Origin of the sequence: Komagataeibacter diospyri (assembly GCF_006538165.1) — a bacterium.
Taxonomy (GTDB): domain Bacteria; phylum Pseudomonadota; class Alphaproteobacteria; order Acetobacterales; family Acetobacteraceae; genus Komagataeibacter; species Komagataeibacter diospyri.
Genome location: NZ_BDLU01000054.1, coordinates 57,672 through 114,632, shown reverse-complemented (window position 1 = coordinate 114,632; position 56,961 = coordinate 57,672). Strand labels below are relative to the sequence as shown.

Sequence of the window (56,961 nt, the reverse complement as noted above, 5' to 3'; positions counted from 1 at the left end):
GACAGCCGGCGCATAACGCGAACGGCGGACCGCCTTCAGTGCGGCATCAGCGAATGCCTGACCGCCCTTTACATTGACCACCTGGCAGTTGCTGGTCACGCCGGTCGGTTCCACGTCACATGCCACGGACACAACGCCTTCACGGCCTTCTTCCGACATTTCTTCCGGATATTCCGGAACGACATGGTTCAGCGGCGACGTACCGGCCATGTGATCGGGCACTGGCGGCGCGTTGGACACGGGCGCATCAGCCGGCGGGGTCGCCTTTGCAGGCGGCATCGCCTTCGGCGGCTTCGTGTGGGTCACCTTCATCGGCGGCGGCGGCGTCGGAACCTGGATCTTCGGCGGCGGAATGTACGGCGGCGGCGGCTGCGTAATTTCCGGCGGCGGTGGCGGTGGCGGCGGCGGCGGTGGCGGCGGTGGCGGTTCCTTGATCATGTGGACCTGCACCGGCGGCCGCGGCGGTTCCTTGGGTGCATCCGGCGGGGAACTGAGCCCGAACAGGAGCGCCAGCACCAGCAGCCCTTCAAACACCAGGACAAGCGCGAAAACAATTACCTTTTGTAGTCTATTATCACTCTGTTCCGCATACGTCATACCCATACCTCACTCAGAACGGCATAGTTTTAGGAAGGAATTATTACAGAATTTGTTCTGGATGTTCTGATTTCACCAATTTTACTACGGGAGTATGACCAGATTTCTACGAAACGACTGATGCGATCCGCCTTGTTCTCCCCGGCTCAACCCTGAAGCACGACAGCCCCCCTCCCCGGCGGAACGGGAAGGCACGACCGTCGCCGCCTCCGGCAGTGCATATGCCAATGCACGGACATTGCATGCACCCTGCCCCGACAGGCCAAGCCACTCATTCATCACGTTTTATCCATAAACATTATTAACATCTCGAAATCAACCCTGATCTTATATGAAATAATCTTGGTATGAACGTCCTGCCCGACAAATCATGGCCCATGGCGAAAAACGCCCTATGAAACAGCCCCTGTCAGTGCCCGGCAGGCCAGTAAAAAACTCTCGTCTGCCAGCTTGGTCAAAAAAAAATCCCAGTCAAGCAAACTGTTAAAAAATGAGGAAAAAAAATCTGTCATCCCGGCCGGGACCGCCTGTTTTCCAACAAACTGTTGCGACTTCGATACAAACTGACAGTTATCAAATATAAGATGCAACGATAAATTCATTTCACTGTATTTTCGGGTGAAATGAGTCCTACCCCATTCTACCCCGTTTCCGCCTGCACGCCGCTGAAACGGGGCAGCGTGTCCGGTTCGGCCTGATAGGCCAGCGCCTCCCCCTGCTTCACCATTTCCAGACAGGCGGCGAACGTACTGCTCCATGCCGAACGGCGCTGCCCCGATGACAGGCTGGCTGCCGGCCCCACGCGCACGGAATCGGGCAGCATCCGGTCCAGTGGCACCGGCCCGTCATGGGCCCGCGCCAGGCAGGTGCGTACGCGCATGCGCGCGTCCTCGACGGAAAACAGATCAAGCTGCACCGGGGCATAGAACGGAGTCTCCACCGGCATGACGCCCCAGTTCCCGTCAAATACCGCAAGGCACCCCCACAGGAATTCGATCCGGTCCACTTCCCACTGCGCCGATTCGTCCCCATCGGGGGTAACCGCGCCGCCAAAAGCATGAACGTCGCGGCCAAGCTGTTCGCGCGCCGCAAGCCAGTCGGCAAGGCGGGCTGAATCTTCCGCCGCCAGCAGGCGCGTGCGCAGGTCGGCCGCTTCCTGTGTCGCCTGCTGCTGGCGTGGGTCATCGGCTGGCAGCATGAGGCGCGACCGCAACAGCAGCAGCCCCGACGCCATGACTGCCCATTGCGCCTTGATCCCCAGCGGCAGCGACGTGTGCGTCCGCGCCGCTTCGGCCAGCTGATCGATCAGGGTGACGATATCCAGCCGCGCCAGATCGATTTCACGCGCATGCGCCAGCTGCAGCAGATGCGACAGGCCGCCCTGATAGATGTCGAGCACGATGACAGCTTCGCCATCAGGCAGCGGAGCGCTGAAAAGCTCGGTCTGCCCCGTCATGCCAGCGACCGTTCCGACAGGCGGAATGTCAGGGTGGGATAATGTTCCTCCATCTGGCGGACCACGGGCCCGGGCGTGCCCATCCGGGTAAAGAAGCCGTACACCATGGCCCGGTAGCCACGTGGCAGCCGACGCCCCGCCTTGCGTCCTGGCAGGTGGCGTACCTGACGTGGCGCTTCGGTCAGGCCCCAGTTGTCACGCAGCCATGCCCGCGCATCAGGGTGGGTGGCGCCAAGCTGGAGAATCCGTTCCGGCACTGGGACAAGCTGATGGAAATCCAGCGGACATGCCGTGTCCGCCCGCAGTCCCAACCGGGCGTGACGGGCTTCCGCCGCCGTACGGAACTGGCGCGCAAGGATCCGGCAGCCGTCAATGGACAGTCCGGCCCGGCCACGCGCGGGCGAGTTGGCGCCGATCGCCAGCGCGAACATGTCTTCCTCCACCCGTTCGGCATCAAACGGCCATGGGATCAGGCCGGGGCCTGCCGCGTCCGCAACAAATGCGTCCATGTCCGTATCCGGCCCGTATACCAGCAGGTGCCACCACTGCCATGGCGATGGTTCGGCAGGCTGCGGCCAGGCGGAAAGCGGACGCCGTCCCCGCCGTCCCGGCGCGCGCCGCGTGGTCCCGGCGGCCTCGTCTTCCCGTGCGGTTGCAGGGGGCGGCAGATCAGCCCATGGCAGGCGCAGGTTTTCAGTCATGGGCCAGCAGGCGCTCATACGGCCGCAGGGCGCGCGGGTCACGGTAACGGGTATGCTGGCACAGGGCTTCGGTTTCCATCCCCTGCCGCAATGCCGCGACAATGTAGCCCGAGCGCAGGGCATGGGCGCTTAACGTCGCGGCAATATCCGGCGGCACTTCCGCCATCAACGCGCGGCGCTGCAGGATACGGGTCACGGCGTACGGAGTCAGCGCCCGTCCGCCCACGCGTTCCCCTTTTGAGATGGCACGGAACAGCGGCCCGGTCTGCCGGTGCGCCACCTGCTGCCATGCGGCAAACGCTGCGGCGGGGCACATCGCGCCATCGGATGGCAGGGGCAGGCTGACCGACTGTGCCGCGCCCTCCTCCCGAATGGTCAGCACGACCTGCGTGCGTTCAGCGCGCACGTCTTCCACCTGCAGCCCCACCAGTTCCGAACGGCGCAGCGCGCCCGCGAAACCGAACAGCAGCAGGCAGCGGTCACGCAGCCCCCGCGGGGAGCCATCCGCGCAGTGTTCGACCATGGCGCGCAGCATGTCCGGCGTCACCACCGCAGGGGGAGCGGCCGGGCGGCTGGCGCGTTCAGTCATGTCGGCTACGGCCGCGCGGATACCGGGCTCGGTTACGTCCCACGCCATGTTGTTGAAACGGTGCATCTTGCCAATCGCGGCCAGCCTGCGCCGGATGGTTGAAGGCGCGAATTCCGTCAGGCTGCGCAGATAGGTCGCCACGACCTTCGCCGTTGCAGGAATGGGGGAAACCGCGTGGACGGCGCACCAGTTGGTGAAATGCACCCAGTCCGCACGGTAGGCACGCAGGGTGGCCACGGCTTCGCGCGCGGGGGCTGCGATATCACTGGCCCCTGTCATGGGCTGCTCCTGTATCGTGGACCGTATCAGACCAGTTCCATCCGGTTGACATCCACCATGCCGAAATCCGTGATCTTCAGGTGCGGGATAACCGGCAGCGGCAGAAAGGCCAGCTGCAGGAACGGCTCGTCAAGCTGGCAGCCCAGCGCACGGGCGGCGGCGCGCAGTACCTCCAGCTGATCGCGCACGGTCTCGAACGGGGCGTCACTCATAAGGCCCGCCACCGGCAGCGGCATATCCGCCACCACTGTCCCGTCACGCACCACGACAAAGCCGCCGCCGGTCTTTTCCAGATGGTTGACCGCAACCGCCATATCCGCGTCATTCATGCCCACCACGCAGATATTGTGGCTGTCATGCCCGACCGAGGACGCCAGCGCGCCGCCCGACAGGCCAAACCCCTTAACAAACCCGCGCCCGATATTGTCATTGTGCCCATGCCGCGCCACCACGCAGATGCGTGCGATATCCTGTGCCGGGTCGGGCTGGACGATACCATCCACTACCGGCAGATCGGCATGCAGGAAGGGGGTGATGATCTGGCCGGGCAGCAGGCCGATCACCGGGCGCTGCGCACCACTTCCCGCGACCTGCATGTCCTGCGTACTGACGGGCGCGGGCAGGCTGATACTGTCGGTGCCGACGGGGGGAATGATGTCACGTGCGGCAAACAGCGCGTCATTCACCAGACGCCCCGCGCTGATAACATCTGACACCCGGCATTCACGCAGGTCATCAAGCAGTACGATATCCGCCCGCCGCCCCGGCGCGATCATGCCCCGGTCGCGCAGGCCAAACGCGTTGGCCGCACTGAGCGAGGCGCTGCGATAGGCCGCCAGCGGTTCCACCCCCAGCGAGATGGCAAGGCGGATCAGGTAATCCAGATGCCCCTCATGCGCGATTTCCAGCGGGTTGCGGTCATCGGTGCAGAAGGCGAAAAACGGCGATGTCACGGGGTTGAGCAGCGGCACCAGCGCGCGCAGGTCCTTGCATACCGATCCCTCGCGGATCAGCACCATCATGCCCTTGCGCACCTTTTCCAGCGCTTCTTCCGCCGTCGTGGCCTCATGATCGGTGGTGATGCCCGCCGACAGATACCCATTGAGCTTACGCCCGCGCAACAACGGTGCATGGCCATCAATATGACCGCCGGCAAAGGCCGCCAGCTTTTCCATGCACACCGGGTCGCCATTCAGCACGCCGGGAATGTTCATGAACTCGGCCAGGCCAATGACCTTGGGGTGGTCCCGATAGGCCAGCAGGTCAGCCGCCCCCAGCGTCGCACCCGATGTTTCAAGCGCGGTGGACGGCACGCAGCTGGACAGGTTGACCCGCAGGTCCATGACCGTGCGCATGGCCGCTTCGGTAAAGTAATCCAGCGCCGGTCGGCCCAGCACGTTGGCCATTTCATGCGGGTCGCATATGGCGGTGGTCACGCCATGGGGCAGGACGCAGCGGTCGAATTCAAACGGGGTGATGAGCGAGGATTCGACATGCAGGTGCGTATCGATAAAACCCGGCACGGCAATGCGGCCATGCCCCTCGATCACGTTTTCGCCCTCGTAATGATCCAGCGTGCCGACAATGGTGTCACCACATATGGCGATGTCGGTCGGCAGCAGTTCGCCCGTCACCAGATCGAACAGGCGGACATTGCGGATCACGGTGTCCGCCGCCACCCGTCCGCTACCCTGTGCGATCCGGTCGGAAATCACGCTACCTGCCATACTGTCCTGCTTCCCCGCAAAAGATGGATATTCCCCAGCAGTCTAACACAACCGCGCGGCTGGCAAATCGGCACACGAATTCTTTTTCATCCCGCCCGTCCGTACCCCGTCTGACGATGTTGACAAATGCCGGGTGTTTCATGATCCTGAAATGACCAAGGGGAGTCCCGGCAAGGGGCTGAGATACCGCTGGCATGGTCCGACCATGCGCGCGGGGACCCTTCCGGGCGCATCGTGCGTTCCGGGGAACCTGATCCGGCTCATACCGGCGGAGGGACTGGTGCAGACAATCGGCACGATGCGTCAGACCTGACGACACTGCGCACATGATCCATGTGGCGTTCCGGTTTTCTCCCCCACACCCCCTGTCGGAGAGAAAACGAGGAGCATTGCCATGACCACCGTTGCTTCGCCTTCATCTCCCGACCATGTCACAACCGGCCCCATCATGGGGTCCACCAAGGTCTGGTCCACGCCCGATGGGCACCCGCATATCCGCGTGCCCTTCCGCGAAATCGCCCTTGAACCCAGTGCCAACGAACCGCCGGTGCGGGTCTATGACACTTCCGGCCCCTATACCGACCCGCATGCGCGTATCGATGTACGCGCGGGGCTGAAACCCGTCCGCGCACCATGGATTGGGGCCCGCAACCTGCCCACTATTACGCCGCGCGCCGTCCGGCCCGAAGACAATGGCTTTGCCAAAGGCGAAAACCTGGTCCCCGCCTGCCCTGCGCCCCATACGGTGCATGAAGGCAGGCCGGGACAGATGGTCACGCAGTACGAATTTGCACGCGCGGGGATCATTACCGAGGAAATGATCTACGCCGCCCACCGCGAAAACCTTGGCCGCGCCACCATGGACGAAGGCGCTGAAGAACGCCGCGCGGATGGCGAGGATTTCGGGGCCGACATTCCCGCCTTCGTCACCCCGGAATTCGTGCGATCCGAAATCGCGGCGGGTCGCGCCATCCTGCCCGCCAATATCAATCACCCCGAGCTGGAGCCGATGGTGATCGGGCGCAACTTTCTGGTGAAGGTCAACGCCAATATCGGCAATTCGGCCGTGACGTCATCGGTCGCGGAAGAAGTGGAAAAGATGGTCTGGTCCATCCGCTGGGGGGCCGATACGGTCATGGACCTGTCCACGGGGCGCAACATCCACAACATCCGCGACTGGATCCTGCGCAACGCCCCGGTGCCCATCGGCACGGTGCCGCTGTACCAGGCACTGGAAAAGGTCGGCGGCGTGCCGGAAGACCTGACATGGGACATCTTTCGCGACACGCTGATCGAACAGGCGGAACAGGGTGTGGACTACTTCACCATCCATGCGGGTGTGCGGCTGCAGCATGTGCCGCTTACGGTCAACCGGGTTACCGGCATTGTCTCGCGCGGCGGGTCGATCATGGCCGGGTGGTGCCTGCACCATCACCGCGAGAGCTTCCTGTATGAGCATTTCGAGGAAATCTGCGACATCATGCGCCGCTATGATGTCTCGTTCTCGCTGGGTGACGGCCTGCGCCCCGGCTCCATTGCCGATGCGAATGACGCCGCCCAGTTCGCCGAACTGGAAACGCTGGGCGAACTGACGAAAATCGCGTGGGCAAAAGGCTGCCAGGTCATGATCGAGGGACCGGGCCACGTGCCCATGCACAAGATCAAGGTCAATGTGGAAAAGCAGCTACGTGAATGTGGCGAAGCCCCGTTCTACACGCTTGGTCCGCTGACGACCGATATCGCGCCGGGTTATGACCACATCACATCCGGCATCGGTGCAGCCATGATCGGATGGTTCGGCACGGCCATGCTGTGTTACGTCACACCGAAGGAACACCTGGGCCTGCCCGACCGCAATGACGTGAAGGTGGGTGTGGTGACCTACCGCATCGCCGCCCACGCCGCCGATCTGGCGAAGGGGCACCCGGCGGCACGCATCCGTGACGACGCGATCAGCCGCGCGCGCTTTGACTTCCGCTGGAACGACCAGTTCAAGCTGTCGCTCGACCCGGATACGGCATGTTCCTACCATGACGAGACACTGCCGCGCGAAGCGCACAAGAACGCGCATTTCTGTTCCATGTGCGGCCCCAAATTCTGCTCCATGCGCATAAGCCATGACCTGAAGGCCAATGCACGGCGACAGGCGGGACTGGAACAGAAAAAGGAGGAATTCCGCAATAACGGCAACCGGATCTATGTACCGGTTGATGAAGCGGTCACACCGGCGGAATAAGACGCGCCCAGCCCCATGCCAACACGCATGGGGCTGGGCCTGTCACCACAAAAATAAAGAAGTCTTTGGTGAATCTTTTTTAAAAAAGGCGGCGCCCGGAAACTTTTATCTTCTTGTAAACAGGTTATTTTTTAAACAAGCCATTACCGGGAAATGGTAACGCAATCCGCATCGGATGCAGGCGTTTCGGCCACCCTGATTTCCGCCACGACACTGCCTGCCGCACGACGGATCATGAGGAACGGGCCCGACCAGGAACCGGCGATATGCCACTCCCCCTCGATCTCGCTGCCATCCGCGTTCAGCGTACCCCTGTACAGCACGGCATGCTGGCGCACGCCGTCCTCATACATTTTCGTAAAACGTACCTGCGTACTGGTCCGCTCTCCCCGCACCATGGCAATGAAACATTGCCCGGCATTCGCACCCGACGTGGCACGTTCCGTCACCGTGCCACCCACATGGCTACCGGCCTCGAACAGCGATGCAGAGAAAAACTCCGGTGTCAGCGTGTGGGGATAACTGAACTGCCCATCCCACTGCCCTGTTACATCCAGCACTTTCCCAGTCATCAGACCTGTTTCTTTTCCTAAAAAATACCAAAAGTTTTCGGGTGCCGCCTTTTTTTACAAGGCAGCGTTCTTTTTTGAAGCTTGTCCATCTGGATACAGACGGGGCGGAACATGCCGCAACCGCATGAGCCGGCCCCTGTATATGATAACCATCAGTCATGGCCGGGCGTGCAGGACACCCCGGCCATGACCGGAAAATCAGATAATCTTTTCCACCCAGCCATGGGTATCGGGCGCCGTGCCGCGCTGGATGCCAATCAGGGCATTACGCAGCTTTTCGGTCACGGGGCCAATGCCCTTGCCATCGCCGATCACCACTTCGCCCTTGTGGCTGCGGAAACGCCCGATGGGGGACACCACCGCCGCCGTGCCACAGGCGAACACTTCCTTCAGGCGACCGGACGCGGCATCGGCATAAAGCTGGTCGATGGCATAGGGTTCCTCACGCACGGCCAGACCCATTTCACGCGCCAGCGTCAGCAGCGAATCGCGCGTGATGCCACGCAGGATCGTGCCGGTCAGCGGCGGGGTGCCGACGGAACCGTCATCGAACACGAAAAACACGTTCATGCCGCCCATTTCCTCAATCCAGCGACGCTCCACCGCATCAAGGAACAGGACCTGCGCACAGCCATGGCCCTTGGCTTCCTGCTGCGCCAGAAGGCTTGCTGCGTAGTTGCCGCCGCACTTGGCTTCCCCCGTGCCGCCGGGGGCGGCGCGACAGAAATCGGACACCCACACGCTGACCGCTTCCGCACCGAAATAGGCGCCCACGGGCGAGGCGATGACCATGAACATGTATTCCGACGCGGGTTTCACACCAAGGAATGTCTCGCTCGCGATCATATAGGGACGGATATACAGGCTTTCATCGGGATTGCCGGGCACCCATGCGTGATCCACGCGCACCAGCTGGCGCACCGCCTCGACAAACACTTCGTCAGGCAGATCCGCCATTGCCAGGCGTTCGGCCGACTTGCGGAAGCGCGCTGCATTGGCATAGGGGCGGAACAGGGTAATGCCGCCTTCGGCCGTGCGGTAGGCCTTCATCCCCTCGAAAATTTCCTGCGCATAGTGCAGCACGGCCGCCGCCGGGTTCAGCGAAATCGGTGCATAGGGCTGTACGCGGGCATCATGCCACCCCCTGCCTTCCACATAACGGATAACGACCATGTTGTCGGTAAAGACACGCCCGAAACCGGGATTGGCCAGAATTTCCGCCCGCCGCTGCGGCGAAACCGGTGAGGTGCTGGGGGAAAGCGTAAAGGGAAGGGAAGTGGCGCAGTCCATAGCCGTTGTTTCTCTCTCATCATGGCGCTGGCGCGATACACAGGGCGCGCCCCTGCCCGCCAACAGACGCGGGCAACGTAGCAGAAGTTCACCAGAACATTGTGCCGGTCAACCCCGACGCATGCGCATGACCCCTGCTTTTCATGCCTCGCCCAGCATGAAACCAAGGACCCGCAGTGCCTGTGGCAGATGTTCGCGACCGTGCAGCGCCTTCACATCACCCAACCGCGCCATAACGCTTTCGCTCCATCCCCGCGCGGGTTGCCCCTGTGCCGCGCGCGCGGCGGCAAGACGTTCATCATACGCGGCAATGGTGGCGCGGTCACTGGCGGCATCAGGATCATACCGCTCGGAATGCAGGACGGCATGCTGCGGCAGGCGGGTGCGGATGGCAGTTGGCTTCTTGCGGTCGGGGTAGCCAACACTCATGCCGAATACCGCAAACGTGCGCGCTGGCAGGCCCAGTTCCGCGGCGATGGCTTCGGGCTGGTTGCGCACCGCCCCCACATACACGATTCCCAGACCGTAGGATTCGAACGTGGCCGCTGCATTCTGCGCGGCGAAAGCAGTATCCATCACCGCGCCCAGGAAGGTATCCAGACAGTCCACCCCCGGTAATGTGCGGCCCTCCGCCTGGCCCACATGCTCCAGCCGCGACAGGTCGGCAATCCACGCCAGGAACAGTGGCGCCTGTGCGATGAAATCCTGGTCCCCCGCGATCTTCGCCAGCCGGGCGCGGCGGCCAGCGTCACGCACGGCGATCACGCTCCATGCCTGCAGGTTGCATGATGTCGAGGCCGACTGCGCCGCCGCCACCGCCGCTTCCACTACGCCATCGGGAAGTATCGCTGGGCTGAAGGCGCGAACGGAACGATGGGTCATGAGGCTGCGCGCCACCGGGCTTTCCGGCAGGGGGCTGGGCGGCGGCCGGGTGCCATACCGCGCCTGCCACAGCGCATTCATGGAAGACAGGGCGGGAAAGGAAGAAACTGTGACGTCGGACATCGGCATGCCTCCTGCCTGTGCAATAATGGCTGAAAAAGCAGCACACCACACCGTCCCCCCGGCGGGAAGCGTGGGAAGGTCACACCAGACCTGCACTTTTTCATGTCAGCGCACATGCCGCGGCCAGATGACATGCGCGACATGAGTCCCGGCTGATCGCCATTGTAAAATCATTTTGTATAATCAACGGTTTTTCTGAACACGCTGCTTCACGATCATGCGAAATCACGTAGTTGCACATAGGAAGATAGACCTAAATCGGGCATGAAAACTGCATTGAACGCGGTTCAGCGTTCCATTTTTCCTTCATCATCACGGAAGACTGCCAGCATGTTCGACGCCCTCATGATCAGCCGCGCGGATGGCGTGGTCACGACCCGGCTGGAGCAGGTCGATCCCACGCGCCTGCCCGAAGGCGACGTAACGGTGGAAATCGACCATTCCAGCCTGAACTACAAGGACGCGCTGGCCATGACCCGTGGCGCGCCGGTGGTGCGGCAGTTTCCCATGATCCCGGGCATCGACCTGGCAGGACGCGTGCTGCATTCCGATGATCCGGTCCACCGCCCGGGCGACCGGGTGCTGGCCACCGGCTGGGGACTGGGGGAACGGCACTGGGGCGGGCTTGCCCGCATGGCGCGCCTGCCGGGGCGGTGGCTGCTGCCACAGCCTGCCGGGCTGACCGCACGGCAGGCCATGGGAATCGGCACGGCGGGCTTTACCGCCATGCTGTGTGTCATGGCCCTGGAGGACGGCGGCCTGACCCCTGCCAGCGGCCCCGTTATCGTCAATGGCGCAGGCGGCGGCGTGGGGGGCATGGCCATCATGCTGCTGGCGCAGCTGGGGTATCAGGTGGCGGCGGTAACCGGGCGGCCACAGCTCCATGCCTACCTGACCGGGCTGGGTGCAGCGGAGGTGCTGCCACGCGATACACTCAGCCCCACGGGCAAGGCACTGGAAACCGCACGCTGGGCGGGGGGAATCGACGTGGTGGGGGGGGAGACACTGGCCGCCATGTGCGCTTCCATCCAGCACGGTGGCACGGTGGCGGCCTGCGGACTGGCGGGCGGACTGACGCTGCCGCTGACAGTGGCGCCTTTCATCCTGCGCGGCATACGCCTGCAGGGAATCGATAGCGTGATGTGCCCGCGCCCACGCCGCATGACCGCATGGACGCGCCTTGCGCGCGATATCGATCCCGTGCGCCTGGAAAACATGCTGCATGACGCCCCCCTGGCTGATGCCATCGGCATCGCGCCGCGCATCCTTGCCGGTCACATCCGGGGACGGACTGTCATCAACATGGGCTGATCAGCATACCTGGCGGGAAAAATGGAATTTGCGGGCGCAGCGTTTTTTACAAAGGCAGCATTTCCTGATCCGGTTTCAGGAAACAGCCCCTCGAACACACCCAATAAAAAACGGCATACCCGCCGGGGCATGCCGTCCTTCATTCACCGTCGCGCCGTATCGGCACGCAGGCCGTTCAGTGACAGGGGAAACCCAGCAGATGGCGGCCATCATGTACGAATTCATGCACGTAATGTCCGGAAATGAGGGAAGTCGCACCCTGCTCGGCGCCCACGAAATAGATCAGCAGCGACGCCAGAACCAGCCCGAACACACCCCACGGCAGCAGGTCGCGAACCGGGATGGAAACCTGCGGCGCAGCGATGGCGGCGCTGGACAGAACGGATGTATCTTGGCTCATACTGGTAACTCCATGGATCTCGTGCGACCCGGAGCAGCATGCAGGGGACGCACCATGTCAGGCCGCCCTTCCCATAACCGGATCTGGGTCCATGTTTTCAAAATTGACGTGGAAGGTCAATCATTCCCTTGCATATCCCACCCCTTCCCCACACGCAGGGCCGCATGGCATGAACCAGACCCTGACCTGTATTGCACTGCCTGCCCCCGACTGCGTGCGCCATGGCATTTTTCCACTGCATGACGAGACATGCCCGCTACCCGCCGGCCTTGCGCGACATGTCGAGGACGCCGAACAGATCCTGCTGCCCCCCACCATGCCAGCCCCAGACACACGCAACACCTTGTCCGAACCAGCCCTGCGCGCCCCGGATATGGGCGCATGGCAGGGACAGTCACTAAAAGACCTGCCTGCCGCCGCTCTTGCGCGCTGGGTTGCCGATACCGGTTTCGCCCCGCCGGGTGGGGAAAGCCGGGCTGCACACCTGCAGCGCGTGACGCGGTGGCTTGAAGCCCTGCCATCTGCGCCCGCACGCATGGCAGTGCTGGCCGATGCCACGGTTGTACGGGCCATCGTGGTGGCCGCCCTTGGCGGCACAGCGGCAATGCTGGTCCGTCTGGATATCGCCCCCCTGACCCGGACGCACCTGACGCGCCATACGGCATGGCGCGTGGCCGTCAGTGGCGCACCACTGCCATGACCGCATGACATGCGCGACGGCCCCGGTTTTTTTGACAGCGCCGGGACCGATCGTCTAAATCCGCCAGTGATGGTCCCCCTGTTGGGGGAGAATAGGGAAGACGGTGCGCCATACCGGCAATTCCGTCGCTGCCCCCGCAACTGTAGGTGGCTGTTTCCCGGCCTGGTCCGCCCATTGCGGGCCAGCATGCGCCACTGGTTCCCGTGATCGGGACCGGGAAGGCCGCCGGGATCGAGGACGCTGACCCCAGCACCCTCCGCCACAAGCCAGGAGACCTGCCATCATGTCCGTCCGCAGGCGGACAAACAGGACCGAGATTCAATCGCATGGCCGGCGGGGTGCCCGGCACGCGACAGGCCACCGCCCTGCCCGTACGCAGGTCGCAGGGCCATGACCGTGCACCCCGCCCACCGCTGCCCGTGCGCAGCAACGCCGCGAAAGGGCACGGACCATCATGAGCATTCCCGCATCACCCGATCCCATGGAGGCTGGCCCCGTTCACCTGCATGTCTGCGTGACGTGCCGCCATGGCCTGCCCGCGTCCGACAACCCGCCGGGGCGCCAGTTGCATGACGCCATGCATGTACTGGCATCAGGCAACCCGCAGGTCGTCGTGCATGAAGTCAGTTGCCTCGCCGCCTGTAACGATGGCTGCACTGCCGTGGTGGCCATGCCGGGAAAATGGGGCTGGCTGCTGGCCAACCTTGGCCCGGAAAAGGCCGCTGACCTCATGACCTATGTCGCCGCTTACGGCGCTTCACGCAGCGGTACCGTCATGCCGTCCCGCCGCCCTGCCAGCCTGTCGGACATGGTACGCGGCCGTTTTCCTGCCACCCTTTTTCCTGGAGCCTGATCGCCATGACCCCATCCAACACGGCCCGCGCCAAGGTGCCCGTTACCGTCATCACCGGTTTTCTGGGGGCAGGCAAGACCACACTGCTGCGCCATGTCCTGGCCAATGCGAAAGGCCGGCGCATCGCCATAGTGGTCAACGAATTCGGCACGCTGGGCATTGATGGCGACACGCTGCGCGCGTGTGGCGTGGAAGGATGCCGGGACGAGGACATTGTGGAACTGACCAATGGCTGCCTGTGCTGCACGGTGGCCGACGACTTCCTGCCCACCATGGAAGCCCTGCTGGACCGTGAAGCAGCCCCCGACCATATCGTGATCGAGACATCAGGACTGGCGCTGCCCAAGCCGCTGCTCAAGGCGTTTGGCTGGCCCACCATCCGCACCCGCATGACGGTCGATGGTGTGGTCACGGTCGTGGACGGCCCCGCCGTGGCTGCCGGCCGCTTTGCCGATGACCCGGCGGAAGTCGCCCGCCAGCAGGCGGCCGACCCGTCGCTGGACCACGACAATCCACTGGCGGAAGTGTACGAAGACCAGTTGCTGTCCGCCGACCTTGTGATGCTGAACAAGACCGACCTCATGACCCCGGCACAGGCCGATGCGGTGGAAGCCTCCATCCGCGCCGAGATCCCGCGCGTGGTGAAAGTGGTGCGTGCGACCGATGGACAGGTGGACCCTGCCATCCTGCTGGGCCTTGACGCTGCGGCGGAAGACGACCTTGACGCCCGCCCGTCACACCACGATGCCGAAGGCGGCGAGCACGAGCATGATGATTTTGAAAGCTTCGTCGCCTCCATTCCTGAACAGGACAGCGTAGAAGGCTTCATTGCCCGTCTGAAAACGCTGGCCGAACAGCATGACATCCTGCGCATGAAGGGCTACGCCACCGTGCGCGGCAAGGCGATGCGCCTTGCGGTGCAGGGCGTTGGCAGCCGTTTCCGCCACCAGTTCGACCGCGCCCTGTCCCCTGACGCGCCGCGCACGGGCAGCCTTGTGGTCATTGGACAGAAGGGCATGGATCAGTCCGCCATTACCGCTGCCCTGGCGCAGGGCTAGACGGCAGGCCAGCGGAAAACGGGGCGCCACCATGCACCTGCTTGCACGTGAAGTCCGCACGCTGGAGGACGGCGAACAGGCTGAAGACCTGGGGCACGCCCCGGCGGATATCGTGTTCCTGTCCTTTTCGGACAGTGACCTTCTGTGCCTGAACGCAGCCCACGCGGCGCAGGATGCGCCGAGTGCAACCCTGCGCATGGCCACGCTGTCGCGCCTGCTGCACCCCATGTCGATCGACCTGTACGTGGCCGACACGATCATGGAATCGCGCTGCGTGGTGGTCCGGCTGCTCGGCGGCGTGGAATACTGGCGCTACGGGGCGGAAGAACTGTCCCGTGCCTGCCGGCAGGCCGGAATTCCGCTGGCCTTCGTGGCGGGTGACGGGCGCGATGACCCCCGCCTTACCAATCTTTCCACCGTGCCGGAAGCCATGCGCGCCCGCCTTGATGCGCTACTGCGCACCGGGGGGATGGCCAATATGGAAGCCGCCCTGCGGCTTATGGCGCATCTGGCCGGACGTGGACCGGATGATGGTGCCACCCCCGTCCCCCTGCCACCTGCCGAATTACTGCACGCAGCCGACCCGGCCCTGCCGCTGCGGGCCATGGTGGTGTTCTACCGCGCGCACCTGCTGGCGGGGGATATCGCGCCCATCACGCAGCTTGCAGCCCGCCTTGCACGCCGCGGCATGGGGGCGGACCTTGTTTATGTCACGTCGCTCAAGAACCCCGATTCCGCCCGCCTCGTAGCCGCGCGGCTGGCGCAGGCCCCACCGGATGTCATCATAAACGCCACCTTCTTTTCCGCCCGCACGGGAGAAGACGGCAGTTCCCCGCTGGACCTTGCGGGCGTGCCAGTGCTGCAGGTACACCAGCCGGGCATTCCCCATACCGTATGGCGCGACAGCGTACGCGGACTGTCGCAGGCCGACCTGGCGATGCAGGTGGTGCTGCCCGAACTGGATGGCCGCATTCCCGCCTGCCCCATTTCCTTCAAGGAAGAAACTGCTCCCGGCCTGCCAGCACGGCATGAACCCTATCCCGATGGCATAGATCTGACCTGCGCGCGCGCGGTGGGCTGGGCGCGGCTGGGACATGAACCGCCCGCCACGCGACGGGTCGGGATCATCCTGTCCGACTACCCCGGCGCGCAGGGCGCGCCCACGGGGCAGGCGGCGCATGCCGTGGGGCTGGACAGTTTCGCAAGCCTTGAACATATCCTGCGCCTGCTGCGCAATGCCGGTTACGATACGGGCGATAGCGCCCTGCCCACGGCGGATACACTGGCCCGCATGCTGGCGCGTGCCCCGGCACGGCCCTTCGTTTCCGTCGCCACCTATCGCCAGTGGCTGACAGCGCTGCCTGCAGCACTTCAGGACGCGCTGGCCGCCTGCTGGGGCACGCCAGAGGATGATCCCACCGTAATGGATGGCCGGTTCCACCTGCGCCATGTCCACGTGGGGCATATCCTCATGGCGTTGCAGCCCGATCGCGGGGCCACGACCGACCGGCACGGGGGGTACCACGATCCCGATACGCCCCCCCGGCATGCCTATGTCGCGTTCTATCTGTGGCTGCGCCATGAATGCGGGCTGGACGCCATGGTGCATCTGGGCACGCATGGCACGCTGGAATGGCTGCCCGGCAAGGCGGCGGCCCCTTCGGCCATGTGCTGGCCATCGGTGCTGGTGGGGGGAATGCCGGTCATCTATCCCTTCATCGTCAACAACCCCGGCGAAGCTGCGGCATCCCGGCGCAGGCTGGGGGCGGTTACGATCGGTCACATGACCCCCCCCATTGTGCCCGTTGGAACAGCGGGGGCCGATACGGGCGACCTTGAACGCCTGATTGACGAATATGCCGCAGCGGACGGACTGGACCGCAGGCGGGGCGCAATCCTGCGCGGGGAAATCCTGCAACGCGCGGACAGTCTCGGGCTGCTGAACGAATCCGGCGTAACCCGCACGGATGACGAGGACGAAGCCCTCGCGCGGCTCGATGCCTATCTATGTGATGTCAAGGACCTGCAGATCCGCGACGGACTGCACATATTCGGCAGCACGCCGCCGCGCGCGCCAGAACTGGTGCAGGCCATTGCACGCTCATGCGGCGGAGTGGGAACAGACGCCATCACCACCCGGCTGCTGGCCTGTGGTGCGGCGGAAAGCAGGGCACTGCTGGCGGCCCTTGACGGGCGGTCTGTCGCGGCGGGACCTGCGGGCGCGCCCACGCGTGGCCGGGCCGACGTGCTGCCCACGGGGCGCAACCTGTACGCCATGGACCCGCGCGCCATTCCCACCCGATCCGCCATGGTGCTGGCGCAGCGTACGGCGACGCTGCTGCTGGAAGGGCACCTGCAGGATCAGGGCGAACCGCTGCGCAGCCTTGTCATCGACCTGTGGGGATCGGCCAGCCTGCGCACGGGGGGCGAGGACCTGGCCCTTGCGTTGCTGCTGATGGGGGTACGCCCGATATGGGATGGCGTATCGGGACGGGTGACAGGGATCGAGATCATCCCGATGGCCGAACTTGATCGCCCGCGCGTGGATGTGACGCTGCGCCTGTCAGGGCTGTTCCGTGATGCCTTTCCGGGACAGATCGCCCTGTTTGAACAGGCGGTGCAGGCTGTTGCCGCACGCGGCTTCGAATCCCCCGACCTCAACCCGCTGGCAGCGCAGGCAATGGGACTGGAGGGAACTGCGTTACAGACCGCGACCGCGCGCATGTTTGGCGCGGCACCGGGCAGTTACGGCACGGGAGTGGAAGACCCGCTGGCGCGTGGTGCGTGGACGACGCGGGACGATCTGGGTCAGGCATGGCTGGATGGGTCGGCGTGGACCTATGGCGGCGAGCGGGAGGGACAGCGCCAGCCTGACGCACTGGCCGCCCGCATGGCGGGGGCCGCAGTCGTGCTGCATGTGCAGGACAATGCCGAAACCGACATTCTGGAAAGTGCCGACATGGCCACCCATGAAGGCGGCATGGCAGCAGCGGCCGGCATGCTGGGCAATGCGCCACGCCTGCTGCATGGCGATACTTCCCGCCCCGATGTGCCGCGCCTGCGCGCGACCGCACAGGAAGTGGCCCGCGTCACACGCGGGCGGCTGGCCAATCCGGCATGGCTGGCAGGCATGCGCCGCCACGGCTACCGGGGCGCTGCCGAAATTGCACGCGGGGTGGAGGCGCTGCATGGTTTTGCCGCAACCGTACCCGCACGTTTTGACCGGCAGTTCGACCTGACCTTCCGCGCTCTGCTGGACGATGCGGAAATGGACGCTTTCCTGCGCCACGCCAACCCCGATGCCCATGCTGCCATCCGCCGCCTGCTGGCCGATGCCCTGCGCCGGGAACTGTGGCAACCGCGCAGCAATTCCGCGGCCATGCTGCTGGATCCACAGTCGTGACCACGGCACCAAGCGTACGCGGCTGGTGCCCTGGCCTGCATACCCCGATGGAAGCCGCCGATGGCTGGCTGGTCCGCGTGCGGCCCCCGCTTGGCCGCCTGTCCGGGACGCAGGCCCGACAGGTCGCACATGCGGCCACAACTTATGGCAATGGGCTGATTGAACTGACCAGCCGGGGCAACCTGCAACTGCGCGGCCTGACACCCGACAGCGCACGCGCCTTTGCCCGTGACATGCATACGGCAGGACTGGGCAGCAATGATGCCGCGACCGAAGCCCGGCGTGGCCTGCTGCTGTCGCCACTGGCGGGAATCGACCCTGATGCCGCACCCGATGCACCGGATGTGATCCGCGCGCTGGATGCCGCCCTTGCTGGTGCCGATACGCTGCGCGGCCTGCCCGCCAAATTCGTGATTGCGGTGGAATGCGGTGGGCATATCCCGGCGGGCACGCTGCGGGCGGATATCGTTGCCCGCGCCACGGATGCCGGATGGATGGTGGTCTGTGGCGATCGCGCACTGGCCTGCACCGGGGCAGATATTCCACGCACTGTCGTGGCTGTGGCGCACGCGCTGGCGGCGACGCAACCCGCCACGCGTCCCCTGCGCGATCCTGCCCTGGGCCGGACCGCCTTTGCACGAATCGGAATGGGGGATGCCACAACAGCCCCCTCCGACCATCCGCACCCCCCCGCGCTGGCTGGTCCCCTGCCCGGTCATGCCATGGGTGTCGTGCTGCCGCCCGGCCCCATTACGGCGGCCATGCTGGAAGACATTGCGCGATGGTGCGACGGACATGGCAACGGCCATATGCGCATCGCCCCATGGCATGCGATCGTGCTGGAACAGTGTGACGCACGGCCCTCCCTGCCCGGCCTGATTGCGCAGGCTTCGGACCCGCGCCTGCGCATATGGGCGTGCATCGGCACGCGGGGCTGCGCCTGTGCCGCGCGCGACGTCATTGCCGATGCAGACGCGCTGGCTCCCGACCTGCCGTCAGGCGTCAGCCTGCATGTATCAGGATGCGCCAAGGGATGCGCCCATCCGGCCCCTGCCGACATCACGCTGGTAGCGGGGCCGGACGGCTACGGGCTGTGCCCGCATGGCCGGGCGGACAATACGCCTGTGGACATCGGGCTTTCACTGGCACAGATACATCCGATCGTGCGGGGCTGGTCCCCGGCACCAACCGACGCCACCCCACGGGAGAACTGAACCGGCATGACCCCGCAGACGGAACCGTACGACTACATTCATGAGGGAGCGGCGATCTATGCCCGTTCCTTTGCCATCATCCGCGCCGAAGCCGACCTGAGCGGACTGAGCCAGGCCGAAGCCCGCGTGGTCGTACGCATCATCCACGCCTGCGGCATGGTGGATGTGGTGAAATCCATCCGCATGTCCCCCGATTTTGTAAGCAGCGCGCGCGCCGCCCTGCTGGCGGGAAAGCCTATACTGTGTGACGCCAACATGGTCGCCCACGGCGTGACCCGTACGCGCCTTCCCGCCGAAAACCCGGTCATCTGCACGCTGCGCGACCCGCGCACACCGGGCATTGCGCAGGAAATCGGCAATACCCGCTCGGCCGCGGCAATGGACCTGTGGGGCGACCAGCTTGATGGCGCGGTGGTGGCCATTGGCAACGCGCCAACCGCGCTGTTCCACCTGCTGGAAATGATCCGTGCGGGCGCGCCCCGGCCCGCTGCGGTCATTGGCATGCCGGTCGGTTTTGTCGGGGCCGCGGAATCCAAGGAAGCACTGGCGGAATTTGGCGACCTGCCGTTCATTATCGTACGTGGGCGACTGGGCGGCAGCGCCATGGCGGCGGCTACTGTCAACGCGCTGGCGAGTGAAGCGGAATGAGCGCCAGTCCTGCTACGGGCCGTCTGTCCATTCTGGGAATGGGGCCGGGCGACCCGGAACTTATGACCGTAAAAGCCGCGCGCGTGCTGCGTGAAAGCCCGGTGGTGGCATGGTTCTGTCGCCATGACCGCCCCGGCCATGCCCGCCAGATTGCGGGCGACATGCTGCCCGAACAGGCCGAGACCATGCGCTTTGCCTATCCCTTCACCACTGAAATCTCTGTCAGCGACCCGACCTATCTCGTGCGCATGGCGGCTTTTTACGACGAATGCGCCGCACACATCGCAACCCGCCTGCAGAACGGGCAGGACGTTGCCCTGCTGTGTGAAGGGGACCCGTTCCTGTTCGGATCGGCCATGTATGTGTTTGACCGGCTGCACGAACGCTTTGCCTGCACGGTCGTGCCTGGCATTACGGCCATGGCCGGGTGCTGGTCGGCGGCACGTCAGCCGATGGTACATGGCGATGACGTGCTGTGCGTCATTCCCGGCACGCTGGATGAGGCGGAACTGACCAGATGGCTGGAACGGGCGGAGGCCGCAGTCATCATGAAGCTGGGCCGCAACCTTGAAAAGGTGCGCACCGCCCTGCGCCATGCGGGCCGCGAAACGCGTGCGATCTATGTCGAACGCGCGACCCAGCCGCAGCAGCGCTGGATGAAGCTGACCGACATGACGGGACCGGCCCCGTATTTTTCCATCATCCTTGTCCCGGGACGGGAGGACGCGCGATGACGCAGGCGGCAGGGCGCATCTTCATCGTGGGTCTTGGCCCCGGCGCGCCGGAACAGATGACACCGCAGGCACGTGCCGCACTGGCGCAGGCGACCGACCTGATCGGCTATGCACCCTATGTCGCGCGGGTCGAGGCCGGGCCGGAAGTCGTGCGCCATGCATCCGACAATCGCGTGGAACTGGACCGCGCGCGCCATGCCGCTGAACTGGCGCTGGCAGGACGGAGTGTTGCGGTCGTATCCGGTGGGGATGCAGGCGTATTCGGCATGGCCAGCGCAGTGTTCGAGGCCATAGACCATGGCCCCGCCGCGTGGCGGGGGGTGGATGTCACGGTCATTCCCGGCGTTTCCGCCGTGCTGGCGGCTGCCGCCCGGCTGGGCGCGCCGCTGGGGGGGGATTTCTGTGTCATTTCCCTGTCAGACAACCTCAAGCCACGTGCGGTCGTGCATCGCAGGCTGGCGGCAGCTGCGGGTGCGGGGCTGGTCATTGCGCTGTATAATCCGCGATCGAAAGCCCGGCCCGACCAGTTGGGCGAGGCGCTGGACCTGCTGCGCACCATCCTGCCCGGTGATGTGCCGGTGGCCTTCGCCCGCGCCATTGGCCGCCCGGACGAACGGGTGATCCTGACCGATATTGCCCATGCCGATCCCGAACAGGTGGACATGAGCACGCTGGTGCTGATCGGCTGCCCATTGACCCATGTGATCGACCGCGCGGATGGCGGGAAGTGGCTTTATACCTCCCGCCGGGTGGAGGAGTCGTGCGTATAAAGGCGCTCCAGCCATGCCATGGCTTCCTCCGCATCAGCCACGGTGGGGGCGGGCGCCACAGCAGGCCGGTCCACCATGATGACCGGCAGGCCCAGCGCGCGGGCCGCCACCAGCTTGGCATGGGTGGCGGTGCCACCGGAATTCTTGGTGACGATCACATCAATCCGTTCATCGCGCAGCAGGGCCTCCTCCGCCGCGACATCAAAGGGACCGCGCGCCTGCAATACCCGCGCGCCGGGCGGCAGCAGGGATGCATCCGGCCGGTCCACGCTGCGCAGCAGCCAGTCATGCGCCCCCGCATGATGGAAGGGCAGCAGGTCCTTGCGCCCCACCGTCAGCAGCACACGGCGTGGCGTGGTCCCCAGCGCGCGGGCGGCGGCCTGCATGCTGGCCACCCGTATCCAGTGGTCCCCTTCAACCGGCGTCCAGCCGGGGCGTTCGACGCGCAGCAGCGCGACACCGGCCCGCGTACACGCCTGCACGGCGTTGCCACTCATGCGCACGGCAAAGGGATGGGTAGCATCAATAACCGCGTCGACCAGGTGCGCCAGCAGCCAGTCATACAGGCCATCCACACCGCCAAACCCGCCAATCCTGACCGCCAGCCGGGGCAGGACCGGCGCGCGCGTGGCCCCGGCGAGGGAGACCGTGACAGCAAAACGCGCCCCCGCCTGTTCCAGCAGTCCATAAAGCGCGCGGGCCTCAGTCGTGCCACCCAGAACCAGAACCCGCATCTTTTTCCTCTTGCATTCAGCGGGGCACGCGCATGACCACCCCATGGCTGCATGTTATCGGCATTGGCGAAGACGGTGTCGAGGGGCTGCCGCCCGCGTCCCGCACCCTGATCGCGGGGGCGGGGCTGGTGGTTGGTGGCGCACGCCACCTTGCCCTTGCGGCATCGGTGATAACCGGGCGCACGCTGGCATGGCCGCATCCCTTTGCCGATGGCATCGACCGGATTCTGGCCCATCGGGGGCAGGCAGTCTGTGTGCTGGCGTCGGGCGACCCGTTCCTGTTTGGGGTCGGGACCACGCTGCGCCGTCATGTACCGATGGGTGAAATGATCTGTTATCCAGCCCCGTCCTGCGTGGCGCTGGCATGCAATCTGCTGGGCTGGGCGGAACAGGACATAAACGTGCTGTCCCTGTGCGGTCGCCCGATGGAAACCGTGGCCCCTGCCCTGCAGCCGGGCGCACGGCTGGTGGTGCTGTCAGCGGATGAAGACAGCCCGGTCCGGTTTGCACGCTGGCTGCATGAACGTGGCTTCGGGCCATCCACCCTGCACGTGCTGGGCGCACTTGGCGGGACAGGCCAGACACACCACACCGCAACAGCAGCCGAGATGGCAACAGATGCGCCCCGGTTGCCCCGGCTGAACCTGATGGCGCTGGACATCGTGGCCACGCGTGATGCGCTGGTCATCCCGCTGTCCTGCGGGCTGCCTGATGAACTGTTTTCCCATGACGGGCAGATCACCAAGCGCGAGATCCGTGCCGCGACCCTGTCTGCCCTTGCTCCACGACGGGGCCAGGTCCTGTGGGACATTGGCGGGGGATCGGGGTCCATCAGCATTGAATGGATGCTGCGCCACCCCGCCAACCGGGCCGTCGCCATTGAAAAAGCAGCCGATCGCCGGGCACGTATCGCCCATAACGCCCTGAACCTTGGCGTACCTGCGCTGCATGTCGTGGCGGGGGAAGCGCCTGCTGTCCTGCCCACGCTTGCAACCGGTGGCCTGCCGCCCCCCGATGCCATCTTCATTGGCGGCGGCATAAGCAATCCCGGCATGCTTGATGCCGCATGGCATGCCCTGCGCCCCGGTGGGCGACTGGTCGCCAACGCCGTGACGCTGGAAAGCGAGGCAACCGTCATCGCTGCCCATGCCCGCTGGGGTGGTACGCTGACGCGCATGCAGGTGGAACGGCTGGAGACCATCGGGCGCTTCCACAGCTTCCGTCCCGGCATGACCGTAACCAGCTATGCCGTCACCCGCACGCAGGATACGCCTGCATGATTGTCGCGGGACTTGGCCTGCGCAGCGGATGTGCGGCGGATGTGATCCTTGGGCTGCTGCGCGAAGCCCATGAACGCTGCGGCATGCGGCCCGACCTTGTGGCCGTGCCCGCCTTCCGCTACCGCGAAGCCGGGTTGCGGACAGCACTCGCCCGACTGGGCCTGATGCTGCGCGCGGTGGCACCCGATGAACTGGCCGCCGCCCAGCCGCGCTGCGTCACCCGATCCGCCCGCGCGCTGGCGACGCTGGGGGCAGCTTCAGTGGCGGAAGGCTGCGCGCTGGCGGCGGCGGGGCCACACTCACGACTGATCGTGCCGCGCCTGACCGGCACCCACGCAACATGTGCCATGGCACAGGGAGAGGATGCATGACCGTACACTTCATTGGCGCAGGCCCGGGGGCTGCCGACCTGCTGACCCTGCGCGGGCGCGACCTGCTGGCGAAATGCCCGGTCTGCCTGTACGCAGGCTCCATCGTACCGGTTGAAATGCTGGAACACTGCCCGTCAGATGCACGGCTGGTGGATACGGCCCCCCTGACGCTGGACCTGATCGAAGCGGAATACGTCAGGGCGCATGCGGCAGGACAGGATATTGCCCGCCTGCATTCGGGCGACCTGTCGGTCTACAGCGCCGTGGCCGAGCAGATCCGCCGCCTGGACCGCCACAACATTCCATGGACCATGACGCCAGGCGTGCCCGCTTTTGCCGCCGCCGCCTCCGTGCTGGGGCGTGAACTGACAGTGCCCGAAGTGGCGCAGAGCGTGGTGCTGACCCGCGTCAGCGGTCGGGCATCGGCCATGCCGGAGCGTGAAAAGCTGGCGGCTTTCGGCGCGACAGGGGCGACGCTTGCCATCCATCTGGCCATTCATGTGCTGGACCGGATCGTGGAGCAGTTGACGCCGTTTTATGGCGCGGACTGTCCTGTCGCCATCGTGGCGCGGGCGACATGGCCCGACCAATTGGTACTACGCGGCACGCTGGGCGATATCTGCCACAAACTGGCGGAAAACCCGATCGAACGCACGGCGCTGGTGCTGGTTGGCCGGGCGCTGGGCACGCATGATTTCCGTGAAAGCGCGCTGTATAACGCCGATTACCACCGCCGTTTCCGGTCCTGAATCGTGCAGGGACTGTCTGCACAATAATAAAAATCCGGTTTGTGACCACGACGAAAGGTGGGCGGAAAGACCGGAAGAGTGCGCAGGGAAAAATAAAAACCTGAAAGCGACAAAAGTGTCTGGTGAAGCTTTTTCCAAAAAGCCTCGAAGAACGCCGCCTTTCTGAAAAGGACGGTACCCAAAAACTTTTAATTTTTATCAAGGCATTATTCTAAACCCGACAGGGGCCATGCCGTGCCACAAACTGGCCTGCGCGGTCAAACAGCAGCACATCCAGCATACAGTCGCTGCCTGCCAGAACACCCTGCGCACGTGCCCATGCCTCACGCGCCACCGCCGGACCAAGAGGAAACCCCGCCTGCTGTGCCTGCGCGAAGGCGGCGGCGACGGAATGGGCCTGTGCAATGGCCGCCACCAGCGCGTCGGGGGCGTCCATATCCCGCGCCAGATCGGCCAGACGGGCCATATCGGCCTGTCCCCGGCGGGAATGCAGGTCCAGAAAGCCCTGCGCCAGCTTGGTCATTTTCGCAACACCACCGCCAATGGTCACACGACCCACGGGATGGCGGCGCAGGTATTTCAGCAGGCCACCGGCAAAGTCCCCCATTTCCAGCATGGCTTCCTCCGGCAGACCATACAGCGCCCGCGTGGCCCGTTCCGACACGTCACCCGTGCAGCCCGCCACATGGGGCAGGCGCAGCGCGCGCGCCACGTCCACGCCGCGATGGATGCTGTCGATCCATGCGGCACAGGAAAACGGTACGACAATGCCCGTCGTACCCAGAATGGACAGCCCCCCCACGATCCCGAGACGGCCATTGAGCGTATGCCGCGCCATATCCCGCCCCCCGGCAATGGACACCGTGACCACCACATCCGGCTCCCGCCCCGCCGCGTCACGCAGGGCGGCGCGGATCATGCGACGGGGCACGGGATTGATCGCAGGCTCACCCGGCGGGATGGGCAGGCCGGGCAGGGTCACGGTCCCCACGCCATCGCCTGCCTGAAATACTACGCCGCTGCCCGGTGGCCCACGGCGCACATCCACGCGCACATGCGCACCGTGGGTTACGTCCGGGTCGTCGCCCGCGTCCTTCACCACCGCCGCCCATGCGCCATCCCCTTCATGCCCATGGGCGGCCAGCGCGAACGCCACATGCTGCCCACCGGGCAGTGTTATGATCACCGGATCGGGGAATTCGCCCCCACAAAGCCCGTTCCACGCGGCACGGGCGGCGGCGGTGGCGCAACTGCCTGTGGTCCATCCCCGGCGCAGGCTGGTATGGGTACGCTCCATCTGGGTGATCTTCTTTCCCTACGGGGGTAAAAGGTGGCTCCGTTCACCACGGTCTAGCAGGAACGCACACGATGACACGAGGGCTGATGATAGCCGCACCCCGATCAGGCGGCGGCAAGACCACGCTGACGCTGGCCCTGCTGGCCGCCCTGCGCCGCAGGGGCGTTGCGGTACGCGGGGCCAAGACCGGGCCGGACTATATCGACCCCGCCTTTCATGAAGCACTGACCGGACTGTCCAGCCTCAATCTGGATAGCTGGGCCATGCCACCCGAATTGCTGGATGATGTCATGGCACAGGCCTGCTCGGACTGCGAAATACTGGTGACCGAGGCCTCCATGGGGCTGTTTGACGGGCTTATGGAGCCACGGGGCGCACGGGGCGCGCCTGCGGACATCGCCGCGCGTTCTGGACTGCCGGTCGTGCTGGTGCTGGATATTTCGGGACAGGGCCAGTCAGCGGCAGCAACCGCGCTGGGTTTTGCCACGCTGGACCCCACGGTCCGGATCGCAGGTGTCATCCTGAACCGTGTTGGCTCCCCCCGCCATGCCGCGATGGCGACGCAGGCTATTACCGCCACGGGCATACCGGTGCTGGGCGCATTCGGCCGCGATACGCAGCTACAGATGCCCGAGCGCCATCTGGGGCTGGTGCAGGCGCGTGAGCATGGCGGGTTGGACGAACTGGCGGCCCGGCTGGCAACACAGGCGGAACGCGACCTTGACCTGGACGCCATACTGGCCTGCGCCCGGGCGCCGCGCATCGATCCCGTGGCATCCACCGCCATCGCCCTGCCTCCACCGGGGCAGCGGATCGCGGTGGCGAATGATGCGGCCTTTTCCTTCCTGTACGCACATGTGGTGGCGGGCTGGCGCCGGGCGGGGGCCGAAATCCGGTCCTTTTCCCCCCTCAATGACGAAGGCCCGTCTGAAGGCTGCGATGCCTGCTGGCTGCCCGGTGGCTATCCCGAACTGCATGCGGGACGGCTGGCGGCGGCAGGGCATTTCCGCCATGCGCTGGCGCGCTTCGCGCAGACCCGACCGGTGCATGGGGAATGCGGCGGCTTCATGGTGCTGGGGGAAAGCCTGACGGACAAGGCGGGTGTGACGCACCGCATGACCGGCCTGCTGGGGCATGCCACTTCCTTTGCCAGACGCCGCATGAACCTTGGCTACCGCAGCGCCACCCTGCGCCATGACTGCGCCATCGGCCGGACGGGGACGGTCCTGCGCGGGCATGAATTCCATTACGCCACCGTGACCAGCCCGGGTCATGATACGCCGCTGGCGGACATGCATGACGGATATGGCGAACCACGCGGCACGGCTGGCGGGCAGCGCGGATTGGTATCGGGCACGTTTTTCCATGTGCTGTCCACGCTGCCCGCAATGCAGGCGGGCACTATATGCGCCACAGACATACCCGTACCCGGCACGGCGCAGGTATCGGAACAAACATGATGGACAACATTACCACCAGTATTTAATAATAATTATCACTTACTTCTATTGTCCGGATAATATCGCCTTATGCGACTGAGTGACCTGCCACGCGGAACCGACGCCGTGATTGACAGCGTTGATGACCACGGCAGCATCGACCCCGTAGCCCAGAGACTGCGTGAACTTGGCTTCGTGCCGGGTGAGGCAGTGCGCGTCGTCGCGACCGCACCCATGGGTGGCGACCCGCTGGCGGTGCGCATCGGCTTCACGCGCTTTGCCCTGCGCCGCACGGAAGCGGACCGCGTGAACGTCCATCCGGCAGGGGCACAGGCATGACCCCCCTCAACATTGCACTGGTCGGCAACCCGAACTGCGGCAAGACGGCGCTGTTCAACCTGCTGACCGGCAGCAGGCAGAAAGTAGCCAACTATGCCGGCGCCACGGTGGAGCGCAAGGAAGGCTGGTTCACCACGCCCGCGGGCCATACCGTGCGGCTGCTGGACCTGCCCGGTGCGTACAGCCTGAACGCCACCAGCCCCGATGAGGCCGTGACCCGCGACGTCTGCGCCGGAACCTACCGGGGGGAGGCCGCACCTGACCTGCTGGTCTGCGTGGCGGATGCGACCAACCTGCGGCTGCACCTGCGTTTCGTGCTGGAAATGCGCAACCTTGGCCGCCCGGTGGTACTGGCGCTGAACATGATTGATGCAGCCCAGCGCGGTGGCATGGAAATCGACCTGCCACGCCTGCAGGCGGAAATCGGTATGCCGGTCGTGCCCACGGTGGGCATCAAACGCGACGGGGCACGCAGCCTGCTGGCGCAGCTTGATGACACGCTGCCGCCAGTGCCCGTCCCCCTGCCCGCGGGCACGGACCTGCATGCGATTGTGCGGCAGATCCTGTCGGACTGCGTTACCCAGTCCACCCCCCTGTCCGACCGGGTGGAAGAACGGCTGGACCGCTGGGTGCTGCACCCGGTGTGGGGGCCGGTCATCCTGATCGTTCTGCTGTTTTTCATGTTCCAGGCGGTGTTTGCGTGGGCGCAGCCACTGATGGACGGTATAGACGCGGGCATGGGCTGGCTGGGACAGCAGGTCGGGCGGTTGCTGCCCGATGGCGTGCTGCGCAGCCTGATCGTGGATGGCGTGATTGCGGGTGCGGGCAGCGTGGTGACATTCCTGCCGCAGATCCTGATCCTGTTCGCATGGATACTGGCGCTGGAGGAATCGGGCTATCTGCCACGCGCGGCATTCCTGCTGGACCGGCTCATGTCATTCGCGGGCCTGAGCGGGCGTTCCTTCATCCCGCTGCTGTCCAGCTTCGCCTGCGCCGTGCCCGGTGTCATGGCCACACGCACGATCCAGAACCCGCGCGACCGGCTGGTGACCATCCTGATCGCACCGCTCATGACCTGCTCCGCCCGGCTGCCGGTCTATACGCTGCTGATCGGGGCGTTCATTCCCCATCGCAACATCGCCGGGTTCCTGAACCTGCAGGGACTTGTCCTGTTCGGGCTGTACGCGCTGGGCATCATTTCCGCCGTGGTGGTGGCGCGCGTGCTGCGCTGGCGCGACCCCGACCGGCAGGAAGCCACCCTGCTTATGGAACTGCCCGCCTACCGGCTGCCCAACCCGCGTGACCTTGCGCTGGGGCTGTGGGAACGTGCGCGCATATTCCTCATGCGCGTGGGCACGACCATTGTCTCGCTCACGGTGCTGCTATGGGGGCTGTCCAGCTTTCCCGCCCCACCGCCGGGCGCACCGGGACCGGCCATTGACTGGAGCCTTGCGGGACGGATCGGCCACCTGATGATGCCGGTCTTCGCGCCGCTGGGCTTCAACTGGCAGATCTGCGTGGCCCTGATCCCCGGCCTTGCCGCGCGTGAAGTCGCGGTGGGCGCACTGGCCACGGTCTATTCCCTTGGTTCCGGCACGGATACCGATCAGGCCGCAGCCCAGCTTGGGCAGATGCTGCCCACGCACTGGAGCATGGCCACCGCGCTGTCGCTGCTGGCATGGTATGTCTATGCGCCGCAATGCGTCGCGACCCTTGCGGTCATCCGGCGCGAAACCGCGTCTTGGCGGGTGGTGGCGCTGGCGGCGGGATACCTGTTCGCCCTGGCCTATGCAGCGGCGTTCCTGACCTACCATATCGCACGAATGTTCTGATGCACCCTGCAACACTGCTCCAGACGCTGCTGGCCTGCGGGCTGGTGCTGGCCTGTGCGCTGTACTGGGCGGGACGGCTGTTTCCCGCGCTGGCGCAAAAGGGCTGGCGGCAGGCAGCTACCGTATTGCGGCAGGTCCATGCCCCGACCGCCCTGATCCGTTATGCCACACGGCATGCAACCCCACGCACCGGCCGGGGCTGCGGCGGATGTTCGGGCTGCAGTGGTGATCGCAGCACGCCCGATAAACCGTTCAGGTAAAGACACATATTTTAAATAAATGACGTGATGGATCAGCGCGGCGGGATGCTGTATATAGACCGTCCTGTTTTTGTCATAATTATGTCTAATGGTTCCATTTTATATAAATTAAGAATAAATATTATTCCATATAATATGAAATATATGCTTTTCGGTCATAGGATATCCCGTTGACCGCTGCTACCACCGCCCTGCCTGCCTTGATATGTATGACGGCATGTACGGCAAGCAGCGTGATCAGACTGTTCCATATTGCATGACCCCCGGTCCGCACGGCTTGTAGCGGCGGGCCGTCCTTGTCCTTTTTGCGAGGTAATTCAATGTCCAAGCCCAACCTGAGCGCTGAAGTCCTGATTTCGGCACTGGAACAGGCCATAGACGCAACCGTTATTATTGATGACAAGAACCATGTCATCTTTTTCAATAGCGCTGCGGAAAACCTGTGGGGCCTGGACAAGAAGGACGTGCTTGGCCAGAACGTGAACGTGCTGGTGCCCCTGCTGCACCGCAGTGGTCATGACGCATTTGTGGACCGCAGCCGTACCAGCAGCCAGAACCGTATTGTCGGCACATCGCGTGAGGTGGAGTTCACCCGCAGCGATGGGGAATACATCTGCGGTGAACTGTCGCTGTCGAAGGTCGTGACTGATGACGGACGCGTCTTCTTCATGGGGGTGATGAAGAACGTCACCAATGAAAGCCAGCAGCGCAAGATCCTGATCCTGCAGAACGACGTGCTGCAGGCGCTGGCCAGCGACATGCTGATACAGGACGTGGCCGACCTGCTGTGCCGCCGGGTGGAAAGCTTCGTGCCCGGTACGGTTGCGGTGCTCATGCTCATCGCGCCTGACGGGCAGCTGCGCGTATTGTCCAGCCCCACCCTGCCGAAGCGGTACCGGGCGTCACTGGAAAGCCTGTACATTTCATCTTCCGAACTGGAAAAGCTGCGGCTGGATTCCAACTACGCCACGCGGCTGGTATGGGACAGCTACCGTTCGCTTGGTATCTCGCTGGGGCTGCAGCAGTGCTTCTGCACACCGGTCTGCACGCGTTCGGGTCAGGTAAAGGGCATCTTCGCCCTGTATGCGCGTGAGAACCAGGGCCGCAACACATGGCCGCAGCGCATTGTCGATTCCTGCATCCCCTTCTGCGCGCTGGCGTTCGAGCAGAATGCGACACAGGAACATATTTCCCACCTTGCCAATTTCGACAGCCTGACCGGGCTGCTCAACCGCTCCTCGGTCCACAAGGTGATCGAAGGCATGATCAACAAGCAGGATGGCAACCGCCAGTTCGCCATCTTCATGCTTGATATCGACCGTTTCCGCGATATCAACGACGCGCTGGGTCATGTCTATGCCGACCAGTTCCTGGTCGAGATCGCGGCCCGCATCCGCTCCATCGCGCTGGACGGGTATGTCGTCAGCCGCTCCGGCGGAGATGAATTCGTGGTGGTGGTACCCAACTGCCCCAGCAAGGACGCCACGGAGTTTGCCGAACGCCTGCTGGCCACCATCGCCAGGCCCATGCAGATCGGGCAGAACACGCTGACGATTTCCTGCTCGATCGGCATCAGTTCCTATCCCGATAACGGGCCGGATAGTGAATCGCTACTCAGCACGGCGGATGTAGCGCTGCGACAGGCCAAGGAAAACGGGCGAGGCACCTTCCGCTTCGCCAACCTGGAAAAGAACCAGGTGGCGCAGGACCGGCTGGTGCTGGGCTCCGCGCTGCGTGATTCGCTGGCCAAGGGCATGCTGAACCTGCACTACCAGCCGCAGGTGCGCACGCATACGCTGGAACTCAGCGGTGTGGAGGCCCTGTCGCGGTGGCACCATCCGACACTGGGCAACATCTATCCCTCCCGCTTCATTGCCGTGGCGGAAGAAACCGGACAGATCGAGGCCATTGGCCGGTGGTCACTGCTGGAAGCCTGCCGCCAGATCGTGAAATGGGACCGCGACGGCATCCATGTCCCCACCGTTGCGGTCAACCTGTCGGCGGTGCATTTCCGTAACCGCGCGCTGCCCGAACACATCGCAACCCTGCTGAAAAACCATGACCTGAAGCCTGCGCGCCTGACGGTGGAAATCACCGAAAGCGTGATGATGGACAACAGCCGCGATACCGAGGAAGTGCTGCAGTCCATCCGCAACCTTGGCTGTGGCCTGTCGATGGATGATTTCGGCACGGGGTATTCGTCCCTGTCGCGGCTGACGCGCCTGCCGCTGACGGAAATCAAGATCGACCGCAGCTTCATCAATGATTTCGAGCATGATACCAATGCCCAGGCCGTAACCATGGCCGTGATCGGCATCGGTTCGCGCCTGGGCATGACCGTGGTGACCGAAGGGGTCGAGACCGAACAGCAGTGGCGCCTGCTGGAAGAACTGAACTGTGACGTGATGCAGGGTTACCTGTTCGCCAAGCCGCTGGCCCCCGATGACCTGGAAAAATGGGTCAGGCAGCACAAGACGATCCGTGAGATCATGCCGGCCACGCCTGCCGCCAAAAATGTTTCCGACAAAAAGAAATAACCCTAGACTGCTTACAGGTAATTCCCCGTTTCCTGCTCCGTATCCGAGGTACCAGAATGTCCGCACCCCATGATAACAGGCTTCGTGCCCTAACACATGAAGATGCCGACTTCTGGGCAGACGTGGTTGATAATGTCCTTATTGTCGCCGTGACCGACCGCAAGGGGATCATTACCTACGTCAACGACAAATTCTGCCAGATCAGCCAGTACTCCCGCGAAGAGCTGCTGGGCCATACCCATCGCATCCTGAACTCGGGGGAACATAACAAGGCGTTTTTCCGGGACATGTACCGGACCCTGTATTCGGGACAGACATGGTATGGTAACCTGTGCAACCGTGCCAAGGATGGCAGCCATTACTGGGTGGCGACCACCATCATTCCCCACAAGAACGCAAACGGGGAAATAAGCGGGTTTGTCGCGACCCGTTTCGAAATTACCGAGCTTATGAACACCAAGGTGCGGCTGAAAAAGCAGGCCGCGACCGACATGATGACCGGGCTGCTGAACCGTGGGGGGTTCAACGCCAGCCTTGTCACCGCCGTGGAAGCGAGCAGACGCCGCAACGCCGACCCGCAGGTGCTGGTGATGTTCGACCTTGACGGGTTCAAGCCCGTCAATGACATCCACGGCCACCATGCGGGTGATGAGGTACTCAAGACCATTGCGACGCGCCTGATCGAACTGATCGGGTCGCAGGATGCCATCAGCCGCCTGGGCGGAGACGAGTTCGCGGTGATCCTGCATCACAGCCTGAAAATCATGCCGCTGCAGACCATCCTGAACAAGATCCAGAACCTGCTGGAAGAACCGATCATGCTGGACAGCGCCACCGTGCGTATTTCCGGCAGCATCGGCGCAACCCCCATCACCGGCGAGGAATCGCTGGAAGCCCTGCAGAAGAACGCCGATGTCGCGGTCTATGCCGCCAAGCAGGCGGGCGGCAAGCAGGCGCGCATGTTCACGCCCAGCCTGCACAAGACCACGATGGAACGTGCCAAGATCCTGTCCGAAGCCAGGCAGGGTGTCGCGGAAAGACAGTTCGAGGTTTACTACCAGCCCATCCTGAACGCCCGTACCGGCCGGATCGAACAGGCGGAAGCCCTGATGCGCTGGCACCATCCCGAACGCGGGCTGCTTTCCGCCGGTGCATTCACCGATGTGTTCGCGGATTCGGCGCTGGCCCAGATCATGGAAACGCATCTGGTGCAGTCCTTCCATGACGACATCCAGAAGTGGAAGGAAGCGGGCCTGCCCAGCCTGCGTCTGGCGGTCAACCTGTCACATCTGGACCTGCTGAACCTTGAACAGCAGATTGACCTGTTCAGTGAAATCCGGCAGCTCAACCTCGACCCCAGCACCTTCATGCTGGAAGTTACCGAACAGATGCTGCAGGGACGGCGCGCGGAAAAAAGCCGCCTGCGCCTGCGTGGACTGGCGGAAGACGGGTTCGGGCTGGCCATGGACAATTTCGGGTATGGCACGGTGCGCCTGTCCACGCTGCGGGAACTGCCGCTGCAGTCGCTGAAGCTGGACCGCTGCCTTGTGCGTGACATTGCAACCGATACCAAGGCCCGCAGCCTGCTGGCCTCCCTCATCAAGCTTGGGCATGGCTACAATCTGGCCGTAACGGTAGAAGGCGTGGAAACGCAGGAAGAATTCGACACCGTGCGCACGCTGGGCGTGGACTATGTGCAGGGCTTCTTCATCTCGCGCGCGGTTTCCGCCACGGAACTGATCCGCATCACGCGTGAGGATGCGTGGAACCCCGCTTCCACGACAGCCTGAGTCCACATTATACCAGACCGTTCAGGTTATGGCGCATAACGGACCAGTATTCAGACCATTAAACCGTTTTTTGTGAAGATTTTTTCAAAAATATTCAGGAAACTCTGCCCTTTAAAAAAGGAATAGATCAGAAACTTTATTACTTATTCCACATAGATCGACATATCACACCTGAATATACCAATATAAATCAGTTAATTATATTGACATTGCGCTTATCAAAATCAATATAAGCATCATATATTAATTTTCATATGATTATTTTACTTTAAATAAAAAACCCCGCCCGACAGAAAACCTGTCGGGCGGGGTTTATATCTAGTACGCTGGTTCAGATATGAATGGCGCGCTTGTCCACATCCAGCGCCGCTTCCTTTACCGCCTCGCTCAGCGTGGGGTGGGCGTGGCAGGTGCGTGCAATGTCTTCCGACGATGCGCCGAATTCGATCGCCATGGTGCATTCGGCAATCAGTTCGCCCGCCATCGGGCCGATGATATGCACACCCAGCACCTGATCGGTGGTGGAATCCGCCAGCACCTTCACAAATCCGTCCGTCATGCCGATGGCGCGTGCGCGGCCATTGGCAGTGAAGGGGAATTTGCCAACCTTGTAGGAAACCCCTTCTTCTTTCAGGTTTTCTTCGGTCTTGCCAACGGTCGCGACCTCCGGCCACGTGTACACTACGGCGGGGATGGCGCCGTAATTGACATGGCCAGCCTGACCGGCCAGCAGTTCAGCCACGGCCACGCCTTCTTCCTCGGCCTTGTGCGCCAGCATCGGGCCTGCAATCACGTCGCCAATGGCATAGATACCCGGCACGCTGGTGGCGTAATGCGCGTCGGTCACGATCCGGCCACGCCTGTCCAGTTCAATGCCGGCTTCCTCCAGCCCGAAGCCCTTGCTGGCCGCCGTGCGGCCAATGGCCAGCAGCACCACGTCGGCTTCCAGCGTTTCCGCCGCTCCGCCCTGCGCGGGTTCCACGGTCAGGGTCACGCCCTTGGCAGATTTTTCCGCCCTGGTCACCTTGTGGCCCAGCTTCATCTTCAGGCCCTGTTTGGTCAGGATGCGCTGGAATGTCTTGGCCACTTCGTTATCGGTGCCAGGAACCAGGCGGTCGAGGTATTCGATCACCGTCACATCCGCGCCAAGACGATGCCAGACGCTGCCCAGCTCAAGCCCGATCACGCCGCCACCGATCACCACCATCTTCTTGGGAACAGCGGAAAGTTCGAGCGCGCCGGTGGAGGTGACGATCTGCTTTTCATCAACATCCACACCCGGCAGGCCGGCGCTGTCGCTGCCGCTGGCAATCACGATGTGCCTGGCCGTAACCGGCTTGCCATCAACCGTGATGCGGCCCGTACCCTCAACCTTGCCGGTGCCCTTGAGCCAGGTGATCCTGTTCTTCTTGAACAGGAACTCCACGCCCTTCACGTTGGCTTCGACCACGGACTGCTTGCGCGCCATCATCTTCGCCAGATCCAGCTTTACGCTGTCGATGATAATGCCCATATCGGCATATTCATCCTTGGCGGCATGGAAGTTCTCGGACTGCTGCAGCAGCGCCTTGGACGGGATACAGCCAACATTGAGGCAGGTGCCCCCCAGCGTCGCGCGCTTTTCCACACACGCCACCTTGAAACCAAGCTGGGCCGCGCGGATGGCGCACACGTAACCACCGGGGCCGGCACCGATCACGATCACGTCGTAATCCGTCTCGGCCGGGGCTTCGGCGGCAGGCGCGGGGGCGGCGGCAGGTGCTGCGGCGGCCGGGGCGGACTGGGCCGGTTTGGCAGCTGCCGGGGCCGCCTTCTGGCCACCGGCGCCGGGGGCCAGGGTGGTCAGTACGGTCCCGACCTCAACCTCGTCACCTTCCTTCACCGCATGCGCGCCAAGCACACCTGCCTGCGGGGCGGGGACTTCCACGCTGACCTTGTCGGTTTCCAGTTCAGCGATCGGTTCATCCGCGTTCACGGCGTCACCGGGCTGCTTCAGCCATTTGCTGACCGTAGCCGTGGTCACACTTTCGCCCAGCGTGGGCACCTTGATGTCGATTGTCATGTCTATTCAGTCCTGCTTGCTATGCGGTTGCGCGTAGGGGCCGCGCATGGCACGGCCCCGGCAGGCATCAGACCTGCAGCAGCAGACGGCGCGGGTCTTCCACGTTCTGCTTGACCCGCACAAGGAAGCTGACCGCTTCCTTGCCATCCACGATCCGGTGATCGTAGGTCAGGGCGATATACATCATCGGGCGGATCACCACCTGCCCGTCCACGGCAACCGGGCGATCCTGAATGGCATGCATGCCAAGGATGGCCGACTGCGGCGCGTTGATGATGGGCGTGGACATGAGCGAACCATAGATGCCGCCATTGGTGATCGAGAACGTGCCACCCGACAGTTCATCGATCTTCAGCGTGCCTTCGCGTGCCTTCTTGCCAAAGCCTGCGATTGTCCCTTCGATCTGGGCAAAGCTCATCTTGTCCGCATCACGGATCACCGGCACAACCAGCCCGTTGGGGCCACCCACGGCAATGCCGAGGTTCACGAATTCCCGGTAGATCACGTCATCGCCGTCGATTTCGGCGTTGATGGCCGGGAATTCCTGCAGGGCCGCGATCACCGCACGGCTGAAGATGGACATGAAGCCCAGCTTCACGCCGTTATGCTTCTTGATGAACAGGTCCTTGTATTCGGCACGCATCTGCATCACCGCCGACATGTCCACCTCATTGAAGGTGGTCAGCAGGGCGGCAGTGTTCTGCGCGTCCTTCAGACGACGGGCGATGGTGCGGCGCAGACGCGTCATCTTCACGCGTTCCTCACGCGGGTCGTCCTGACGCGGCGGGCGGGCGGCAGCCGCAGGCTGGGCTGCCCGCGGCTGCGACAGGAACGACTGCACGTCACCCTTTGTTATACGGCCATCCTTGCCGGTACCCGTGCCGACCTGGGCTGCGGACACGCCCTGTTCGGTCATCATCTTGCGCGCGCTCGGGAAAGCCACGGCAGCCGCCCCCTGTGCAGCAACATCAGACGGCGGCGTTGCCGGACGGGCGACGGGGCCCGGGGTCGCAGGCTGGGCCTGCACGCCTGCGGGGGCTGCTTCCTTCTTGGGGGCGGGAGCGGCCGCAGCCTTGGGGGCTGCACCTTTTCCGGCCTCGATGGTGGACAGCACGGTGCCGACCTCGACTTCCTCGCCCTCGGGAACCAGCAGCGGGCCAAGCACGCCAGCCTGCGGAGCGGGAACTTCCACACTGACCTTGTCGGTTTCCAGTTCCACCAACGGATCATCTTCGTTCACGGCATCGCCCGGATGCTTCAGCCATTTTGCAACGGTTGCAGTGGTAACACTTTCGCCCAGTGTCGGTACCTTGATATCGGCAGACATCTTTTGATTCCCAATCCCTTGGCCACCCTGGCACCCCAATCGCGCGCCCGGGCGGCCTTATCGTTATTCAGGGGAACGGCCGGAACGCCGTTCCCGTATCCTTTATGTGTAAAGCCCGTGGCCCTCAGGCGCTGACACCCAGCGCCCTGTTCACCAGCGCCGTCTGCTCGGCGACATGAACCTTCGCAAGACCCGTGGCGGGGCTGGCCGCTGCCACGCGCCCGACATAGGTCGGCCGTGTGCTCTTGTGGTTCACGGAAGTCAGCACGCCTTCGATCAGACGATCGACAAAGTTCCACCCACCCATGTTTTCCGGCTCTTCCTGACACCAGATCACCTTGGCCTGCGCGTAGCGGGCCAGTTCTTCCGCCAGCATCTTTTCGGGGAAGGGATAGAACTGTTCCAGCCGGATGATGGCGACGTTATCCAGTTTGCGTTCACGGCGTTCAGCCAGCAGGTCGTAATAGACCTTGCCCGAACAGATCACCACGCGGTCTACCTTGGCGGGGGCCGCGATCTGGTCGATTTCACCAATCACTGGCAGGAAGCGCGTGCCCGGACCGAAATCCTTCAGTTCAGAGACCGCCAGCTTGTGACGCAGCAGGGATTTCGGCGTCATGATGATCAGCGGCTTACGGTAATCAAGGAACAGCTGGCGACGCAGGGCGTGGAAGTAGTTGGCCGGCGTAGTCAGGTTGCAAACGCGCATGTTGTTTTCGGCGCAGAGCTGGAGATAACGCTCCAGACGGGCGGAGGAATGTTCCGGCCCCTGCCCTTCGTACCCATGTGGCAGCAGCATGACCAGACCAGACATGCGCAGCCACTTGGTCTCACCTGATGCGATGAACTGGTCTATGATGACCTGTGCGCCGTTGGCGAAGTCACCGAACTGCGCTTCCCACAGCACCAGCGCGTTCGGATCGGCCAGCGAGTAGCCGTATTCGAACCCGAGCACACCGAATTCGGACAGCAGCGAGTTGTAGATCTCGATCGCGGCCTGATCCTTGGCGATGTTGTTCAGCGGCACATAGGTATTCTGGTTGATCTGGTCGATCAGCACCGCATGACGCTGGCTGAAGGTGCCGCGCTGGCAGTCCTCACCCGACAGGCGGACATGGTGCTTGTCCAGCAGCAGCGTGCCGAAGCCAAGCGCCTCACCCGTAGCCCAGTCGATGCCCCCGCCCGTCTCGAACATCTTCGCCTTGGCCTTGAGCTGGCGGACGATCTTGGAATTGGCGTTGAAGTCATCGGGCACATGCGCCAGCGCCGCACCCACTTCCTTCAGCCGGTCAATGGCGACACCTGTTTCCGGTGCGGGACGGGTGGCGTCCACCGGCGGCGGCTTCAGCCCCTGCCATGCGCCTTCCAGCCAGTCCGCCTTGTTGGGCTTGTAACCCTGTGCCGCCTGATAGGCTTCTTCCAGCCTGTTGTGGAAACCATCCCATTCGGCCGTGACCTCCGCCTCGGTCACGACACCCTCGCGCACAAGGCGGTCGGAATACAGCGTGCGAATGGTCGGGCGCGCGGCAATGGCCTTGTACATGGTGGGCTGGGTGAATGACGGCTCATCGGACTCGTTATGGCCGTGACGGCGGTAGCCCACGATATCCAGCACTACATCGGATGCGAACTTCTGGCGGAACTCGGCCGCAAGACGCGAACAGTAGATCACCGCTTCCGGCTCGTCGCCGTTTACATGCAGGATCGGGGCCTGCACCGCCTTGGCCACATCCGTGCAGTACAGACCAGAAAAGGAATGAACCGATACGGTGGTGAAGCCGATCTGGTTGTTGACCACGACGTGGATCGTGCCGCCGGTGCGGTAGCCAATCAGCTGCGACATGGCCAGCGTTTCATACACGATGCCCTGACCGGCAAACGCCGCGTCGCCATGCAGCAGCAGGCCCATGTGGCGGCCACGCTGCTGGGGGTCGTCATCATCCTGCGTCGCGCGGACCTTGCCGATCACGACCGGGTCCACCGCCTCAAGGTGCGAGGGGTTGGGCTGAAGCGAGATATGGACCGGGGTCCCGCCAATCTCGACATCGGTGGAGGTGCCGAGATGGTATTTCACATCGCCCGACCCCTGCACGTCATCAGGCTTGAAGGACGCACCGGCGAATTCGCTGAAAATGGCGGTGTAGGGCTTGCGCACGATGTTGACCAGCGTGTTCAGGCGCCCACGATGCGGCATGCCGATGGCGACCGAACGCACGCCGCCAGCCGCCGCCTGATCGATGATCGCATGCAGCGCGGGGATGGTCACGTCCTCGCCCTCAAGGCCGAAGCGCTTGGTGCCGACGTAACGCTTCTGGCAGAAGGACTCGAAACCTTCCGCTTCGGTCAGCTGCTGCAGGATGACCTTTTTCTGCTCGGGGCTTGCGCCCTTACGCCAGTTGTCACCTTCCAGCCGCGCCTGCACCCACATGCGCTGCTCGGGGTCCTGGATGTGCATGAATTCCGCGCCGATCGGCCCGCAATAGACAGCACGCAGGGCGTCAAGCACCTGGTTGATGGTCGCGGTATCGGTCCCGACCAGGCTGGCGACGATGTGACCAAGGTAGATCGGACGATCAAGATCCCTGGGGCCAAAGCCATAGGTGGCCGGGTCAAGGTCGGCATGGGGCTGGGGCACCTGCAGGCCCAGCGGGTCCAGACGGGCCTCAAGGTGGCCACGCACGCGGAACGCACGGATCAGCTGGGTTGCGCGCAGGCTGTCATCAGCCGCGGCCCGCAGCCCTTCGGCCGTAACACCCGCCGCCTTGCCATTCGGCAGGGGTGCGGGTTCGTCACCGGTGATGATATGCGGCCGTGGCGCCCACGACGCCCCTTCCGCATCATGAACGATTTCCGGGCCATCCTCATGCAGTTCCTGGAACAGGGAGGCAAAGGAAGGATCGACGCTGTTGGGATCGGCCACCCAGCGCGCATACAATTCAGCCAGATAGGCTGTATTGGCGCCACTGAATGCGGTCGAAAGAATATCTACGCCCGCCATATTGAAGACATCTCCTCGCTGGCGGCCTTTTTTGGCCGCGCTATTGTCGGGTCCGGCCTGTAACTTTCACCGGCCCGATTTGTATCGCTACCCTAGCCGCACCCATGCCGGGATGCCGCCATCATTCATCAGGATCAGGTCTGCTTGCCGCGCATACTGACATTTTCGTGCCTGTCCCCGGTCGGGGGAAACCTGCATGCAAAACATCCCTATCCGTGGCGTTCGTCCCGGCTGATGCGAACTTGCCCATACCCAAGCAAAGACAGTCCGGCTTGCCTACCGCCTGACCAGTCACACCACCGCCATAACCGTCACGATGGCGTGACCCCGTCACCCATTTCCCCCTTTATGCGTTCAGGTGCGGCAGCTGCATGTAGGCGGCACTCTGCATCTCCTCCAGACGGGACGCCGTGCGCTCGAACGCGGTCGCGCCCTGCCCCTTGGCGTAAATGGCGTCGGGCCTGTCCTCGGCGGAGGCGAACAGCTTGACGTTCTGTTCGTACAGCGTGTCGATCAGGACGATGAAGCGTCGGGCCTCGTCAAAATTGTCTGGCCCCATGCGCGGCACCCCATCAAGGACAAGGTTGGGAAACCGCGTGGCCAGCGCCAGGTAGTCACCCGCGCCAAGCGGCCTGCCGCACAGATCGGCAAAGCTGAAGCGCGCGACGGGGCCTGCCGCCTGTTTCACCTTCAGGCTGCGGCCCATGATGTCCAGCGTGACCGGCACGACCGCCGCGCCGTCGGCCAGCCGGGTAAAGATCGAGTCGAGTTCGCGGCGCGCCGCATCATCAACGGGGATGATCCATGTCTGCATGCCGCGCGCGTTGCCCCGGCGGTAATCGCGCGGGGAATCGAGGATGACGGTATCCACTTCCTTGAGCATCGTGGCGATGAACGGCTTGAAGGCATCAGCGCCGGGGCGGTCCTGGAACAGGTCCTCGGGCTTTGTATTGGATGTCGCCACCACCACCACGCCATCGGCGAACAGGTAGTCGAACAGACGGCCAAGGATCATGGCGTCTGCAATGTCATTGACCTGGAATTCGTCAAAGCACAGCAGCCACGCTTCCTGCGCGATCTGGCGTGCCAGCGGGGGGATGGGATCGGTCAGGCCGGGATTCGCCACCTTCATGTCATGCAGGCGCTGGTGCACGTCCTGCATGAAGCGGTGGAAATGGACCCGGCGCTTGTGCTCCACGGGTGCGAGACTGAAGAACAGGTCCATGAGCATGGTCTTGCCACGTCCCACCTGCCCCACCATGTAAACGCCGCGCGGACGCGGGGTTTCAGCCGGGGCATGTCCCGACAGACCCAGCCGCGCCTTCAGCCCGCCCAGCCAGCCCGAGACCGGTGGCGCGTGCTGCTGGACCACCGGATGGTAGTCACGCAGTTCCCGCCACAGGCGGTCGAGCCTGCGGGCGGCCTTTTCCTGTTCCGGGTCACGATCAAGACGGCCCGAGGCCACACGGGCCTCATAGGCGGCGAGGGGGCCGGTACCTGCGGGCAGCGCCGCAGCGGACGGGCGGGCGGGGGCGATATCTGTATCCATGATATTTCGGCGATAGTCCGTAACAAACCCCCCATCAAGGCCGTAAACTCTCCAAACTGTGTCATGACAGGGGTTCTCTCCATCTGGTGAACTGAAACCATCCAAAATGGAGAGTTTGTGATGACTGACTGGAACGCTTACCGCGCCCATCTGGGCGACTCTATCAAAGCCTTTGCCGCGCTGTCGCCCGACACGATCAAGGGACTCCAGACGCTGGACGGGGCCGCCGCGCGCACCGGCCATCTGGACGCCAAGACACGCGAACTGATCGCGCTGGCCGTGGCTGTGACCACGCGGTGCGACGGCTGCATATCCGTCCATTCCACAGCGGCGGTAAAGGCGGGTGCGACAAAAGCGGAAATTGCCGAGGCGCTGGGCGTGGCCGTCGCCCTGAACGCGGGCGCCGCCACGGTCTATTCCAGCCGGGTGCTGGACGCGGTGGACACGGTCAGCGGCTGACCCCCGTACACATGTCTTGCGGGGGGACGTGTCCGGGCTTAATCTGGGGGCCGTTTACTGAACCAGCTTGCAGGATGGCATGATCCAACCCGTCACCCCCGATTATGCGGCGCTGGAAGCGGCAGCGGTGTCCATCGCGCCATTCGCCCATGTGGTGGTGCCGCATTTCATCGGGCCGGATGACCTGCATGCCCTGGCGGCAAGTCTGCCCGATATCCGCTCCGGCGGGTCCTTCCCGCCCCAGGCCCTGACGCTGTCGCCCCTCATGGCGCAGCTGGTGCGGGAGCTGGAGGGGCCACGCCTGCGGAACCTGATCGCACGCAAATTCGCGCTGGATCTGGATACCGCGCCGACCATGCTGACACTGCGCGGACGCACGCGGGCGAAAGACGGGCGCATCCACCGCGATTCCGACAGCAAGCGCGTAACCGTCCTGCTGTACCTGAATGCTGCCGATGACGCGGCATGGTCACGGCACGAAGGTTGCCTGCGGCTGTTGCGCAACGCGCATGACCTTGAGGATTTCGCCGCCGAGATCCCGCCCGTCAACGGCACGTTGCTGGTCTTTCCCAACGGGCCGGACACATGGCATGGGCACCGGCAGTATGTCGGCCCACGCCATACCATCCAGCTGAATTACATGACCAATGATGCCCGCGCACGCAACGAACTGCGTCGTCACCGGTTATCCGCCCTGACAAAACGTCTGCCATGGGTTGCCTGACACATGGCCGGCCATCGTTTCGACACGGACATCGGTCATGATTGTCCCGTTCTCCGCCTTCACGACATGTCGAGGTTCTCAAAGTCCATGCATCTGCGCAAACTTACCGCTTCCCTCCTGTCAGCCAGCCTTGCGTTGGGCATACTGGCAACAGCCGTACCGGCCGCGCAGGCCCAGCCATGGCATGGCGGCCCGCGTGGCGGACATCGTGGACCGCCGCCGCCCCCACCGCGCGGCGGTTATTATGGCGGGCACCGTGGTGGCGGCGGGGGTGCGGGGCTGGCCGTAGGCAGCGGCCTTGCCGGGCTTGCGGTTGGCGCCATGCTGGGAAGCACGCTGGCCGAACGTGGCGCAGCGGCCCCTCCGCCAGCCTATTATCCCACGCCCGCGCCGGCTGCCCCGCCGCCGGCCTATTACCCGTATGGTGGCGGTTACTGATAACCGCAGCCCTGACACATCCCACGCACACTGACACACACTGCGAAGGAAAACACACAACATGATGTTCCGTCGGTTCCTACCCGCTGCCGCCCTCCTGATGCTGCCCGCCATGGCCATGGCGGCCGACCAGCAGCCCGCGGCAGCCGCCCAGACAGAGGCAGGCAAGCCCAACCCGACAGCACCGCTGGCCCACACCCCACGCGACCCTGAGCCGGAACAGGTGGAAGCGCACATCAAGGCGCTGCATGACGAACTGGGCATCACCAAGAAGCAGGAAGCCCTGTGGGCCCCCTTCGCACAGGACATGCGCGACAACGGGCAGCGCCTGCATGACGCGATCGAGGACCGCCGCGGCAAGCTGCCGACCCTGAACGCCGTGGAAAACATGCAGTCCTATGCCGAACTGGTGGTCGAGCGCGCGCATGACATGCAGACGCTGAACACCGCGTTCGCGTCGCTGTATGACAGCTTCTCCAAGAAGCAGCGCAAGCACGCCGATACCCTGTTCCGCGAGGGCGACAGCGAACACACCGCCGCACAGCAGGCCAAGGCCACTGAAGCGCAGGGCAGCACGGCCACACCCGCGCAGTAACCCGCATCCCGTTACAGGGCAGGATCTGATTTCTGCCCCCTCCCGCCCGCAACTTCTGCGGGCGGCGTCTGGATACCGCGTCACGACAGGATCGTGACCGTATCCAGACCCCGCCTGAAACCGTCAGGCGCGATCGAGCGGGTACCATGCCCGCCCGTCACGATGCAGCAGTTCATCCGCCCCACGGGGGCCTGTCGTGCCAGCTTCGTATAATTCCGGCCCCGCCGTATCCTTCGCCCATGCCTGCAGCACGGGATCCACGGCCTTCCATGCCGCCTCGATATTATCGGCGCGCTGAAACAGGGTTTCATCACCCATCAGGCAGTCATACAGCAGGGTTTCGTACCCGACATTAGGGGATTTGGCGAACACGTCCTCATACCGGAAGCGGGCCTGCACATTGGTCAGGTCCATTTCCGGTCCCGGCTTTTTCGCCCCCAGTTCCACCGTCAGCCCCTGGGCTGGCTGGATGTTGAGGATGATGCGGTTGGGGGGCAGTTCCTCCGTTTCGGTTTCACGGAACATAAGCATCGGCGGCTTGCGGAACTGCACCACGACCTCGGTCCGCCGTCCCCCCAGCCCCTTGCCGGTACGCAGGTAGAACGGCACCCCGGCCCAGCGCCAGTTATCCACATGCAGCTTCAGCGCCACATAGGTTTCGGTGTTGCTGTGCGGGGCGACGCCGGGGCTTTCACGGTAGCCGACCATGGGTTTGCCCTCCACCGTGCCAGCTGCGTACTGCCCGCGCACGGCGTCTTTCGGGTCGATCGGGGTCACGGCCTCGAACAGCTGTTCCTTGGCGTTGCGCACGCTTTCGGCGTCGAACGTGTTGGGCGGTTCCATCGCCACCATGGCGAACAACTGGAACAGGTGGTTGGGCACCATGTCACGCAGCGCACCGGTAGGTTCGTAAAACGCGCCGCGCTGTTCCACGCCGATGGTCTCGGCGGCGGTAATCTCGACATGATCGACATATTCGTTGCGCCACAGCGGTTCGAATATCAGGTTGCCGAATCGCATGGCGAGAATGTTCTGCACCGTTTCCTTGCCCAGGAAGTGATCAATGCGGAAGACCTGCGACTCCTCCAGCACCGACAGCACCCGGCGGTTGAGTTCCTGCGCGGAAGCAAGGTCGGAGCCAAAGGGCTTTTCAATCACCACGCGGCGGAAGACACCTTCTTTCTGCGTCACCACCCCGGCCGTGCCCAGTGTTTCCACCACCGTGGCGAAAAACCGCGAGGGGATGGCAAGGTAGAAGATGGCGTTACCCGGCAGTTTCGCACCAAGCTGGCGCAGGGCGTCCGCATCACTGAAATCGGCCTGCACGTATTCCAGGCGCTGCGCCAGCCAGTCCCACTGCTGCGCGTTGATGCTGGCAGGATGGAATTCGGCGTTGGGATTACGGGTGAAGGACTGCATCATGTCGGCCAGCCCGTCGCGCCACTGCGCGGTCGTGCTGTCCACGCGGTCTACGCCGATGATGCGGAAGCCGTCATCCAGCAGCCCGTTGCCCACCAGATTGTACAGCGCAGGCATGAGCAGCCGCTTGGTCAGATCCCCATGCGCCCCGAAAATGACCAGGGTGCATGGTGGCGCCCTGCGCGCGCCGGGGGGCATGGTTTTGGAAGTATCGGATGATAAGGCCATGATCTCTCTAACCGTTCTTGCCTGCGCCCTGTACCGGGACGGGTGGCCGCTGGGGCCTGCCCGGTATGGCGCGATGGGCCAAGCGTGCACCCGGCACGCGGAAACGGACAAGACCTATCACCGCATGGGACATGCCACCTTGACCTTACCCCCGATTCGATTCCCGGTTCCGCATGGTCCGTGCTGCTTGCGCCTTTGGCATACAGGCTCTACGTGTCGTTACAGTTACGGCTAACGGCCCGTCCGCCCGGACGGGACCGGCATGACAGGACAGGATGGAAGATTATGGGTTACCGCGTTGCGGTGGTGGGCGCCACCGGCGCTGTGGGGCGCGAGATCCTCAAGACTCTGGCCGAGCGTCAGTTCCCTGTGGATGAAATCGTGGCCCTTGCGTCCGCCCGTTCGGCGGGCAAGGAAGTCTCCTTTGGCGACAAGAAGGTACTGAAGGTCCAGAACCTTGAAACCTTCGACTTTACCGGCTGGGATGTCGCCCTTTTCTCCCCCGGTGGGGCGGTTTCGGCCGTACATGCGCCGCGGGCCGCGAAAGCGGGCTGCATCGTGATTGACAACACCTCCCACTTCCGCATGGAGCCGGACGTGCCGCTGGTGGTGCCCGAGGTCAATCCCAACGATGTGAAGAAGGCGAAGCGCGGCATCATCGCCAACCCCAACTGCTCGACCATCCAGATGGTGGTGGCCCTCAAGCCGCTGCATGACCTGTTCACAATCAAGCGCGTTGTGGTCGCTACCTACCAGGCCGTGGCCGGTGCGGGCAAAAGCGGCATGGACGAACTGTTCAACCAGTCGCGTGGCAGCCTGGTGGGCGACCCGCTGAAGGCCGAGCAGTTCACCAAGCAGATCGCGTTCAACTGCATTCCCCATATCGACCGTTTCATGGATGACGGCGCGACCAAGGAAGAGTGGAAGATGACGGTCGAGACCCGCAAGATCCTCGACCCCGACATCGCGGTCTTCGCCACCTGCGTGCGTGTTCCCGTGTTTATTGGCCATGCCGAGGCCATCAGCGTGGAATTCGAGGAACCCGTTGATATCAAACGCGCCCGCGAAGCCCTGCGTGAAGCGCCGGGCGTGGTGTTGCATGACAAGCGCGAGGATGGCGGCTACGCTACCCAGCTTGAAGTCGTGGGTGAGGACGCGACCTACGTCTCGCGCCTGCGCATCGACCCGACGGTGCCCAATGGACTCGGCTTCTGGTGCGTTGCCGACAACCTGCGCAAGGGGGCGGCGCTGAACGCGGTCCAGATCGCGGAAACGATGGTCGCACTCGACCTGCTCGGGCACTGACCGGCTGGCCACAGGGCAGGCATGAATGGCGGTGCAGCGGGGCTGTACCGCCATGTAGCGGAGATCAGGTCTCTCAACCTCGTGTTCCGGGCGTGCGTTGACCCCGCCTTCCGTGCGGCGTAGGACCGAATTCAGACAAGGCGACGGAACAAACCGAAGCCATAACAGGGAAATTGACGAGACGACCATGCAGGATGTCCGTGATGCGCTCTATGTAGGGCAGCGAAGCGACGGAACTCTGACCAGGCGGCCTATGTCCCCACACCTCCAGGTCTACCGCTTCCGTCTTTCCATGTTCCTTTCAATCGCGAACCGCGCTGCCGGTGTCGCCGCCGCTGGCGGTTCGGCACTTGGCCTGTGCTGGATCAGCGCGGCGGCAAAGGGACCAAAATCTTTCAGCAAGGTCCAGAAGGTGACCGGCAACCCGCTGGGGCAGATGCTGCTCGCGGGGTGGGCGCTGGCGCTGGTCTATCACTTCGTGGCGGGGATACGCCACCTGGTGTGGGATAGCGGCTATCGCTTCTCCAAAAAGGAAATCAACGAGGATGGCCCCGTGGCCGTGGGCGTGACAGTGGGCACCACGCTGGCGCTGGTGGCCGGTATCCTTGGTGTCGCGATCTGTCGTTCCCGCAAGAAGGCGTCCTGACCATGAGCAATCCAAAGAAGCCGCATGTCACGGTCATGCGCTCGCAGCTGTCGCGCGCGCGGGGCCTGGGTTCGGGGCAGGCCGGTGTTGGCCACTGGTGGGCGGAACGCGCATCGGCGGTGGCCCTTGTGCCGCTGTCGGGCTGGTTCGTGATCCAGGTGTTCCGCCTGGCCGGCGCATCGCAGCCGGAAGTGGCGAAGTGGGGCGCACGCCCGCTGAACACCACCATGATGCTGTCGCTGGTGATCCTGACCTTCTACCACACCCAGCTTGGGCTGCAGGTCATCATTGATGACTACGTGCATGGCAAGGCGCACCTGCCTGCGGGCCTGCTGATGAAGGGGATCGTCTTCCTTCTGGGTCTGTTCGGCACGGTTTCCGTACTGAAGCTGGCGCTGGCCGGTAGCAGCCGGGGCAGGATTGCCGCGGGCTGAGGCCCACGCAATCGCCTGAGCAGAACATGACATTCGCGGACCGGCGGGCCGCAATACTGGCCGGCCGTCCGAACGAGCATCGGGACACGTCCAAGAAATGAACGCGACCACTTCACCACTCACCGGCTCCTACAGGATCGTTGACCACGCATATGACGTGGTTGTCGTAGGCGCTGGTGGCTCCGGCCTCCGGGCCACGCTGGGCATGGGGGCTGCCGGCCTCAAGACCGCCTGCGTGACCAAGGTTTTCCCCACACGCAGCCATACCGTCGCCGCACAGGGCGGCATTGGCGCATCGCTTGGCAACATGGCCGAGGATAACTGGCGCTGGCACATGTACGATACCGTCAAGGGATCGGACTGGCTGGGCGATCAGGACGCCATCGAATACATGTGCCGCGAAGCCGTGCCCGCCGTGCAGGAACTCGAGCACATGGGTGTGCCCTTTTCCCGCACGGAAGACGGCAAGATCTACCAGCGCCCCTTTGGCGGACACATGCGCAACTATGGCGAGGCCCCGGTGCCCCGCGCCTGCGCCGCCGCCGACCGCACGGGCCATGCCATCCTGCACACGCTGTACCAGCAGTGCCTGAAGCATAACGTCGAGTTCTTTGTCGAATATTTCGCCATCGACCTGATCATGGATGACGATGGCGCATGCCGTGGCGTCATGGCATGGTGCCTGGAAGACGGCACGCTGCACCGTTTCCGCGCGCAGAAAGTCGTGCTGGCGACCGGCGGTTATGGCCGCGCCTACCATTCGTGCACCTCGGCGCATACCTGCACGGGTGATGGCGGTGGCATGGCGATCCGCGCGGGCATCCCGATGCAGGACATGGAATTCGTGCAGTTCCACCCCACCGGTATCTTCCCCGCGGGCTGCCTGCTGACGGAAGGCTGCCGTGGCGAAGGTGGCTACCTGACCAATTCCGAAGGCGAGCGCTTCATGGAACGCTACGCCCCCACGGCCAAGGACCTGGCGTCGCGCGACGTGGTCTCGCGCGCCATGACCATCGAAATCAACGAAGGTCGCGGCTGTGGTCCGGAAAAGAACTACATCATGCTCCACCTCGAGCATCTTGGCCCCGAGATCCTGCATGAACGCCTGCCCGGCATTTCGGAAACGGCGCGCATCTTTGCCGGTATCGACGTGACCAAGGAGCCGGTGCCGGTGCTGCCGACGGTGCATTACAACATGGGCGGCATTCCCACCAATTACCATGGCGAGGTCATCCGCCCCACGGCCGATGATGTCGATGCGGTGGTGCCCGGCCTTATGGCCGTGGGTGAAGCGGCCTGCGTATCCGTGCATGGCGCAAACCGCCTTGGCACCAACTCGCTGCTTGACCTTGTGGTGTTTGGCCGCGCCGCCGCCCAGCGTGCCGCCGCCACCATCAAGAGCGAGGAAGTGATCCCGCCGCTGCCCGAAGGGGCGGGTGACGCCGCGATCGCACGCTTCGACCGCCTGCGTTACGCCAAGGGCAAGACCCATGTGGCCGACATGCGCAGCAAGCTGCAGCGCACCATGCAGAAGCACGCCGCCGTGTTCCGCAACACCGAAAGCCTTGCGCAGGGTGTGGAAAAGATCAAAGAAATCTGGTCGGAAATTCCCGATATTTCGATCAACGACCGTTCGCTGATCTGGAACAGCGACCTTATGGAAGCGCTGGAGTTCGAGAACCTGCTGGCCAATGCCACCGTCACCATGGCGGGTGCAGACGCCCGTCACGAAAGCCGCGGCGCCCAGGCGCATGACGACTATCCCGACCGTGACGACAAGAACTGGATGAAGCACACCGTCGCCCACATGACCGACACGGGCGATGTCACGCTAAGCTACCGCCCCGTGCACATGAAAACGCTGACCAACGATGTGCAGGTCTTCCCCCCCAAGAAGCGCGTCTACTGACGTAACGGCGGAAAAGGAACGAGACGATGGTCGAATTCAGGCTGCCAAAGAACAGCACGGTGGGCAAGGGCCGCATTTTCACCGCCGCCCCCGGCGCCACCAATGTCAAGAACTTCCGGATCTATCGCTGGAGCCCGGACGATGACAAGAACCCCGTGGTCGATACCTACGAGATTGATCTGGACAAAATCGGGCCGATGGTGCTCGACGCGCTTATCCATATCAAGAACGATGTCGATTCCACCCTGACCTTCCGGCGTTCGTGCCGTGAAGGAATCTGCGGGTCGTGCGCGATGAACATCGCAGGCGAAAACACGCTGGCGTGCCTCAAGCCCATTCGGGACATTGAGGGTGACATCGCAATCTACCCGCTGCCGCACATGCCGGTCATCAAGGATCTGGTGCCCGATCTGGACGGTGCGTACGCGCAGCTGCGCTCGATTGATCCGTGGCTGAAATCCGACACGCTGCCGCCGCCGGATTCCGAACGCCGCCAGAGCATTGAGGAACGTGCCGAGCTGGATGGCATGTGGGAGTGCATCCTGTGCTTCTGCTGCTCCACCTCGTGCCCGTCCTACTGGTGGAATGGCGACCGCTACCTTGGACCGGCAACGCTGCTGGCGGCCTATCGCTGGATTGCCGACAGCCGTGACGAACATGCGGGCGACCGTCTGGACGCGCTGGAAGATCCGCTCAAGCTGTATGCCTGCCGCACGATCATGAACTGTACCCAGACCTGCCCCAAGGGCCTGAACCCCGCCAAGGCGATTGGCCGGATCAAGGAACTGCAGCTGGAACGCAAGGCGTAACGGACAGTCACCTCATTCGTGATTGACGCGAAAGGCGCTGGATGTGAAAAATCCAGCGCCTTTTTCATATCCACCCGTTTGAAAGGACATGGCTGGTGTTTGAGGGAAACCTGTCCACCCCTGCCGGCCGGAGCCGTGCGTGGATCGACAGCCTGTTCGTGGACCATGCGATCCTGCGGCAGACATGGACCAATTTCCGCGTGGTCATTCCCGGCCGTGTCTATCGCTGCAACCACCCCACGCCATGGCGGCTGCGGCTTGCCACCCGCCGCTACGGGCTGAAAACACTGGTCAACCTGCGCGGGCACCGCCAGTGCGGGTCGGATGCCCTGTCGCGTGAAGCCGCCCATAAGATCGGGCTGATCCATATCGACATGGCGTTCGAAAGCCGCAATGCCCCGCACAAGGATCGTATTGAACGATTCGCGCGGCTGTACCGCGACATCCGCTTTCCCATGCTCATGCACTGCAAATCGGGTGCCGATCGCACGGGACTGGCAGCGGGACTTGTTATCCTGTTCGAAGGGGGGACGGCGCAACAGGCGCTGCGCCAGCTTTCATGGAAAAACGGCCATTTCAACAGTTCACGGACCGGGGTTCTGGATGCCTTCTTCCTGCGTTACGCAGCGGAGGCCGAAGGACGACTGCCCTTCATGGACTGGGTCCGCACGGAATATGATGAAGACCGCCTGCGCACGGATTTCCGTGCCGGAAAAATCGCATCCTTCATGACCGATCAGGTGCTCAGGCGGGAATAACCAGCCGTTCAGGACGCGCCCATGGACCGGACAAGATCAAGGACGCGACGGCGGGTGCCACTGTCCTCGATCCCGTAATAGGCCCGGACCAGTTCAATGGTTTCGCGACGTGCCAGCAGGGCCAGGTCATCCTGCGCCACCGTAGGCAATGCAGGCGACAGCAGGCTGGCGGTGGGTTCGGCCATGCCCTGCGCATTGCCTGTATCGGGCTGGTCTGCGTCACTGGCCTGCATGGGCAGATCCGCGAAAAAAAATCCTACCGGAACATCCAGGACGCATGCCAGGTCGTACAGACGTGACGCCCCTACCCGGTTACGCCCGCGTTCATACTTCTGCACCTGCTGGAATGTCAGCCCCAGGGCATTACCCAATCGTTCCTGTGACATACCCAGCAATGTGCGACGCAGGCGGATACGGTTGCCGACATGCACATCTACAGGATTGGACGTAGCGGACATTTTCCCCGTCACAATAATGGTCTTACCTTCCCTGCCTGATATTCCCAGACCAACTGGAAATTAAGATACCTCAACCACCCACATGTGAACGTTAAGGTTTTTTAAATCAAGAATGGCTACAATAAATCCGCTATTTATACGAATTTCCAGAGGACGGCGCACAGGCATTACATAAAATAACCTTTGTCATGCATTTGACGGGGATTTAGGAAAATATTCATGCATTTAAAATGCATGAATTAAGATGATCAGATGGGCAGGCCTGTTTTCCCTAGATGACCCTGTCCCGCATAACCCCGCGCCACAGGCCGCCCAGCCCCAGCACGCACGCCAGCAGCAGCGGAACCAGACGCCCATAACGCCCAAAGAACGTACAGGGCAAAGCATCGGGAACGGCATGGACCAGCACGCCCTGCCTGTCCCAGCCCAGCCGTGCCAGTTCATGCCCGCGCCCGTCAAACACGGCCGAAATACCGGTATTGGCGGCACGCGCAACGGGCAGCCCTTCTTCCACTGCGCGCAGACGCACGGCGGCAAGATGCTGCCGGGGGCCGGCGCTGTTACCGTACCAGGCATCATTGGTACTGTTCATAAGCCAGTCCGGCCGGTCGTGGAGATCGGCTACCTGTCCTGAAAAAATCACTTCGTAACAGATCAGCGGCCCCACCGGGGCGATCCCGGGCAGGTGCCATGTCCGCACACCGGGGCCGGGGGTCATTCCTTCACCCGGCACGACATGGAAGGGGAGGAAGGCCGGCTGATATTCCCCAAAGGGCACCAGATGCGCCTTGTCATACACCATGGTGCCCGCGCCATCGGGCGGCATCAGGGCCACCATGCTGTTACGCCAGTGGTGGTCGTCCTCCAGCCAGCGCACGCTGCCAATAATGCCCGCTGCAGCCCCCTGCCCAGCCCGCATGATCATGGGACGTGCAATATCATCTTCCAGCAGCAGCCCCGGAAACGCCGATTCCGGCCATGCGAACACAACAGACCGCGTATCGCCTGCCTGCCTCAGCCCCTGTTCCACCCCCTGATGGGTCAGGCCAAGGTAACGGCGAAAAATCGCCACGTCCGAATTGCCCGCGATCTTGTCAGTTTCAGGCACATTACCCTGCACCAGCACAATTTCAGGGTTATGGAGATAGGTGTCATGGATGCTGCCGAAGCGTGCCGCACCACAACCAACCCAGACTACCACAAGTGCAAGACACGCCCATCGGCCCACGCGACCATAAAGCGGGACCAGCGCCACGATACAGGTCAGCAGCGTCAGGCCATCCACCCCGATCCATGCGGCAGGCTGGATCATGATATCCCCTGCCAGGCCGGGAAATTCCCAGACACTGCCCGGCGGGTTCCATGGAAAGCCGCTGAACACGTACACCCGCGCCATGTCGGTCAACGTCCACAGTGCCGAAAGCACCATAAGCCGTCCCGTGCCCCGCGGCACCAGTCGACTCAGCCCGGCGGACAGGGCACTTAACGGGGCAAGGATCAGCGCACAGCCCGGTGACGCCAGCGGCACCAGCCACCAGAAATCATCCGCGCGCAGCAGGATGGCATACATGAGCCAGTACAGGCCCACTGTATAAAGCCCCATTGCAAACATGAAGCCACGCCGCGCGGCCCCACGCCAGCCAGCCGCATTGTCAATCGCCAGAGCCAGCAGACAGAAAGCAACCGGCAGCACCAAAACCGCATGCAGCGGCGGAAACGCAAGGGCATACACCCCGCCCGCCAGCAGCATGGCCAGATCCGCCCGCCATCCGTGCAGGCGCGCAAGCTTCATATACAGAGTGTGCAGGGACATCATGGAGCGCCGCAATCCGCTCCCCCGGGCAATGCGGGGCTAGTCCAGTGCGTCACGCAGGCGACGTTCGTAGTGGCGGTAATACTTGTCAGCCAGCAGTTCGCTTTTGACCAGTACCGCGACATCGGTGGTGTTGAACTGTTCATCGATCACGGCGCCATCACCCACATAACCACCCAGCCGCAGATAACCCTTTATCAGGGGAGGCAGGCGTGCAAGCGAACGCCGGTGGTCCAGCACCTGCGGGTCCGTACGCAGCATCTCCACCCGCCGTTCAGGCAGGGCGCGCACGCGCAGTGCAGGCGGGGCAAGGTGGTTGTGGTACAGATAGGTCAGTTCATCCGACAGCGCATCAGGATTGGTGCCCGGCAGGCTGGCGCAACCAAACAGAACATCAATGCGGTGCAGGAAAATGTAGGACGCAATGCCACGCCACAACAGCTGCATGGCCGCGCGCCCGCGATAGTTCAGGTCCACGCATGACCGCCCTACCTCCAGCAGCCTGCCGGGAAATTCGGTCAGGGGGGAAATGTCATATTCGCTGGACGTATAGAATTTGCCCAGTCGACTGGCCGCATCACCCTGCATCAGGCGATAGGTGCCGACCACGCCCTTGGCGCCAGATGAAATGGCATGGTCAATCACCAGAAGGTGATCGGCATATTCATCGAATTCATCAATGTCACGCTTCAGGCGCGCGGTACGGGAATCGGGCTTCGCCCCCATTTCCTCATAAAACACACGGTAGCGCAGTGCCTGGGCTGCGTCGCGTTCCTCATCCGTCGTGGCGATCCGGACACCAAGGTTGCCCCCACGCAATTCAGGAAAGCCGTTGCGTTCAAGGTCCAGAGTAGAAAGGGACTGTATGGTTTTCTCGATACTCAAGGCCGTGACCTGCCTTTCTGCTGCGTTTGCGCCATCTGGCCCGTCTGTTCTTCTGGCACGTCGGGCAGCCTGCGTGCAAACAGTTCCAGCCGATGTGATACCAGTTCGAACCCGAGTTCGGCCGTGATCCTGCGCAGCAGTTCGGCATGATCTGCATGGGTAAATTCCACCACCTGACCGCTTTCCACATCAATCAGATGGTAGTGGTCGCCTTCTTCCGTCGCTTCGTACCGGGCACGACCACCACCGAAATCCCGCCGTTCCAGAATGCCGTTTTCTTCCAGCAGACGCACGGTGCGGTACACCGTGGCAACCGAAATACGCCCGTCCAGCTGGGATGCGCGGCGGTACAGTTCCTCCACATCCGGATGGTCGTGGGCTTCAGACAGGACACGTGCGATCACCCGCCGCTGGCCTGTCATTTTCAGGCCGCGTTCGGTGCACATGCGTTCGATGCGGGTTTGTAGTCCGTTACTGTCTGGTGCCATGTTTACGGGCGTAGCCGATCATGCAGATACCTGTCCACACTACCACACCGTGTGTGGTTCAGTCCTCACGTTTGGTGCCAAGCCCGATCTTGCGCGCAAGCGATGAACGGTGGCTGGCATAGTTGGGGGCCACCATGGGATAATCATGGGGCAGGCCCCAACGTTCCCGATATTCATCGGGCGTCATGTTATAGGCGGTCTTGAGGTGGCGCTTGAGCATCTTGAGCTTCTTCCCGTCCTCAAGGCAGACAATGTAATCGGGAAAAACCGATTTTTTCAGCGGAACGGCCGGCACCGGCTTTTCCGGCACGGGCTCCGCGCGGCCAAGCGAGGCCACGGCTTCGTAAACCCGGTGAATCAGATCGGGAAGGGTATCCGCATCCAGCTCATTACGGGATACGTATGCCGAAACGATTTCGGCAGCCAGTTCCCGCACTTCAACTTCTGCCGCTGCATCAGCCATTAATCTGATCCTGTCACTCTGGAATAATGATATATCCTATATAAATAATTCCCGACGGACCGCAACAGGTAACAACAAAGGTTTCATGGTAATATGTCTGATATTGATATGGCAGAAATAGATATCACCCATGAAGTATGCCCCATGACTTTCGTACGCACGCGGTTGGCACTTGACAGACTTTCCGCCGGGGAAAAACTGCTTGTCCGGCTGCGTGGCGCAACTCCACTGGACAATGTTTCACGCAGTCTGAAGCTGCTTGGTCATGTTGTGGAAGAAATACAGACAGAAACAGATGGCATGACATATCGGCTGACTGTTCTTAAATGTCCCGCCGCATGACACAGGCATCCATCCCGTCGGGGTAATAGTTACGCCGCACGCCCGCCTGCACAAATCCATTCGTGCGGTACAATGCCATGGCGGGAGCATTATCCATCGCCACTTCCAGAAACAGGGTCCGTGCGCCAGCTTTCCCGGCCTGCCGCATGCCACGCGCCAGCAGGTCACGCCCGATGCCACGCCTCTGCCATGCCGTATCCACGGCAAAAGTCAGGATTTCGGCTTCATCAAACAGGGTGCGGATCATGATGAAGCCGGGCGCATCCCCTGCCGCCATCACAACGGATACACCCGGCATGTCCAGCAGCGCCTGCATGGCCTGCGCATCCCACCTGTGGGTGGCGGGAAATGCCTGCGCATGGATATGGGCCAGCAACGTGGCCTGCGCACCGGCAGGCCGGGGGGGCGGGGTCATGGCGTATTGATGGGGGCCGGTCGCAGGCCAGCCGCGGGCAGTCTGGCCTCCGGCGCATCGACATAGAGTGGCTGGGCTGCGCGGGGCGGCAGGTGGCCACAAAAACGGCGCAGGGCCACCGTGGCGATGTCCACGGGGGCGGGCTGCGTCAATGCGCATACCCGCACGTCTCCACGCGCTGGCATGGCCTGCGCCACATCATCCGCCGCATTCCCTGCCAGCAACACGGGACCCGGCGGCAGTTCAAGTGTCTCAAGCATATGGGC

General features: G+C 63.3%; 54 protein-coding genes and 1 riboswitch (2 of these 55 running past the window's edge). Of the genes, 31 read left to right on the top strand and 23 right to left on the bottom strand.

Features of this window, described 5'->3' with window-relative positions:
• From MSKU9_RS12565 to ade, 5 genes are all read right to left on the bottom strand, one after another.
• Positions 1-603 carry the 5' portion of an energy transducer TonB gene (locus MSKU9_RS12565; protein WP_141261754.1) on the bottom strand. The gene continues 66 nt to the left of window position 1, outside the view, so only the first 603 of its 669 coding nucleotides appear in the window; the start codon lies at positions 601-603; its stop codon lies off the left edge, out of view.
• Positions 604-1,237: 634 nt separating this feature from the next.
• On the bottom strand, positions 1,238-2,053 hold the full coding sequence (locus MSKU9_RS12560; RefSeq protein WP_141261753.1) for a segregation and condensation protein A: 816 nt from the start codon (positions 2,051-2,053) through the stop codon (positions 1,238-1,240).
• A complete protein-coding gene (locus MSKU9_RS12555; RefSeq protein ID WP_141261752.1) occupies positions 2,050-2,754 on the bottom strand; it encodes a hypothetical protein in 705 nt (234 codons plus the stop codon). The genes MSKU9_RS12560 and MSKU9_RS12555 overlap by 4 nt, the downstream gene beginning before the upstream one ends.
• Positions 2,747-3,622: a tyrosine-type recombinase/integrase gene (locus tag MSKU9_RS12550; protein WP_141261751.1), complete on the bottom strand. Its 876-nt coding sequence runs from the start codon at positions 3,620-3,622 to the stop codon at positions 2,747-2,749. Before MSKU9_RS12550 ends, MSKU9_RS12555 begins: the two co-directional genes overlap by 8 nt.
• Before the next feature lie 26 nt (positions 3,623-3,648).
• A complete protein-coding gene (gene ade / locus MSKU9_RS12545; RefSeq protein ID WP_141261750.1) occupies positions 3,649-5,349 on the bottom strand; it encodes an adenine deaminase in 1,701 nt (566 codons plus the stop codon).
• Positions 5,350-5,500: 151 nt separating this feature from the next.
• Here ade and MSKU9_RS19025 point away from each other — a divergent pair, with 151 nt between their 5' ends.
• Positions 5,501-5,662, top strand: a complete 162-nt coding sequence (locus MSKU9_RS19025; RefSeq protein WP_456303585.1) for a hypothetical protein — start codon at positions 5,501-5,503, stop codon at positions 5,660-5,662.
• An 81-nt stretch (positions 5,663-5,743) separates the two neighbouring features.
• Complete coding sequence (thiC, locus tag MSKU9_RS12540; protein WP_141261749.1) at positions 5,744-7,585, top strand: phosphomethylpyrimidine synthase ThiC; 1,842 nt, start codon at positions 5,744-5,746, stop codon at positions 7,583-7,585.
• 143 nt (positions 7,586-7,728) lie between these two features.
• On the opposite strand, the gene MSKU9_RS12535 is transcribed toward thiC, so the two are convergent.
• The 3 genes from MSKU9_RS12535 to MSKU9_RS12525 all read right to left on the bottom strand — a co-directional run bounded on the left by MSKU9_RS12535 (position 7,729) and on the right by MSKU9_RS12525 (position 10,452).
• Positions 7,729-8,157 (bottom strand): hypothetical protein, encoded by a 429-nt coding sequence (locus MSKU9_RS12535; protein WP_141261748.1) that lies wholly within the window; start codon positions 8,155-8,157, stop codon positions 7,729-7,731.
• 198 nt (positions 8,158-8,355) lie between these two features.
• The gene (locus MSKU9_RS12530) at positions 8,356-9,447 is read right to left on the bottom strand and encodes a branched-chain amino acid aminotransferase (RefSeq protein WP_141261747.1); all 1,092 of its coding nucleotides are present in this window, start codon (positions 9,445-9,447) and stop codon (positions 8,356-8,358) included.
• 141 nt (positions 9,448-9,588) lie between these two features.
• The gene (locus tag MSKU9_RS12525) at positions 9,589-10,452 is read right to left on the bottom strand and encodes a nitroreductase family protein (protein WP_141261746.1); all 864 of its coding nucleotides are present in this window, start codon (positions 10,450-10,452) and stop codon (positions 9,589-9,591) included.
• Positions 10,453-10,782: 330 nt separating this feature from the next.
• Here MSKU9_RS12525 and acuI point away from each other — a divergent pair, with 330 nt between their 5' ends.
• Positions 10,783-11,763, top strand: a complete 981-nt coding sequence (acuI, locus tag MSKU9_RS12520; protein ID WP_141261745.1) for an acrylyl-CoA reductase (NADPH) — start codon at positions 10,783-10,785, stop codon at positions 11,761-11,763.
• Between the two features lie 175 nt (positions 11,764-11,938).
• Here acuI and MSKU9_RS12515 read toward each other — a convergent pair whose 3' ends face one another.
• Positions 11,939-12,163, bottom strand: coding sequence for a CbtB domain-containing protein (locus tag MSKU9_RS12515; protein WP_025439714.1), 225 nt, complete (start codon positions 12,161-12,163; stop codon positions 11,939-11,941).
• A gap of 169 nt (positions 12,164-12,332) precedes the next feature.
• On the opposite strand from MSKU9_RS12515, the gene MSKU9_RS12510 reads away from it, so the two are divergent.
• From MSKU9_RS12510 to cobJ, 8 genes are all read left to right on the top strand, one after another.
• Positions 12,333-12,863, top strand: a complete 531-nt coding sequence (locus MSKU9_RS12510; protein ID WP_141261744.1) for a histidine phosphatase family protein — start codon at positions 12,333-12,335, stop codon at positions 12,861-12,863.
• Between the two features lie 53 nt (positions 12,864-12,916).
• Positions 12,917-13,160: riboswitch (cobalamin riboswitch) on the top strand.
• 157 nt (positions 13,161-13,317) lie between these two features.
• The gene (locus MSKU9_RS12505; RefSeq protein WP_141261743.1) at positions 13,318-13,716 is read left to right on the top strand and encodes a DUF1636 domain-containing protein; all 399 of its coding nucleotides are present in this window, start codon (positions 13,318-13,320) and stop codon (positions 13,714-13,716) included.
• Positions 13,717-13,721: 5 nt separating this feature from the next.
• Positions 13,722-14,774: a cobalamin biosynthesis protein CobW gene (gene cobW, locus MSKU9_RS12500; protein ID WP_141261742.1), complete on the top strand. Its 1,053-nt coding sequence runs from the start codon at positions 13,722-13,724 to the stop codon at positions 14,772-14,774.
• Between the two features lie 31 nt (positions 14,775-14,805).
• Positions 14,806-18,177, top strand: a complete 3,372-nt coding sequence (cobN, locus tag MSKU9_RS12495; protein ID WP_141261741.1) for a cobaltochelatase subunit CobN — start codon at positions 14,806-14,808, stop codon at positions 18,175-18,177.
• On the top strand, positions 18,174-19,391 hold the full coding sequence (cobG, locus tag MSKU9_RS12490) for a precorrin-3B synthase (protein ID WP_141261740.1): 1,218 nt from the start codon (positions 18,174-18,176) through the stop codon (positions 19,389-19,391). The genes cobN and cobG overlap by 4 nt, the downstream gene beginning before the upstream one ends.
• Positions 19,392-19,397: 6 nt before the next feature.
• Positions 19,398-20,039, top strand: a complete 642-nt coding sequence (locus MSKU9_RS12485; protein ID WP_141261739.1) for a precorrin-8X methylmutase — start codon at positions 19,398-19,400, stop codon at positions 20,037-20,039.
• Positions 20,036-20,773 carry a precorrin-2 C(20)-methyltransferase gene (locus tag MSKU9_RS12480; RefSeq protein WP_141261738.1) on the top strand — a complete coding sequence of 246 codons (738 nt, stop codon included), beginning with the start codon at positions 20,036-20,038 and terminating at the stop codon, positions 20,771-20,773. The genes MSKU9_RS12485 and MSKU9_RS12480 overlap by 4 nt, the downstream gene beginning before the upstream one ends.
• Positions 20,770-21,543 carry a precorrin-3B C(17)-methyltransferase gene (gene cobJ / locus MSKU9_RS12475; RefSeq protein WP_141261737.1) on the top strand — a complete coding sequence of 258 codons (774 nt, stop codon included), beginning with the start codon at positions 20,770-20,772 and terminating at the stop codon, positions 21,541-21,543. Before MSKU9_RS12480 ends, cobJ begins: the two co-directional genes overlap by 4 nt.
• Here the strand turns inward: cobJ and MSKU9_RS12470 are convergent.
• Entirely contained in the window at positions 21,507-22,277 is a 771-nt protein-coding gene (locus MSKU9_RS12470) for a cobalt-precorrin-6A reductase (RefSeq protein ID WP_141261736.1), read from the bottom strand. The genes cobJ and MSKU9_RS12470 overlap by 37 nt on opposite strands.
• Before the next feature lie 32 nt (positions 22,278-22,309).
• Between MSKU9_RS12470 and cbiE the strand changes: the two genes are divergently transcribed.
• From cbiE to cobM, 3 genes are read left to right on the top strand one after another with little or no spacing between them, the layout of a single operon-like run.
• On the top strand, positions 22,310-23,557 hold the full coding sequence (gene cbiE, locus MSKU9_RS12465) for a precorrin-6y C5,15-methyltransferase (decarboxylating) subunit CbiE (RefSeq protein WP_141261735.1): 1,248 nt from the start codon (positions 22,310-22,312) through the stop codon (positions 23,555-23,557).
• Positions 23,554-23,928, top strand: a complete 375-nt coding sequence (locus tag MSKU9_RS12460) for a cobalamin biosynthesis protein (protein WP_141261734.1) — start codon at positions 23,554-23,556, stop codon at positions 23,926-23,928. The genes cbiE and MSKU9_RS12460 overlap by 4 nt, the downstream gene beginning before the upstream one ends.
• Complete coding sequence (gene cobM, locus MSKU9_RS12455; RefSeq protein ID WP_141261733.1) at positions 23,925-24,677, top strand: precorrin-4 C(11)-methyltransferase; 753 nt, start codon at positions 23,925-23,927, stop codon at positions 24,675-24,677. Before MSKU9_RS12460 ends, cobM begins: the two co-directional genes overlap by 4 nt.
• A 211-nt stretch (positions 24,678-24,888) precedes the next feature.
• Here cobM and MSKU9_RS12450 read toward each other — a convergent pair whose 3' ends face one another.
• The gene (locus MSKU9_RS12450; RefSeq protein ID WP_141261732.1) at positions 24,889-25,974 is read right to left on the bottom strand and encodes a cobalt-precorrin-5B (C(1))-methyltransferase; all 1,086 of its coding nucleotides are present in this window, start codon (positions 25,972-25,974) and stop codon (positions 24,889-24,891) included.
• A gap of 71 nt (positions 25,975-26,045) precedes the next feature.
• Between MSKU9_RS12450 and MSKU9_RS12445 the strand changes: the two genes are divergently transcribed.
• From MSKU9_RS12445 to MSKU9_RS12420, 6 genes are all read left to right on the top strand, one after another.
• Positions 26,046-27,434, top strand: coding sequence for a cobyrinate a,c-diamide synthase (locus MSKU9_RS12445; protein WP_227002490.1), 1,389 nt, complete (start codon positions 26,046-26,048; stop codon positions 27,432-27,434).
• A 69-nt stretch (positions 27,435-27,503) separates the two neighbouring features.
• On the top strand, positions 27,504-27,752 hold the full coding sequence (locus tag MSKU9_RS12440) for a FeoA family protein (protein WP_141261731.1): 249 nt from the start codon (positions 27,504-27,506) through the stop codon (positions 27,750-27,752).
• Positions 27,749-29,584: a ferrous iron transport protein B gene (gene feoB, locus MSKU9_RS12435; protein WP_141261730.1), complete on the top strand. Its 1,836-nt coding sequence runs from the start codon at positions 27,749-27,751 to the stop codon at positions 29,582-29,584. The genes MSKU9_RS12440 and feoB overlap by 4 nt, the downstream gene beginning before the upstream one ends.
• The gene (locus MSKU9_RS12430; protein WP_141261729.1) at positions 29,584-29,844 is read left to right on the top strand and encodes a DUF6587 family protein; all 261 of its coding nucleotides are present in this window, start codon (positions 29,584-29,586) and stop codon (positions 29,842-29,844) included. The genes feoB and MSKU9_RS12430 overlap by 1 nt, the downstream gene beginning before the upstream one ends.
• Positions 29,845-30,164: 320 nt before the next feature.
• A complete protein-coding gene (locus tag MSKU9_RS12425) occupies positions 30,165-32,381 on the top strand; it encodes an EAL domain-containing protein (RefSeq protein WP_141261728.1) in 2,217 nt (738 codons plus the stop codon).
• Between the two features lie 56 nt (positions 32,382-32,437).
• Complete coding sequence (locus tag MSKU9_RS12420; protein WP_141261727.1) at positions 32,438-34,171, top strand: putative bifunctional diguanylate cyclase/phosphodiesterase; 1,734 nt, start codon at positions 32,438-32,440, stop codon at positions 34,169-34,171.
• A gap of 331 nt (positions 34,172-34,502) precedes the next feature.
• Here the strand turns inward: MSKU9_RS12420 and lpdA are convergent, their stop codons facing one another.
• The 4 genes from lpdA to zapE all read right to left on the bottom strand — a co-directional run bounded on the left by lpdA (position 34,503) and on the right by zapE (position 42,107).
• A complete protein-coding gene (lpdA, locus tag MSKU9_RS12415; RefSeq protein WP_141261726.1) occupies positions 34,503-36,233 on the bottom strand; it encodes a dihydrolipoyl dehydrogenase in 1,731 nt (576 codons plus the stop codon).
• A gap of 67 nt (positions 36,234-36,300) precedes the next feature.
• Entirely contained in the window at positions 36,301-37,560 is a 1,260-nt protein-coding gene (gene odhB / locus MSKU9_RS12410; RefSeq protein ID WP_141261725.1) for a 2-oxoglutarate dehydrogenase complex dihydrolipoyllysine-residue succinyltransferase, read from the bottom strand.
• A 124-nt stretch (positions 37,561-37,684) separates the two neighbouring features.
• Entirely contained in the window at positions 37,685-40,558 is a 2,874-nt protein-coding gene (locus tag MSKU9_RS12405) for a 2-oxoglutarate dehydrogenase E1 component (protein ID WP_141261724.1), read from the bottom strand.
• A 346-nt stretch (positions 40,559-40,904) separates the two neighbouring features.
• A complete protein-coding gene (zapE, locus tag MSKU9_RS12400) occupies positions 40,905-42,107 on the bottom strand; it encodes a cell division protein ZapE (protein WP_141261723.1) in 1,203 nt (400 codons plus the stop codon).
• 120 nt (positions 42,108-42,227) lie between these two features.
• Here zapE and MSKU9_RS12395 point away from each other — a divergent pair, with 120 nt between their 5' ends.
• The 4 genes from MSKU9_RS12395 to MSKU9_RS12380 all read left to right on the top strand — a co-directional run bounded on the left by MSKU9_RS12395 (position 42,228) and on the right by MSKU9_RS12380 (position 44,323).
• Complete coding sequence (locus MSKU9_RS12395; protein WP_141261722.1) at positions 42,228-42,566, top strand: carboxymuconolactone decarboxylase family protein; 339 nt, start codon at positions 42,228-42,230, stop codon at positions 42,564-42,566.
• Between the two features lie 79 nt (positions 42,567-42,645).
• Positions 42,646-43,290, top strand: coding sequence for a 2OG-Fe(II) oxygenase (locus tag MSKU9_RS12390; protein ID WP_141261721.1), 645 nt, complete (start codon positions 42,646-42,648; stop codon positions 43,288-43,290).
• Between the two features lie 87 nt (positions 43,291-43,377).
• Complete coding sequence (locus MSKU9_RS12385) at positions 43,378-43,728, top strand: hypothetical protein (protein ID WP_141261720.1); 351 nt, start codon at positions 43,378-43,380, stop codon at positions 43,726-43,728.
• Between the two features lie 61 nt (positions 43,729-43,789).
• The gene (locus tag MSKU9_RS12380; protein WP_141261719.1) at positions 43,790-44,323 is read left to right on the top strand and encodes a Spy/CpxP family protein refolding chaperone; all 534 of its coding nucleotides are present in this window, start codon (positions 43,790-43,792) and stop codon (positions 44,321-44,323) included.
• A gap of 123 nt (positions 44,324-44,446) precedes the next feature.
• Here the strand turns inward: MSKU9_RS12380 and zwf are convergent, their stop codons facing one another.
• Positions 44,447-45,970, bottom strand: coding sequence for a glucose-6-phosphate dehydrogenase (gene zwf / locus MSKU9_RS12375; protein ID WP_141261718.1), 1,524 nt, complete (start codon positions 45,968-45,970; stop codon positions 44,447-44,449).
• 285 nt (positions 45,971-46,255) lie between these two features.
• Between zwf and MSKU9_RS12370 the strand changes: the two genes are divergently transcribed.
• The 6 genes from MSKU9_RS12370 to MSKU9_RS12345 all read left to right on the top strand — a co-directional run bounded on the left by MSKU9_RS12370 (position 46,256) and on the right by MSKU9_RS12345 (position 51,831).
• Positions 46,256-47,275 carry an aspartate-semialdehyde dehydrogenase gene (locus MSKU9_RS12370; RefSeq protein WP_141261717.1) on the top strand — a complete coding sequence of 340 codons (1,020 nt, stop codon included), beginning with the start codon at positions 46,256-46,258 and terminating at the stop codon, positions 47,273-47,275.
• Positions 47,276-47,528: 253 nt separating this feature from the next.
• Positions 47,529-47,921 (top strand): succinate dehydrogenase, cytochrome b556 subunit, encoded by a 393-nt coding sequence (gene sdhC / locus MSKU9_RS12365; RefSeq protein ID WP_010514767.1) that lies wholly within the window; start codon positions 47,529-47,531, stop codon positions 47,919-47,921.
• Positions 47,922-47,923: 2 nt separating this feature from the next.
• Positions 47,924-48,355, top strand: coding sequence for a succinate dehydrogenase, hydrophobic membrane anchor protein (gene sdhD / locus MSKU9_RS12360; protein ID WP_141261716.1), 432 nt, complete (start codon positions 47,924-47,926; stop codon positions 48,353-48,355).
• Between the two features lie 97 nt (positions 48,356-48,452).
• Positions 48,453-50,264 (top strand): succinate dehydrogenase flavoprotein subunit, encoded by a 1,812-nt coding sequence (gene sdhA, locus MSKU9_RS12355; RefSeq protein ID WP_141261715.1) that lies wholly within the window; start codon positions 48,453-48,455, stop codon positions 50,262-50,264.
• A 26-nt stretch (positions 50,265-50,290) separates the two neighbouring features.
• On the top strand, positions 50,291-51,073 hold the full coding sequence (locus tag MSKU9_RS12350) for a succinate dehydrogenase iron-sulfur subunit (RefSeq protein ID WP_010509197.1): 783 nt from the start codon (positions 50,291-50,293) through the stop codon (positions 51,071-51,073).
• 95 nt (positions 51,074-51,168) lie between these two features.
• The gene (locus MSKU9_RS12345) at positions 51,169-51,831 is read left to right on the top strand and encodes a fused DSP-PTPase phosphatase/NAD kinase-like protein (protein ID WP_141261714.1); all 663 of its coding nucleotides are present in this window, start codon (positions 51,169-51,171) and stop codon (positions 51,829-51,831) included.
• A gap of 8 nt (positions 51,832-51,839) precedes the next feature.
• On the opposite strand, the gene MSKU9_RS12340 is transcribed toward MSKU9_RS12345, so the two are convergent.
• From MSKU9_RS12340 to MSKU9_RS12320, 5 genes are all read right to left on the bottom strand, one after another.
• A complete protein-coding gene (locus MSKU9_RS12340) occupies positions 51,840-52,289 on the bottom strand; it encodes a helix-turn-helix domain-containing protein (protein ID WP_141261713.1) in 450 nt (149 codons plus the stop codon).
• A 271-nt stretch (positions 52,290-52,560) separates the two neighbouring features.
• Positions 52,561-54,105, bottom strand: a complete 1,545-nt coding sequence (lnt, locus tag MSKU9_RS12335) for an apolipoprotein N-acyltransferase (protein WP_141261712.1) — start codon at positions 54,103-54,105, stop codon at positions 52,561-52,563.
• A 36-nt stretch (positions 54,106-54,141) separates the two neighbouring features.
• Positions 54,142-54,987: a GNAT family N-acetyltransferase gene (locus tag MSKU9_RS12330; protein ID WP_141261711.1), complete on the bottom strand. Its 846-nt coding sequence runs from the start codon at positions 54,985-54,987 to the stop codon at positions 54,142-54,144.
• On the bottom strand, positions 54,984-55,475 hold the full coding sequence (locus tag MSKU9_RS12325) for a Fur family transcriptional regulator (protein ID WP_019090652.1): 492 nt from the start codon (positions 55,473-55,475) through the stop codon (positions 54,984-54,986). The genes MSKU9_RS12330 and MSKU9_RS12325 overlap by 4 nt, the downstream gene beginning before the upstream one ends.
• 58 nt (positions 55,476-55,533) lie before the next feature.
• A complete protein-coding gene (locus MSKU9_RS12320) occupies positions 55,534-55,938 on the bottom strand; it encodes a MucR family transcriptional regulator (protein ID WP_010514757.1) in 405 nt (134 codons plus the stop codon).
• Positions 55,939-56,031: 93 nt separating this feature from the next.
• On the opposite strand from MSKU9_RS12320, the gene MSKU9_RS12315 reads away from it, so the two are divergent.
• Positions 56,032-56,280 (top strand): sulfurtransferase TusA family protein, encoded by a 249-nt coding sequence (locus MSKU9_RS12315; protein ID WP_141261710.1) that lies wholly within the window; start codon positions 56,032-56,034, stop codon positions 56,278-56,280.
• Here MSKU9_RS12315 and rimI read toward each other — a convergent pair.
• Both rimI and tsaB read right to left on the bottom strand, forming a co-directional pair.
• The gene (rimI, locus tag MSKU9_RS12310; RefSeq protein WP_141261709.1) at positions 56,261-56,695 is read right to left on the bottom strand and encodes a ribosomal protein S18-alanine N-acetyltransferase; all 435 of its coding nucleotides are present in this window, start codon (positions 56,693-56,695) and stop codon (positions 56,261-56,263) included. The two genes, MSKU9_RS12315 and rimI, sit on opposite strands and share 20 nt — an antisense overlap.
• On the bottom strand, positions 56,692-56,961 hold the end of the coding sequence (gene tsaB / locus MSKU9_RS12305) for a tRNA (adenosine(37)-N6)-threonylcarbamoyltransferase complex dimerization subunit type 1 TsaB (RefSeq protein ID WP_141261708.1). It continues 444 nt past the right edge of the window; only the last 270 of its 714 coding nucleotides appear in the window; its start codon lies off the right edge, out of view; its stop codon occupies positions 56,692-56,694. Before tsaB ends, rimI begins: the two co-directional genes overlap by 4 nt.

Bases quoted from the DNA above. Each gene is read 5' to 3' on its own strand.
- MSKU9_RS12560 (WP_141261753.1), bottom strand. From the start codon at position 2,053: ATGACGGGGCAGACCGAGCTTTTCAGCGCTCCGCTGCCTGATGGCGAA.
- MSKU9_RS12555 (WP_141261752.1), bottom strand. From the start codon at position 2,754: ATGACTGAAAACCTGCGCCTGCCATGGGCTGATCTGCCGCCCCCTGCA.
- MSKU9_RS12550 (WP_141261751.1), bottom strand. From the start codon at position 3,622: ATGACAGGGGCCAGTGATATCGCAGCCCCCGCGCGCGAAGCCGTGGCC.
- ade (WP_141261750.1), bottom strand. From the start codon at position 5,349: ATGGCAGGTAGCGTGATTTCCGACCGGATCGCACAGGGTAGCGGACGG.
- MSKU9_RS19025 (WP_456303585.1), top strand. From the start codon at position 5,501: ATGACCAAGGGGAGTCCCGGCAAGGGGCTGAGATACCGCTGGCATGGT.
- thiC (WP_141261749.1), top strand. From the start codon at position 5,744: ATGACCACCGTTGCTTCGCCTTCATCTCCCGACCATGTCACAACCGGC.
- MSKU9_RS12535 (WP_141261748.1), bottom strand. From the start codon at position 8,157: ATGACTGGGAAAGTGCTGGATGTAACAGGGCAGTGGGATGGGCAGTTC.
- MSKU9_RS12530 (WP_141261747.1), bottom strand. From the start codon at position 9,447: ATGGACTGCGCCACTTCCCTTCCCTTTACGCTTTCCCCCAGCACCTCA.
- MSKU9_RS12525 (WP_141261746.1), bottom strand. From the start codon at position 10,452: ATGTCCGACGTCACAGTTTCTTCCTTTCCCGCCCTGTCTTCCATGAAT.
- acuI (WP_141261745.1), top strand. From the start codon at position 10,783: ATGTTCGACGCCCTCATGATCAGCCGCGCGGATGGCGTGGTCACGACC.
- MSKU9_RS12515 (WP_025439714.1), bottom strand. From the start codon at position 12,163: ATGAGCCAAGATACATCCGTTCTGTCCAGCGCCGCCATCGCTGCGCCG.
- MSKU9_RS12510 (WP_141261744.1), top strand. From the start codon at position 12,333: ATGAACCAGACCCTGACCTGTATTGCACTGCCTGCCCCCGACTGCGTG.
- MSKU9_RS12505 (WP_141261743.1), top strand. From the start codon at position 13,318: ATGAGCATTCCCGCATCACCCGATCCCATGGAGGCTGGCCCCGTTCAC.
- cobW (WP_141261742.1), top strand. From the start codon at position 13,722: ATGACCCCATCCAACACGGCCCGCGCCAAGGTGCCCGTTACCGTCATC.
- cobN (WP_141261741.1), top strand. From the start codon at position 14,806: ATGCACCTGCTTGCACGTGAAGTCCGCACGCTGGAGGACGGCGAACAG.
- MSKU9_RS12485 (WP_141261739.1), top strand. From the start codon at position 19,398: ATGACCCCGCAGACGGAACCGTACGACTACATTCATGAGGGAGCGGCG.
- MSKU9_RS12480 (WP_141261738.1), top strand. From the start codon at position 20,036: ATGAGCGCCAGTCCTGCTACGGGCCGTCTGTCCATTCTGGGAATGGGG.
- cobJ (WP_141261737.1), top strand. From the start codon at position 20,770: ATGACGCAGGCGGCAGGGCGCATCTTCATCGTGGGTCTTGGCCCCGGC.
- MSKU9_RS12470 (WP_141261736.1), bottom strand. From the start codon at position 22,277: ATGCGGGTTCTGGTTCTGGGTGGCACGACTGAGGCCCGCGCGCTTTAT.
- cbiE (WP_141261735.1), top strand. From the start codon at position 22,310: ATGACCACCCCATGGCTGCATGTTATCGGCATTGGCGAAGACGGTGTC.
- MSKU9_RS12460 (WP_141261734.1), top strand. From the start codon at position 23,554: ATGATTGTCGCGGGACTTGGCCTGCGCAGCGGATGTGCGGCGGATGTG.
- cobM (WP_141261733.1), top strand. From the start codon at position 23,925: ATGACCGTACACTTCATTGGCGCAGGCCCGGGGGCTGCCGACCTGCTG.
- MSKU9_RS12450 (WP_141261732.1), bottom strand. From the start codon at position 25,974: ATGGAGCGTACCCATACCAGCCTGCGCCGGGGATGGACCACAGGCAGT.
- MSKU9_RS12445 (WP_227002490.1), top strand. From the start codon at position 26,046: ATGACACGAGGGCTGATGATAGCCGCACCCCGATCAGGCGGCGGCAAG.
- MSKU9_RS12440 (WP_141261731.1), top strand. From the start codon at position 27,504: ATGCGACTGAGTGACCTGCCACGCGGAACCGACGCCGTGATTGACAGC.
- feoB (WP_141261730.1), top strand. From the start codon at position 27,749: ATGACCCCCCTCAACATTGCACTGGTCGGCAACCCGAACTGCGGCAAG.
- MSKU9_RS12430 (WP_141261729.1), top strand. From the start codon at position 29,584: ATGCACCCTGCAACACTGCTCCAGACGCTGCTGGCCTGCGGGCTGGTG.
- MSKU9_RS12425 (WP_141261728.1), top strand. From the start codon at position 30,165: ATGTCCAAGCCCAACCTGAGCGCTGAAGTCCTGATTTCGGCACTGGAA.
- MSKU9_RS12420 (WP_141261727.1), top strand. From the start codon at position 32,438: ATGTCCGCACCCCATGATAACAGGCTTCGTGCCCTAACACATGAAGAT.
- lpdA (WP_141261726.1), bottom strand. From the start codon at position 36,233: ATGACAATCGACATCAAGGTGCCCACGCTGGGCGAAAGTGTGACCACG.
- odhB (WP_141261725.1), bottom strand. From the start codon at position 37,560: ATGTCTGCCGATATCAAGGTACCGACACTGGGCGAAAGTGTTACCACT.
- MSKU9_RS12405 (WP_141261724.1), bottom strand. From the start codon at position 40,558: ATGGCGGGCGTAGATATTCTTTCGACCGCATTCAGTGGCGCCAATACA.
- zapE (WP_141261723.1), bottom strand. From the start codon at position 42,107: ATGGATACAGATATCGCCCCCGCCCGCCCGTCCGCTGCGGCGCTGCCC.
- MSKU9_RS12395 (WP_141261722.1), top strand. From the start codon at position 42,228: ATGACTGACTGGAACGCTTACCGCGCCCATCTGGGCGACTCTATCAAA.
- MSKU9_RS12390 (WP_141261721.1), top strand. From the start codon at position 42,646: ATGATCCAACCCGTCACCCCCGATTATGCGGCGCTGGAAGCGGCAGCG.
- MSKU9_RS12385 (WP_141261720.1), top strand. From the start codon at position 43,378: ATGCATCTGCGCAAACTTACCGCTTCCCTCCTGTCAGCCAGCCTTGCG.
- MSKU9_RS12380 (WP_141261719.1), top strand. From the start codon at position 43,790: ATGATGTTCCGTCGGTTCCTACCCGCTGCCGCCCTCCTGATGCTGCCC.
- zwf (WP_141261718.1), bottom strand. From the start codon at position 45,970: ATGGCCTTATCATCCGATACTTCCAAAACCATGCCCCCCGGCGCGCGC.
- MSKU9_RS12370 (WP_141261717.1), top strand. From the start codon at position 46,256: ATGGGTTACCGCGTTGCGGTGGTGGGCGCCACCGGCGCTGTGGGGCGC.
- sdhC (WP_010514767.1), top strand. From the start codon at position 47,529: ATGTCCCCACACCTCCAGGTCTACCGCTTCCGTCTTTCCATGTTCCTT.
- sdhD (WP_141261716.1), top strand. From the start codon at position 47,924: ATGAGCAATCCAAAGAAGCCGCATGTCACGGTCATGCGCTCGCAGCTG.
- sdhA (WP_141261715.1), top strand. From the start codon at position 48,453: ATGAACGCGACCACTTCACCACTCACCGGCTCCTACAGGATCGTTGAC.
- MSKU9_RS12350 (WP_010509197.1), top strand. From the start codon at position 50,291: ATGGTCGAATTCAGGCTGCCAAAGAACAGCACGGTGGGCAAGGGCCGC.
- MSKU9_RS12340 (WP_141261713.1), bottom strand. From the start codon at position 52,289: ATGTCCGCTACGTCCAATCCTGTAGATGTGCATGTCGGCAACCGTATC.
- lnt (WP_141261712.1), bottom strand. From the start codon at position 54,105: ATGATGTCCCTGCACACTCTGTATATGAAGCTTGCGCGCCTGCACGGA.
- MSKU9_RS12325 (WP_019090652.1), bottom strand. From the start codon at position 55,475: ATGGCACCAGACAGTAACGGACTACAAACCCGCATCGAACGCATGTGC.
- MSKU9_RS12320 (WP_010514757.1), bottom strand. From the start codon at position 55,938: ATGGCTGATGCAGCGGCAGAAGTTGAAGTGCGGGAACTGGCTGCCGAA.
- MSKU9_RS12315 (WP_141261710.1), top strand. From the start codon at position 56,032: ATGTCTGATATTGATATGGCAGAAATAGATATCACCCATGAAGTATGC.
- rimI (WP_141261709.1), bottom strand. From the start codon at position 56,695: ATGACCCCGCCCCCCCGGCCTGCCGGTGCGCAGGCCACGTTGCTGGCC.